The organism is Brachyspira pulli (assembly GCF_036997785.1).
GTDB lineage: Bacteria > Spirochaetota > Brachyspiria > Brachyspirales > Brachyspiraceae > Brachyspira > Brachyspira pulli.
Window position 1 is genome coordinate 57,672 of record NZ_JAWLQI010000004.1, and the last position, 45,990, is coordinate 103,661.

At 26.4% G+C, this 45,990-nt stretch carries 40 protein-coding genes and 1 riboswitch (1 of these 41 cut by a window edge); of the genes, 14 read left to right on the forward strand and 26 right to left on the reverse strand.

Going from position 1 to position 45,990, the window contains the following annotated elements:
- From R4K56_RS02020 to R4K56_RS02060, 9 genes are all read right to left on the reverse strand, one after another.
- Positions 1-744, reverse strand: the 5' portion of a protein-coding gene (locus R4K56_RS02020) for a phosphoglycerate kinase (RefSeq protein WP_297299012.1). The gene continues 456 nt to the left of window position 1, outside the view; only the first 744 of its 1,200 coding nucleotides appear in the window; its start codon is at positions 742-744; the stop codon falls past the left edge of the window.
- Between the two features lie 464 nt (positions 745-1,208).
- Positions 1,209-2,252: a type I glyceraldehyde-3-phosphate dehydrogenase gene (gene gap, locus R4K56_RS02025; RefSeq protein ID WP_297299014.1), complete on the reverse strand. Its 1,044-nt coding sequence runs from the start codon at positions 2,250-2,252 to the stop codon at positions 1,209-1,211.
- 354 nt (positions 2,253-2,606) lie between these two features.
- Positions 2,607-5,096 (reverse strand): endopeptidase La, encoded by a 2,490-nt coding sequence (lon, locus tag R4K56_RS02030; protein WP_335758465.1) that lies wholly within the window; start codon positions 5,094-5,096, stop codon positions 2,607-2,609.
- 252 nt (positions 5,097-5,348) lie between these two features.
- Positions 5,349-6,305 carry a tRNA modification radical SAM protein MnmL/YtqA gene (gene mnmL / locus R4K56_RS02035; RefSeq protein ID WP_335760162.1) on the reverse strand — a complete coding sequence of 319 codons (957 nt, stop codon included), beginning with the start codon at positions 6,303-6,305 and terminating at the stop codon, positions 5,349-5,351.
- Between the two features lie 144 nt (positions 6,306-6,449).
- Positions 6,450-6,773 (reverse strand): hypothetical protein, encoded by a 324-nt coding sequence (locus R4K56_RS02040; RefSeq protein ID WP_335771611.1) that lies wholly within the window; start codon positions 6,771-6,773, stop codon positions 6,450-6,452.
- A gap of 177 nt (positions 6,774-6,950) precedes the next feature.
- The gene (locus R4K56_RS02045; protein WP_335758468.1) at positions 6,951-7,094 is read right to left on the reverse strand and encodes a hypothetical protein; all 144 of its coding nucleotides are present in this window, start codon (positions 7,092-7,094) and stop codon (positions 6,951-6,953) included.
- A gap of 17 nt (positions 7,095-7,111) precedes the next feature.
- Entirely contained in the window at positions 7,112-7,276 is a 165-nt protein-coding gene (locus tag R4K56_RS02050; protein ID WP_335771612.1) for a hypothetical protein, read from the reverse strand.
- Between the two features lie 52 nt (positions 7,277-7,328).
- Complete coding sequence (locus R4K56_RS02055; RefSeq protein ID WP_335758469.1) at positions 7,329-8,012, reverse strand: helix-turn-helix domain-containing protein; 684 nt, start codon at positions 8,010-8,012, stop codon at positions 7,329-7,331.
- Between the two features lie 188 nt (positions 8,013-8,200).
- Entirely contained in the window at positions 8,201-10,288 is a 2,088-nt protein-coding gene (locus tag R4K56_RS02060; RefSeq protein ID WP_335771613.1) for a hypothetical protein, read from the reverse strand.
- A gap of 75 nt (positions 10,289-10,363) precedes the next feature.
- On the opposite strand from R4K56_RS02060, the gene R4K56_RS02065 reads away from it, so the two are divergent.
- Complete coding sequence (locus tag R4K56_RS02065) at positions 10,364-10,834, forward strand: hypothetical protein (protein ID WP_335758471.1); 471 nt, start codon at positions 10,364-10,366, stop codon at positions 10,832-10,834.
- A 663-nt stretch (positions 10,835-11,497) separates the two neighbouring features.
- Entirely contained in the window at positions 11,498-11,998 is a 501-nt protein-coding gene (locus R4K56_RS02070; protein WP_014489114.1) for a type 1 glutamine amidotransferase domain-containing protein, read from the forward strand.
- 285 nt (positions 11,999-12,283) lie between these two features.
- On the opposite strand, the gene R4K56_RS02075 is transcribed toward R4K56_RS02070, so the two are convergent.
- The 3 genes from R4K56_RS02075 to R4K56_RS02085 form a co-directional block, all read right to left on the reverse strand.
- Entirely contained in the window at positions 12,284-12,721 is a 438-nt protein-coding gene (locus tag R4K56_RS02075) for a hypothetical protein (protein WP_335771614.1), read from the reverse strand.
- Positions 12,722-12,805: 84 nt separating this feature from the next.
- A complete protein-coding gene (locus R4K56_RS02080; RefSeq protein ID WP_335771615.1) occupies positions 12,806-13,576 on the reverse strand; it encodes a hypothetical protein in 771 nt (256 codons plus the stop codon).
- Positions 13,577-13,658: 82 nt separating this feature from the next.
- Positions 13,659-15,803: a hypothetical protein gene (locus R4K56_RS02085; RefSeq protein ID WP_335771616.1), complete on the reverse strand. Its 2,145-nt coding sequence runs from the start codon at positions 15,801-15,803 to the stop codon at positions 13,659-13,661.
- An 884-nt stretch (positions 15,804-16,687) separates the two neighbouring features.
- Between R4K56_RS02085 and R4K56_RS02090 the strand changes: the two genes are divergently transcribed.
- Positions 16,688-18,058 carry a phage terminase large subunit gene (locus R4K56_RS02090; RefSeq protein WP_335771617.1) on the forward strand — a complete coding sequence of 457 codons (1,371 nt, stop codon included), beginning with the start codon at positions 16,688-16,690 and terminating at the stop codon, positions 18,056-18,058.
- A gap of 633 nt (positions 18,059-18,691) precedes the next feature.
- Here the strand turns inward: R4K56_RS02090 and R4K56_RS02095 are convergent.
- From R4K56_RS02095 to ribD, 5 genes are all read right to left on the reverse strand, one after another.
- A complete protein-coding gene (locus R4K56_RS02095) occupies positions 18,692-19,180 on the reverse strand; it encodes a rubrerythrin family protein (RefSeq protein WP_335760152.1) in 489 nt (162 codons plus the stop codon).
- Positions 19,181-19,351: 171 nt separating this feature from the next.
- A complete protein-coding gene (gene ribH, locus R4K56_RS02100) occupies positions 19,352-19,822 on the reverse strand; it encodes a 6,7-dimethyl-8-ribityllumazine synthase (protein ID WP_297300536.1) in 471 nt (156 codons plus the stop codon).
- A gap of 494 nt (positions 19,823-20,316) precedes the next feature.
- Complete coding sequence (locus R4K56_RS02105) at positions 20,317-21,516, reverse strand: bifunctional 3,4-dihydroxy-2-butanone-4-phosphate synthase/GTP cyclohydrolase II (RefSeq protein WP_335771618.1); 1,200 nt, start codon at positions 21,514-21,516, stop codon at positions 20,317-20,319.
- A 74-nt stretch (positions 21,517-21,590) separates the two neighbouring features.
- Positions 21,591-22,229, reverse strand: a complete 639-nt coding sequence (locus tag R4K56_RS02110) for a riboflavin synthase (RefSeq protein ID WP_335771619.1) — start codon at positions 22,227-22,229, stop codon at positions 21,591-21,593.
- 114 nt (positions 22,230-22,343) lie between these two features.
- Positions 22,344-23,462: a bifunctional diaminohydroxyphosphoribosylaminopyrimidine deaminase/5-amino-6-(5-phosphoribosylamino)uracil reductase RibD gene (gene ribD / locus R4K56_RS02115; RefSeq protein ID WP_335771620.1), complete on the reverse strand. Its 1,119-nt coding sequence runs from the start codon at positions 23,460-23,462 to the stop codon at positions 22,344-22,346.
- 133 nt (positions 23,463-23,595) lie between these two features.
- Positions 23,596-23,731: riboswitch (FMN riboswitch) on the reverse strand.
- 135 nt (positions 23,732-23,866) lie between these two features.
- Here ribD and R4K56_RS02120 point away from each other — a divergent pair.
- The 5 genes from R4K56_RS02120 (at position 23,867) to R4K56_RS02140 (ending at position 31,618) form a co-directional block, all read left to right on the forward strand.
- Positions 23,867-24,883 carry a Gfo/Idh/MocA family protein gene (locus R4K56_RS02120; RefSeq protein ID WP_335771621.1) on the forward strand — a complete coding sequence of 339 codons (1,017 nt, stop codon included), beginning with the start codon at positions 23,867-23,869 and terminating at the stop codon, positions 24,881-24,883.
- A 701-nt stretch (positions 24,884-25,584) separates the two neighbouring features.
- Entirely contained in the window at positions 25,585-27,333 is a 1,749-nt protein-coding gene (locus R4K56_RS02125; RefSeq protein ID WP_335771622.1) for a tetratricopeptide repeat protein, read from the forward strand.
- Between the two features lie 26 nt (positions 27,334-27,359).
- On the forward strand, positions 27,360-28,370 hold the full coding sequence (locus R4K56_RS02130; protein WP_335771623.1) for a patatin-like phospholipase family protein: 1,011 nt from the start codon (positions 27,360-27,362) through the stop codon (positions 28,368-28,370).
- Between the two features lie 520 nt (positions 28,371-28,890).
- Positions 28,891-29,715: a hypothetical protein gene (locus R4K56_RS02135; protein ID WP_335771624.1), complete on the forward strand. Its 825-nt coding sequence runs from the start codon at positions 28,891-28,893 to the stop codon at positions 29,713-29,715.
- A gap of 289 nt (positions 29,716-30,004) precedes the next feature.
- Positions 30,005-31,618, forward strand: coding sequence for a Na+/H+ antiporter NhaC family protein (locus R4K56_RS02140; protein WP_335771625.1), 1,614 nt, complete (start codon positions 30,005-30,007; stop codon positions 31,616-31,618).
- Positions 31,619-32,187: 569 nt separating this feature from the next.
- Here R4K56_RS02140 and R4K56_RS02145 read toward each other — a convergent pair.
- Positions 32,188-32,661, reverse strand: a complete 474-nt coding sequence (locus R4K56_RS02145) for a CAP domain-containing protein (RefSeq protein WP_335771626.1) — start codon at positions 32,659-32,661, stop codon at positions 32,188-32,190.
- A gap of 23 nt (positions 32,662-32,684) precedes the next feature.
- On the reverse strand, positions 32,685-33,278 hold the full coding sequence (locus R4K56_RS02150; RefSeq protein ID WP_297299296.1) for a thymidine kinase: 594 nt from the start codon (positions 33,276-33,278) through the stop codon (positions 32,685-32,687).
- Positions 33,279-33,432: 154 nt separating this feature from the next.
- Here R4K56_RS02150 and R4K56_RS02155 point away from each other — a divergent pair, with 154 nt between their 5' ends.
- Positions 33,433-34,383, forward strand: a complete 951-nt coding sequence (locus R4K56_RS02155; protein WP_335771627.1) for an HTH domain-containing protein — start codon at positions 33,433-33,435, stop codon at positions 34,381-34,383.
- Between the two features lie 376 nt (positions 34,384-34,759).
- On the opposite strand, the gene R4K56_RS02160 is transcribed toward R4K56_RS02155, so the two are convergent.
- The 3 genes from R4K56_RS02160 to R4K56_RS02170 form a co-directional block, all read right to left on the reverse strand.
- Positions 34,760-35,326 carry a DUF4234 domain-containing protein gene (locus tag R4K56_RS02160; RefSeq protein ID WP_335771628.1) on the reverse strand — a complete coding sequence of 189 codons (567 nt, stop codon included), beginning with the start codon at positions 35,324-35,326 and terminating at the stop codon, positions 34,760-34,762.
- Between the two features lie 210 nt (positions 35,327-35,536).
- The gene (locus R4K56_RS02165) at positions 35,537-36,406 is read right to left on the reverse strand and encodes a hypothetical protein (protein ID WP_335771629.1); all 870 of its coding nucleotides are present in this window, start codon (positions 36,404-36,406) and stop codon (positions 35,537-35,539) included.
- Positions 36,407-36,781: 375 nt separating this feature from the next.
- Positions 36,782-37,747 (reverse strand): ankyrin repeat domain-containing protein, encoded by a 966-nt coding sequence (locus R4K56_RS02170; protein WP_418233748.1) that lies wholly within the window; start codon positions 37,745-37,747, stop codon positions 36,782-36,784.
- 351 nt (positions 37,748-38,098) lie between these two features.
- Here R4K56_RS02170 and R4K56_RS02175 point away from each other — a divergent pair, with 351 nt between their 5' ends.
- Both R4K56_RS02175 and R4K56_RS02180 read left to right on the forward strand, forming a co-directional pair.
- On the forward strand, positions 38,099-39,139 hold the full coding sequence (locus R4K56_RS02175) for an AAA family ATPase (RefSeq protein ID WP_335769523.1): 1,041 nt from the start codon (positions 38,099-38,101) through the stop codon (positions 39,137-39,139).
- Positions 39,140-39,144: 5 nt separating this feature from the next.
- Positions 39,145-39,684, forward strand: a complete 540-nt coding sequence (locus R4K56_RS02180) for a DUF3226 domain-containing protein (RefSeq protein WP_335760190.1) — start codon at positions 39,145-39,147, stop codon at positions 39,682-39,684.
- Positions 39,685-39,691: 7 nt separating this feature from the next.
- On the opposite strand, the gene R4K56_RS02185 is transcribed toward R4K56_RS02180, so the two are convergent.
- Positions 39,692-40,474, reverse strand: a complete 783-nt coding sequence (locus tag R4K56_RS02185; RefSeq protein WP_335760191.1) for a hypothetical protein — start codon at positions 40,472-40,474, stop codon at positions 39,692-39,694.
- Positions 40,467-41,504, reverse strand: a complete 1,038-nt coding sequence (locus tag R4K56_RS02190) for a site-specific DNA-methyltransferase (RefSeq protein WP_335760192.1) — start codon at positions 41,502-41,504, stop codon at positions 40,467-40,469. The genes R4K56_RS02185 and R4K56_RS02190 overlap by 8 nt, the downstream gene beginning before the upstream one ends.
- A gap of 117 nt (positions 41,505-41,621) precedes the next feature.
- Between R4K56_RS02190 and R4K56_RS02195 the strand changes: the two genes are divergently transcribed.
- The gene (locus R4K56_RS02195) at positions 41,622-43,811 is read left to right on the forward strand and encodes a peptidase U32 family protein (protein ID WP_335771630.1); all 2,190 of its coding nucleotides are present in this window, start codon (positions 41,622-41,624) and stop codon (positions 43,809-43,811) included.
- A 20-nt stretch (positions 43,812-43,831) separates the two neighbouring features.
- The gene (locus R4K56_RS02200) at positions 43,832-44,194 is read left to right on the forward strand and encodes a hypothetical protein (protein WP_335758369.1); all 363 of its coding nucleotides are present in this window, start codon (positions 43,832-43,834) and stop codon (positions 44,192-44,194) included.
- A 65-nt stretch (positions 44,195-44,259) separates the two neighbouring features.
- On the opposite strand, the gene R4K56_RS02205 is transcribed toward R4K56_RS02200, so the two are convergent.
- Positions 44,260-44,637 carry a hypothetical protein gene (locus R4K56_RS02205; protein WP_335771631.1) on the reverse strand — a complete coding sequence of 126 codons (378 nt, stop codon included), beginning with the start codon at positions 44,635-44,637 and terminating at the stop codon, positions 44,260-44,262.
- Positions 44,638-44,804: 167 nt separating this feature from the next.
- Between R4K56_RS02205 and R4K56_RS02210 the strand changes: the two genes are divergently transcribed.
- The gene (locus R4K56_RS02210; RefSeq protein ID WP_335758367.1) at positions 44,805-45,008 is read left to right on the forward strand and encodes a hypothetical protein; all 204 of its coding nucleotides are present in this window, start codon (positions 44,805-44,807) and stop codon (positions 45,006-45,008) included.
- Between the two features lie 24 nt (positions 45,009-45,032).
- Here the strand turns inward: R4K56_RS02210 and R4K56_RS02215 are convergent, their stop codons facing one another.
- On the reverse strand, positions 45,033-45,917 hold the full coding sequence (locus R4K56_RS02215; protein WP_335771632.1) for a fumarylacetoacetate hydrolase family protein: 885 nt from the start codon (positions 45,915-45,917) through the stop codon (positions 45,033-45,035).
- Positions 45,918-45,990 lie beyond the last annotated feature (73 nt).

Genomic DNA, 45,990 nt, shown 5'->3' on the forward strand with positions numbered 1-45,990 from the left:
ATAATCATCTTCGCATAAAGAAGCACCTATTTCTAATCCTTGAGCTTTAAGGAAAGTATAAGCCATACCGCCTACAACAATTAAAGTATCAACTTTGTTAAGTAAGTTTTTAAGTACAGAAATTTTTGAAGAAACTTTAGCTCCTCCGATTATAGCAACAAATGGACGAGCAGGATTAGCAACAGCATCACCTAAATATTGTATTTCTTTTTCCATTAAGAAACCAGCTACAGCAGGCATACCAGCTTTAGCAGATACTATACCAGCAGTAGAAGCATGTGCTCTGTGTGCAGTACCAAATGCGTCATTAACATAAACATCAGCTAAATCAGCTAATTCTTTAGAGAATGCAGCATCATTTTTTTCTTCTTCAGCATGATATCTTAAGTTTTCAAGAAGTAATACATCACCTGGTTTTAATTCAGCAGCTTGTTTTTTTACTTCTTCGCCTATACAATCTTTAGCAAATTCAACTTTATTGTTAGGAAGTTTAGTTTTTAAATAATCATAAACTGGTTTTAAAGAGTATTTAGGATTAGGTTCGCCTTTTGGTCTTCCTAAATGGCTCATAAGTATAAGAGAAGCACCTTGAGAGAGAATGTATTCAATAGTAGGCATAGCAGCATCTACTCTTGTAGTGTCTGTAATTTTAGAACTTGTTTCTTTATCTAGTGGTACATTGAAGTCAACTCTCATTATGACTTTTTTACCTTTAATATCTATATCTTTTACTGATTTTTTCATTATGAACTCCTTTATTATTGCTATGCTCGCCGTCGCCTATTATTAGCAAATAAATAAATTTATTTGCTGGCTTTGGCTTGCTTTTTAATTATTGCTATGTTCGCCGCCGCCTATTATTAGCAAATAAATAAATTTATTGCTGGCTTTAGCTCGCTTTTAATTATTGCTATGTTTGCCGTCGCCTATTATTAGCAACAAATAATTTATCTGCTGGCTTTGGCTCGCTTTTTAATTATTGCTATGCTCGCCGTCACCTATTATCAGTAAACAAATAAATTTATCTGCTAGCTTTGGCTCGCTTTTTAATTATTGCTAATAAAAATTGTTTGCATTAAAGCTCTGTCAAATAAACTTGCCGGACGCTCACAATTTTTATGTAATGCTAAAAAAATTTAAAGGGTGCTATAATGAAATATAACACCCTTTTATTATAGCTTAATAAAATTAATTATTATATCTTACTATTATTTTTTGTTGTACATATATAATAATAAATCAATTACTCTGTTAGAATAACCCCATTCATTATCATACCAAGAAACGATTTTGAAGAATCTTTTCTCACCTTTTAAGTTATTTTGAGTAGTAGCTAAAGAGTCATAAATAGAACTTCTGTTATCATGTATGAAGTCGCTAGATACTAATTCTTCGTTACAATAGCCTAAAACACCTTTTAAGTAAGATTCAGAAGCTTTTTTCATTAAAGCATCGATTTCTTCTATAGAAGTTTCTTTTTCACTTCTGAAAGTTAAGTCTACAACAGAAACGTCTGGAGTAGCAACTCTGAAGCTCATTCCTGTTAATTTACCTTTAGTAGCTGGTAAAACTTCACCTACTGCTTTAGCAGCACCAGTAGTAGAAGGGATAGTGTTAACAGCAGCAGCACGTCCGCCTCTCCAGTCTTTTTTAGAAGGACCGTCTACTGTTTTTTGAGTAGCAGTATAAGAGTGAATAGTAGTCATAAGACCTGTTTCTATACCAATACCTTCTTTAAGAAGAACATGTACTACAGGAGCTAAACAGTTAGTAGTACAAGAAGCATTTGATACTACATGATGATTAGCAGGATCATATTCTTCGTGGTTTACACCATAAACGAAAGTTCTTAAATCGCCTTTACCAGGAGCAGAAATAATAACTTTTTTAGCACCAGCAGCTATGTGACCTTCAGCTTTTTCTTTTTCTGTGAAAAGACCAGTAGATTCGATTACATATTCAACACCTAAATCTTTCCAAGGAAGATCTTTTAATTCTTTAGTAGCACCTATACATTTAATTTTGTTTCCGTTTACTACTAAGATATCTTCGCCTTCTGTTGTGATATCAGCTTTCATTCTACCATGAACTGAGTCATATTTTAATTGATAAGCAAAGTATTTAGCATCAGTACTAACATCTACTACACCAACTACATCAATTTCTTTACCTAATAAACCACGTTCTACCAATGCCTGAAAAACTAGACGTCCGATACGTCCAAAACCATTTATTGCTACTTTTACAGCCATAAATATACTCCTAAATTAAAATAATATCCTATACGCGAACATATAAAATTCATTTATTATGCTATCATAAATAAAAGATAAAGTCAAGATTTTTTGTATAATTTACATAATATTATTAAATTATTTGGAAAAATTATTAGTAAATTTTATATATATTATATCTGCTTTGAAACATATTGAAATAAATTATTTATATAAACAATAATACTATATTTATATACTATAGATTTAAATTATCATAAGTTATCAATTTACTAAATAATTATTTGTTAAATATAAAAAATGCATTTGCTGTATAGCTAACAATTTTATCAGCTATAAAACAAATGCATTATATTTAATACACAATAAATTTTATTTTTTCTTTTTAGATTTGCTTACTGCTTTATCATTCTTATTTGATTTATTTGACTTATTTAATTTAAACATAAAATCAAATACCTCGCTAACCTCTTTTACTGGGTGGAAAGTTAAACCTTTTTTAACATTCTCTGGAATCTCATCTAAATCCCTAATATTCTCATAAGGTATTATAACATGCTTAATAAATCCAAGTCTTTTTGCTGCTATAGTTTTTTCTTTCAATCCGCCTATAGGCAAAACTTTTCCGTTTAAAGAAAGTTCTCCAGTCATAGCTGTGTCATTTCTTATAACTTTATTCATACCAAGAGAAAGCAAAGCAGTTGCCATAGTTATACCTGCTGAAGGGCCATCTTTAGGAGTGGCACCTTCTGGAATATGCAAGTGAATAACCGCATCATTAAAGTAATCATCTTTAACGCCATAGTCTTTAGCTACACTTCTTACATAACTATAAGCTATTTGAACACTCTCTGTCATTACATCACCAAGCTGTCCAGTTACATTTATAGTACCTGAATCCTTTTTCTCCTGTACTCTTATAGATTCTATAGTAAGAGTAGCTCCTCCAAGTGAAGTCCAAGCCAAACCTATAGCATTTCCAGGCTTCAAATCCTTCTCTGTGAAATCTTCTGTAAAAATAGGCTTCTTCAAGTACTTCTCTAAATCTTTATCATCTATGGTTATGCTGTAAGTCTTTTTATTATTCTCTACAACATCGGCTGCTATTTTTCTGCATATTCTCTCTATTCTTCTTTCAAAGTTACGAACTCCTGCCTCTCTTGCATAACCGTCTATTATTGAACTTATAGCCTTATTAGTAAACTTGATATTTTTTACTTCAAGTCCATGAGCTTTAATTTGTCTTGGTATAATATATTTAGTGGCTATCTTTAATTTTTCTTCCATAATATAGCCTGAAAGTCTTATAACTTCCATTCTATCAAGCAAAGGGCTTGGTATAGTATCAAGAGTATTAGCTGTAGTTATAAAAAGCACATTAGATAAATCAAAAGGCAAATCAAGATAATGATCTCTAAATGATGCATTTTGTTCTGGGTCTAAAACTTCAAGTAATGCACTTGATGGGTCGCCTTGAAAACTTGTTCCTAATTTATCAATCTCATCAAGCATAAGTACTGGATTTTTTACCTTTACTATTTTTAAAGCCTCAATAATTTTTCCAGGCATAGCACCTATATAAGTTCTTCTATGACCTTTTATTTCTGCCTCATCTCTCATACCGCCTAAAGAAAATCTAAAGAAAGGTCTGTCCAATGCTTCAGCTATACTTTTACCTATAGAAGTTTTACCAACTCCAGGAGGGCCTACAAAGCATAGTATAGAAGATTTTTTCTCTGGATTCAATTTCCTAACTGCCAAAAATTCATATATTCTTTCTTTGACATCTTCAAGTCCGTAATGATCTCTGTCTAATATTTTTTTACTTTTGGATATATCTTCCCTTTCCTTGCTTTCATTATTCCAAGGCAAAGAAAATAAAGTATCCAAATAATTTTTTGAAACTGTATATTCCGGAGAATGAGTATCTATTGTAGAAATCTTTTCTATCTCCTGCTCCATTCTCTCTTTTACTTCATCAATAACTTTTAATTCTTCAAGAGTCTTTTTATATTTTTCTATATCTCTTTGTTTAGGGTCTGTATCATATCCTAATTCTTTTTTTATTTCTTTTAACTGTTCTTTTAAGAAAAATTCTCTTTGCTGTTTTTGTATTTTTGAATTGATACTGCCTTGTATTTTTTGCTGTATTTTAGTTATTTCTTTTTCTTTTTGAAGAAGAAGAAGAACCTTTTCAAGTCTTTCCTGAACATCAAAAGTTTCTAATATTTCCTGCTGACTTGCTCTCTCTACATTAATCATAGAAGTAACAAAATCTGAAAGTTTTCCTGGATCATCTACATTCACCATAGTAAGACGCATTTCTTCTGTGAATAAAGGATTATCCTCGCTTAAAGATTTTACTTCTGATATTAAAGCTCTTGTATATGCTTTTATTTCTTTGGAATCTTTATCCACGCCGAGTGAATCTTCTATGTATAATGGTTCAGCTCTTATAACTGTATCTGTAGTTATGAATCTTATGATCTTATATCTTTTTATAGAATTTATAAGAAGATTAAGTCCTCCGTCTGGAAGATTCAATTTTTTAAATACTTTTACTACTACTCCGACTTTATAAATATCATCAGCGGAAACATTTCTTAATTCGGAAGGATTATCTGATATATATAAATTTAAACCTAGAAAACCGTCATTTTCCTCTATAGCCTTATTAACAGCATCTGCATGCTTAGGCGGTATCGGAAATGGTGCATAAAGACCAGGAAATAAAGGCTTTCCCATTACTGGTATTATTATGAGTCTTCTTGGTAACTTATCTTCCACTATAGAAACCGTATTATCTTCGTTGGTCTTATTATCGCTATTTTTATTTATATCTTTATTTAATTCATCACTCATAAAATCTCCTATTTATCTAAATTGCCATTTAAACATCATATTAAACAATTTAATAAAACTCTAATTAATAACTTTATGCAAAAAACGTACCAATAAATTATACAAAAATTATCAATTTATATAGTATTACTATCATTAATGATGTTCTTTTTTTATGTATATGTTTAATTATACTACATATAAAAAATAAATTCTGTATATAGTTTATACTATTTTTCATAGTTTTTGTTAAAAAGTTGATAAAAAGTTATATTATGCTTTACAGCCTTGATATAAATTCTTTGATATCATAGTTTTTGTAATAAGATTTATTATTTCCCCTTTGGATTTATTCCATTTTGGTGCTATTAAAGTATCTCCTAAACTATCACCCATTAATCTTGCTATGATTATATTAGAATTAGTTAAAGCTATTGCCTCACTCATTAAATTGATATAATAATCTTCATCTAATGTAGGGAAATTGTATTCTTTGTACATATTCTCAAAATAAGAACCTTTTACTATATCAAGCTGATGAAATTTTACCGCATCTATTTTTAAAGCTGAAACATCTTTAACTGTTTTTAGCATGTCATTTTCGCTTTCTAATTCTATTAATTTTTTATCTTCTATTAATCTTTTTGGAAGCCCGAATATTATATGAGTACATATTATTAAATTAGGATAATTTTCTTTTATATGATTAACCATATTGGCAAAGGATTTATAATCATGTCCTCTATTGATAAACAAAGAAGTTTCATCATTTGAAGACTGAAGCCCCATTTCAAGCCAAATTTCTTTATTAACAGTTTCTGCTAAATGATTAAGCTCTTTTAAAACATCTTCTTCAAGCATATCGCTTCTAGCTCCAAACATAAGCCCTACACAATCATCAAAATATATTAATTTATTTGCATACATTAATGATTCTTTTGAAGCTAAATGAGATAATGGAGTACCTAATTGAAAATAAGCGTAGAACTTTTGATATCTTCTTTTATAATTATTAACACCATTGATCCATTGACTGTTAATATTTTCTTCTGCTATATAAGGAGGCTTATAACTGTTTAAATTACAGAATCTGCATCCTCCATTATTAGCTTTATGAGCACAGCCGAAATCTGTATCTATAGAAATCTTTCCTACCTTTACGCCAAATTTATTTTTTACATAGTCTGAAAAACTATAGTATGTTTTATTATTTAAATTATTATCTTTCATAACTCTAATTTATAATATATTGAAATAATTTTGTCAATTTATTTGTTATTATTTTTTATGTATATTTATTAATCAATAAAAAAGCTGCCTGATAAATACTTCTTTACCAAGCAGCTTATATAATTTTATTAACAATCAATATTATTATTGTTTTGTCCAAGCTCCATTAAAATCGCCTGTTCCATTAGCTTCTGTTTTGCTTGTGAATGTTATATTACCAGCATTAACTCCATCTTTTAATAACATTATATTTAATAATTGAGCTTTTGTATCACTTACTCCTTGAACATTGTATGTCTGATTATTTTTTGTTATAGTTTTAGCTGATGTATCTACTGAAAAAGTTTCGCTTCCGCTATTGCTTTTCCAAGTGCCTCCTAAATCATTAAAACTAAAACCTTTGCTGCAGGATATGCTGAAAGCTGATAATAAAGTTAAAGCTAAAATAGTAATGATTAGTTTTTTCATTTTGTTTTCTCCTTAAAAATTATTAATGATTCAATAATAAACCCTATTATTAATTAGACAATATTTGAAAAGTTAATAGTTAATATTACCCCTAGGGGAATTGATATAATTTTTAATATTGTTATAATATTTAATCCAACAACTAAATAAGGCAAGTATTAAAGTCGTACAATCAAATTATTTACCCTTATTTTGATTAGGATTTAACTGCTTGCCTCTGTTACCCTGATTCTGGTCATAACGTATATTGTTTCCGTTATTTCCTTTATTAGGGTTTTGCATATCAGCTTCATTGTTAGGGTGCTTAATTTTATCAGCCATAATTTTCCTCCTTAAAATTATTTTTTATCATTGTTGTTTTTTTGATTTGCTGGGTTTAATGGATTTTTCTGCCAGCCTCTATTACCTTGATTTTTATCAAATGTAATATTATTTCCATTAAAACCTTTATTGGCATTTACCATATCAGCTTCATTGTTTGGGTGTTTATTTTTTTCACTCATATTGAGCCTCCTTAAAATTATTTTTTATATTTAATTATTAAAGATTATAACTTTAATACTTGCCTGCTATATCATCAATATAATTTGAAAATTTCTCTCTATCAAAAATATTATTACTCTCATCATAGCAATTACATGCACTAATCAAAATAAGTATAAAACCTATAATATTTTTATCTTCATCATTTTCTAAATTAGAATCTTTATACTGACTTATAATATCTTTTATATATTCATCATTTAAATTATCTATACTGAAATTATTACAGAAATATTTTTTGCAATTTTTTATTACTGTTATTATTAAATCTGTTTCTTTTTTGTTTATATTCTCTATTATGTTCATCATACTTTTTAAATCCTCTTTCTTTACAATATCTCTTTTCAAAAATATTAAGCATTCAGGAATATTATCAAATATAATTTTTTTAATATCAGGTATTTCAAGTCCTAATGCTTTTAAACGAAGTATCTCTCTTACAATATCAATATGCTCTCTGCTGTAGTATCTTACCTTTTCTCTTATAGGGCCATGAGTAATTCTATAGGCTGGAAGCAGTTTTTTATTATCCCATTCTCTTAAATTTTTTAATGTTACATTCTCTATATTTTCATCTTTTAAAATCTGAAAAAACTCGCCTATAACTATTAATTCATTTTTGTTCTTATATGTTTTGCTTTCAAGGATATATCTTTTATTTTTTATAAAATATGCTATACTGATATTATTCAACATTTATAATATTCCCTATTAAAGTAATTTTTAATAATAACTTCTATTAAAAAATTACACAAACAAAAATTAAATACTTACCCTTGGGTAATTATTTATAAATTCATTATAGGAAATAATTATAAATTCTCCTTATTGGTACATCGATGTACCTAATTAAAAAGTGAATTTTTTTTTAATTTTTTTGAATTTTATTCTACTGAAGAAAAAAATATTTTGGCTAATTCTATATCATCAAATATAAAAGAATATCCTAAAGTACTTATAAAAATATTATCATAATCTATCATTTTATTAACAACTAAATAATCACTGTAAGATGATAATTTATATAAATACTCAATATTCTTTATAAAATTTTCTTTAATATTATCTTTATAAAAATATTTTGTTATCATCATAATAATGGAATAATTCATTTTGAAGAATGCTTCTATTTTAAATTTATAATCTCTTTGGTAATTATCATTATAACCTTTAAAATCATTCTCCAATTCATCAAACATTTTTTTAGTAAATATATCTAAATTATCATCTAAAATATTTTCTAAATTTTTATTTATAAAAATTTCTTTGGCTTCCTCTATTATTTCTGATTCATCTAATGAGAAATTAGAAGTATAATCATCAATATTTTTTTGTTCTTTGATAATCTTTTTAGAAAAATAATAATCTATAGAAGATAATAATTCATCTGTTTTTATGTTATTATAAAAATCTATAATATAATTAAAAATATTATCATAGCTTTTTAATATTCTATTTTCATCTTTAATATAATTTTTGATAGTTTCTATATGATTGTATGATAATTCTATAATACAATCATTTAAGTATGTATTTATAATACCATATTCTTCAAAAGTTATTAATTTAAGAAAATAAAATCTCTCCGCTATTTTTCTAGCTATTTTTATATCTTCTATTTTAATAGTAATATTATTAATTGTGTTATCTGATTTTTGAAAATTCATTTCTTTGTATTCATTAATAAATATATTTTCCTGATAATCTGCTAAATTAAAATATATTCCAAACTTTATCTTATTACATAAAAATAAAACAAAATTATAATAATCTTTTTCAAAAAATAAATCTCTGTAATCATTATATTTATTAGTAAGATTCAAAAAAGTATTGCTGCTTAAATAATTATTATGATTTAGATTTTTTAGTTCATATCTCTTTGCTATATCCGAACTATATGCTCTGTCAAATAAATATGCTTTTTCTTTTTTAAGAGTATTGTATTTTTCTATATATAAATTAATAACTTCTTCATACTCTTTATTATCAAGTTTATTTTTATTATTAAGAGAGTATATTATGAATATAAAATAATAAAAATGTAAATCATAGTATATAATGTTTTTATCTAAATAAACATTATCAAACAAATTATTAATTTCCTCTCTTTCAAATATATAATAAAGGCAAAGTATATATTTCTTTATTGTGTAATAGTTTATATAATTAAGTTCTTTAGATGAGCTTATAAGCAGATTTATATTTTCTATACTTATTTTTAATTCATCAAAGCTCATATTTTTTATATAATCTTCATCAGTATTAATTGATTCTTTTTTTAATATTGGAAGCAAATCAGCATGTAATTTTAATTGTTTTTTAATTTCTTCTAATTCTTTTGTAGTTTCTTCTAATTGTTTTCTTGCTTTTCTGTTTCTTTCAATATTTCTTATATAATCTAAATGCATTTCAGCTTCATTATATGTACCATGTAATATAGTTTTTATCTCATCAAATTTTAATCTATTTTCATAATAATAATTTATATTGTCTGCTATGATAAGCATTTCTAATTTATAATATATTGTATTTTTAAAAAGCTCATATCCTTCAAAAAGTTCATTTTTATGATACTCTCTATACTTTCTCACTTCTTCTTTAACAGAATTTATATTATGAATAACTTTTTCTTTATTATTTACTAGATTTACTAATTCGATATATTCTAAATCTTTATTTTCTATATTTTTAAAAATATTATTGTATATATCTATAAATAAACCTATTTCAAAAAGATAAATATTTTTACTGTCAAGTTTAATTTCTGAAATATATTTTTCTTCTTTTTTATCAAACTTTCCATTTTCATAAGTTAATTTTGATATAGCAAAATCTTCATTCTTTTTATCGCTTCTAGTTTTTTGAATTACATATACATTTTTAAGACTTTTTATGTCCTTTATGTTATCCTCTTTATTTCTGTAAGGTATTTTTTTTATTTTTCCATTTAAATATATTCGTACTTCTTTCATAATTAACTTATATTCGCTTATATTTTTTGATTATTTTATATTATAAATTTTATTTTAAAAAATTACAGGTGTATTATGAATAAATATAATATCAAAACAGAAAATCAAATATATGAGCTTATAAAAAAAGAAAATCTCACATTTGAAGAAATAAGCAAAAAACTAAATATAAATTATGATGATTTAAAAGACTATATTAATAAATCAAGTAAGAAATATAAAAAGAGTTTGATTAAAAAAATAAGAAAAGCAAGAGATGAATATTTTTTAGATACTAAAATAAAAATAGAAAATGCATTAATAAAAAAAGCATTAGGCTATTACAGCAAAGAACTTGTAAAAGAAATAAAAACTGATAAAGAAGGAAAAGAATCCAACAATAAAAAAATAATTTATAAATACAATGCCCCAAGTGAAAGAGCTATTATAGTATTTTTTGAAATTTTAAAAAACAGAAATAATAAAAAATTGGAGAAAGCAGAATTAAAAAGGAAACTTCAAGAAGAAGAGAATAGAATCAATATAAGGGTTGGTTTTGATAATTAAAGCAATAAACGAGCAGCTGATAACTGACGAAGGAAGTTGTCAGCTATATTTTAGCGAGTTTATTGCTTAGCAATAATAAAATAAAATATTTGTATAATTAGTTAAATTAAAAAAGGCTTTAATTATACAAATATAACTAAAGCCAAGTAACTTAATTTTTATTGGAAAATGTTTAATTATACCTAATATAATAACAAAAAAATTTATTTATTGTTAAAATTTTTTTATTAAAATACAAAATTATTTTGATAAATTATCATAAAAAAAATCATTATTGAAAAAATGCTGTATTATTGTATTATACCTAAACAACTATACTTTGTCAAAAGTAAAGTTATATTTTTGTTTTTATATCTGGGGCTTTGCCCCATACCCCACTTCTTTTGCGACCGAAGGAAGTGCCTGTGGTATTGCCACAAAGAAGCTATATCCTCGACAGGCTCGGATACGCTTCGCGAAAGGCTACATTTGGGCTTTAATTTAATAAATTATCTTACATGTAAGACAATTTTAGTATGATTTAGTACTAATTCTATCCTTGCACTTTTTGCAACTTTGACGAAGTCCGCAGAGCGTGTGCGGCGGGAAAAAGTTGACTAAAAAAATGACAAAGTTAAAAATTTTTGGTATATACTTAAAATTATAATTTAAAAGGAATATAAAATGAAAGCATTAATTATTACTGATAATTTTTTTGAAGATTCAGAATTATTTTATCCATACTTCAGACTTGTAGAGGAAGGCATTGAAGTTGATATAGCAGCTTTAAACAAAGGCGAGATTAAAGGAGAATATTTTTTCAAAGTTGAAGCAAAACTAGATTTCTCAGAAGTAGACCCTTCAAATTATAAAGCATTAATAATACCAGGCGGAAGAGCACCTGAAGCTATAAGAGGAAATGAAAACGTAAAGAAAATAATAAAATACTTTGTTGACAATAACCTCACTATAGGAGCAATTTGTCATGGACAGCAAACTTTAATATCAGCAAAAGTATTAGAAGGAAAAGACGCTACTTGTTATATAGGCATAAGAGATGATTTAATGAATGCCAAAGCTAATTATAAAGATGAAAAAGTTGTGGTATGCGGAAATATTATAACTTCAAGATGTCCTGATGATTTGCCATATTTCGCTAAAGAGATAATAAAAAAATTAAAATAATATATACTGAAAATTTTTAACTTTGTCAACTGATACACTTTATATAGATATTATCTACTTTTTTGCCGCACAAAAAAGTAGTAAAAAACGCAATTGCTAGAACTTGATATTAAAAATATACCTATTAAATAAGTGTATAACCTAAATTTAGACTACACCAAAGTTTTAAAATAACAATAGAAGATTGACAGTACATAATTATTTTAGTATATGAGTATTAAAAAACCTCATACTTAAAAAAGCATGAGGTTTTATAATTAATCTTTAATTAAAAGACAATGAGTTTTATTGTCTAGCTAAAGTTCCCTGCCCAGCAACTGCAGATCCTCCAGGAACCTGTGCTCCAGTTTGTTTAATTTTCCATTCAGCAGATTTATCAGAAGTAAATGTACATTCAAAAACTTGTTTAAATCCATCTTGTTCCATTATAGTAATTTCATAAGTTTCATTGCCTTTATCTGTTATTTTATCTTTAGTGATAGATTGTCCTTCTTGAATCAAATTTTTTACATTTCCTGTTATAGTACCATTTGCTGCTATATTAATAGTTCCGCTTACAGGAGTTTGGTTGTAATCTTGACCTTCGAGCTTCCAATCTCCCTGATAATTTTCTATTCCTTTATTTGGTGTATTTGTAGGGTCTGTGCCTTTTTCGCTGCAGCTTACGGCAAATAGACTTATTAAAATTAATAATGAAATAATTGATAAAATTCTTTTTTTCATTTTTTATCCCCCTAATTATTATAATAATAAATTGAATAGGTATGAATATAATATAAACATACCTATTTAATAAAATAATCAAAATTAATTAAAAGCCTTAGGTCCGAATCTGAATCCTAATTGCAAACCTATATCATAACTCAATAATGGTGCTTCGCTATGATATCCTGAACTATCAATAGTTGTATTTATAGAATTAATAGCATCAACTCCTGTGTATAATCCTATATTCATAGCTATTTTTTCTGTGAAGAATATTGAATAATCAAAAGTTAATTTACCATAAAAACCTACAGAACTCATAAATTTTGTAGAAGCATCTTTAAATAATGCTTTTACTGCCTCATCTTTCCAAGTAGTTTCTACAGCCATAGGAACTATAACTCCAAGTCCTATTCCTATAGAAAATGCTTTTATATTAAATTTTGGAAGTATACCTATTTTAAGATTATGAGTATAAAATGAAGCATTTCCTAATTTTGGATCATTTGGAGCATCAATTTGTCCAATACTGTTATTTGGATCTTGTATTTTTGCTTTATCAAAATTAGCATATAAACTGTCAAAACTATATCCTAATTCGCCTAAAAGACTTATTCCAAAATTATCTTTTACTTGCCACATATAACCTATTTGGGCTGATACTCCAGCATCAAATCCTACTTTATTACCTGAATGATAGTAAGTTCCATTTTTTGCTTCTTGAGTTTCATACATGCTATATTGAGGAAGTAAATTTATATTAAGTCCGAAAGGAACATTAAATATAAACTCAAATCCGCTTGCTGCAAATGCAGAAGTACTTAATGCTGTTATCATAGCAAAAGCAAAAATAATTTTTTTTAAGTGTTTCATAATAACCCCTTATAGTTTTATATTTTTTATTTATAACAAATGAAGTTTTTTATTCTTCACTAATTATCAATTTAATTAGTTTCTATACATTTTTTATATCTTTCGATAAATCCATAAAAGCTGTTTTTAGTTTTTTATTTTTATCTAAAAATATTTCTGTTTTTTTAGATAGATCACTTAAATCAGCATTATTAATTGTCAAATATTCTTTGTAGTATGATACTCTGTACATATAATCAAGAGCATTTATAAAAGATTTCTCAATATAGTTTTCATCATATTCAAAATCCTTTGCTTCTTTCATTTTGATGTCATACATAATTGCTTTGTATATAGTTTTATAATTTGCATCAAAAAATATTTTTCTCTCACTTCTTTCTTCCTCTTGGAATTTTCTTTCTTTTTCTTCCATTTTTTTTAATTTTTCTTCAAGCTTTTCTTCATATTCTTCGCTATAAATAATTTCCTGATTATAAATAAAGAAAGAATTATTTATAAATATATCCTCATACTTTCTTACATCTTTCAATTCTTCAAGAGTTTTCAAAAAGTTAATTACTTCTTTATTAGAGTTTACTGAAATATCATCAACACATTTATGTTCTTCAGCAATTTTTAGCATTAGATTGAATTCATCAATATAATTTTCAGTATCTTTACTATTTACATACTCTTTTAATAATTCATAATTCAAACAAGATAATTTCACTAAACAAGAATGCAAAGAATCAAGTATATCTTTGTAAGATTTTATACTGTAAAGATTAAAAAAGTATAAAGTTTCTGCTATATAGAAAGATGTATTTATATCATCTATAATAGAAGCTATATTATAGATTTTCTTATTGCTGTACTTTTTACTCTCTATATTAGAAAATATAATTTCTTCACACCTATCAACTATATCATAATCAATTCTAAAACTTGCAAATGAACATAAGAACTCTAGAAAATCAGCCCTTATAATTAAACTAACATAATGCTGCCCGTAATTAAAAATAGATTTGAATTTATTTTCATTTTCAAAATAATTTTCATGACTCAAATTATGCATTCCGTACATTCTAACAACATCATCAGAATACAATTCAGAAAATAAGTCTTTTAACTCATTCTTCATTTCATTGTACTTATCTATACATAATTTTACTACTTCATTGTATTGGTACTCTCTGTATTCTTCTAAACCTATAAACAAACAGTCAAACTTTATATCCATTTTAAGATATAAATATTTTATTCTTTGTACGAAATGATAAAACATCTTATCAAAATATATAGCATCATTAGAAAAATATTCTGATAAAGATTCTTCCATTTCTAATGAAGGATCTAGTACTGTTTTAATAGAAGATATATAAGTATTTTTTAATATATTATCATGCTGAAAAACATAATATAAGCAGAATATATGTTCTATTATTTTAGACAAAGAAATTTCTTTGAGATATTTAAAACCATCTATTCTGATTGTAAGTTCATCATAATTCAAATGCTTAATAGATTCTTCTATTGACTTAATTTTATTTAAAATGATTTTATCTACTAAATACTTATTAATATTTTCTTTATTATCATCGCTGAAGAAAATATCCGCTATATCTTTTAAATTTAACTTCATATTTTCAAGCTCAGATATTTTTTCAAGCACTGGAAGATGATACACAGAATAAAGCACTTTATTAACAGGCTTTTTATCTTCTTCAATAATACTATACTGAACTTTATAGGAAGGAAGAATGCAGTTTTTATTATCATCATAATAGTTCTGCATTCTTTTTATGAGTTTATCTTTCTTTATAGGAAGCTTATCAAAAATATTATCTTTAACACTAGAAATATCTATACTGCCGTCATCTGAAAAGCAGTTTATTATATCAAGCTGTAAATGGCTTCTTAAATAACTGTATATATCTGCGAATACTCCTATTTCAAAAAACAATATTGCATCTTTATAATTTGTCATTATGCCTTTTATATCTTCTTTGTATACATCAAAATCACAAAAGTCATATCTGAATATTCCTTCATTTTCTGAAATGTTGGCTATTTCTACGCTATATGGTTTATCACCTGATATTTTAGAAACTATATAGCATTCTTTACCTTTTGATATCAATGTTTTTAATGAAGGAAGTATATATGGATATTTTGCTTTTTCATCTGAAGCAGTATAATATTTTATATTATACTTTCTGTCTGATATATTTATGCTTTCTTTTTTCATAAAATATTTCCTTAAATATTTCCTTGCAATAGATACTGCAATTCTGCATTATAACAGAATTAAAAAAATAATTTTCTATGTCTTCCGAAAGACAGTATTAATTTTTGTAACTTTTTTTAAAAAAATACATACTTTTTATTTATATAACGCACGGTAAATAGACTATATAATAGTACAAATTTAATTTTTTATTTTTACTGTATATTTATACAATTTAATCGTGCGGTAAACTCACTATAAATTTAAAAAAATCTTGGGCGGGTGCTATATTAACTAATTTAAATTCATAAGAAAATAAAAACAAAAATAGCTAATCAAGCAATAAATATAAAGGGCGGGCAAGTGTAAATAAAACCTTTAAAATTTATTCTAAAACCCCACCCTATAAATTTTCTGCTTTATTTTCAATTTATAATATCATTTATCTTAACATTTAATACAGAAAATATAGCTGCCCACCCAAGTTGTTATTAGATTTAAAAATCTATTCAACGCACGGTTAATAAATTATTATTTTTTATTATTGTTAATATTACTAATATAAGTTTATAAATTATGTTATTAATTTTTGAAGCGATAAACGAGCAGCTGATAACTTTAGTTGTCAGCTACATTAAAAATAAAAAATTGAGCGTCTATCAGCTAAAAGCTGATAGAGATTTTAAAGCGAGATTTTTTATATATAATAATAAGTTTATCGCTAGCAACAATAAAAAATCATTCTTTATAATTAAAATTGTATTATTAACTTATTTATATTTTTTATTTAGTTTAGCGTGCGTGAAATTAATTCAAAAACAAACTTCACTTATAATTACTTATAATTTTTGCTTTTTATATGAAGATATTATTTTTTAATATCAATTAAATTATGAGAAAAAATTATGAATATCAAATTTAATATTTTGAAGCCTTTTGAGAAATGGGCAAATACTGAAAAGAGATTAAAAATATCATTCGGAGGACGCGGAGGCGGAAAAAGCGAATCCATAGCAAGAATATTAATAGCTAAAAGTTTTGAAAGTAACGGTGTAATACTATGCTCAAGAGAAATACAAAAATCAATTAGCTATTCAACCTACCCTCTTTTAATAAGCATTATAAAAGAATTAAAATTAGAAAAGTTTTTTAATATAAAAAGAAATGAAATTATTAATAAAATTACAAATTGTAAATTTATATTTTTGGGTATTAGAGAATGTTCTATTGAAGAAATTAAATCCATTTATAATGTAAGAATATGCTTTATAGAAGAAGCTCAAACTCTCACACAAAGAAGCTACGAAATATTGGAACCTTCTATAAGAGCAAATAAAAGTGAAATATGGATAGCATTCAATCCAAGATTTGAAACAGACTTTATATATAAAACTGTATCACAATTTCAATTAATAAAAAAATTCTACACCGATAAAAATAATAAAGAGTATCCATATCATGAATATGAAGATAATAATATATTAATTACATTTATAAATTATGATGGAAATTATTATTTCAGCGACATATTAAATAAATCAAGACTTTCTACTTTAAAACTTATGCCAAAAATGTATGATCATATTTGGCTTGGAAAAATAAAAAATAAACAAGGCAAAATTTTCCTATATTCAAAATTAAAATTCTATGATGATAATTTAAAAGAAAATATAAATAAAATTAATTCTTCAGAACATAAAGCAATAGTGGATCCTGCATTCGGAGAATATAATTGTTTTACATCAGCAATAATATATACACAAATTGGGGACAGCATTTATTTAATAGATTCAGGTCTTATGCGTAATGATACTAACTCAACCACTGATGAAAGCATAATAAATTTTTTAAGCATAAGAAATATAAAAAAAATATTATGCGAATCAAATTTTGCTCAAAAAGAATTAGTAAAAAGATTAGAAAAACATTTTGAAGTTATTCCATTTTATGTGCATAAGAATAAGGCAGAGAGAATAGTAAATGCAAGCTATTTAATATATGATAAAGTATATTTTCCATCAAGCTGGCAGAAAGTTCCGGACGGCTCCGATACAGATAAATGGCTTCAAACAAATAATGGACGCGGTTATATAGCTTTAAGGCAGTTACTAAATTTTGATGATTCACTAGAAGGAAGCAGTATTAAAGGAGATGTGTTCAGCTATTTAGATTTTCCAGATGCTTTATCTAGTTTGATATTCTTTGGTATTGAAGAAATAATAAATGAAGAAAATGATGATAAGATGAATTTAGTTAATGCTATTTTTGGAGAATAGTTATAACTTTTTTATTTTTATACCGCACGCAAAATAAAATTATAAATATAAATTAATTAATAATACAATTTCAATTATAAATAAAAATACATTAACCGTGCGTTTAAAGAAATTATAAATTTAAATAACACTTGGGTGGGCATACTTTTTCTATTTTGGATATAAAGAAAATTAAAATAAAAATTCATAAATTTATTATAAAGCATAAAGGGCGGGCAAATGTCAATAAAGTTTTAAAACTTACTTTCATTCCCACCCTATTTCTTAATTAATATATCTTCTATTTTAATTTTTTATTTCCTTACTGTTTAAAAAGAATTTTTTAACACCCACCCTAATTTATTTTAAATTTAATATTTATACACCGCACGAAAAACAAAATTATAAATATAAATTAATCAATAATACAATTTTAATTATAAATAAAAATACATTAACCGTACGTTAAAGAAATTATAAATTTAAATAACTCTTGGGCGGGCATGCTTTTTCTATTTTGGATATAAAGAAAATTAGAACAAAAATTTATAAATATATTATAAAGAATAAAGTGTGGGATTTAAAATAATACAATAAAACTAAATATTCTATTATAAGTCAATACTCACTTATAATAGAATATGATAACAATTATTATTTTGACTTTTTAGTTTTGCAAACAGGGCATATTTGAGGATTTTCATTTGCCAAATCAATATAGCCGCATATATCACATTGCCAATTTTTTACTTCAAAAGACTTATCTTGCAAAAGACTTTGAAATTTCTTTTTATGACCATCTTCTATTCTTGCCACATTCATAAAAGCCATAGCCAAATCATCAAATCCTTCTTCTTGAGCAGTTCTAGCATAAGACAAATACATATCTATAGATTCATAATTTTCATTTATGATTGATTCTTTTAAATTTTCTACAGTATTAGGAATACCATGAAATTTTTCAAACCATATCTTGGCATGCTCTTGTTCATTTCTAGCAAATTTTTCATATACAGCAGCTATATCTTCCCTGCCTTCTTCACGAGCCTTCTCAGCATAATACATATACCTGCATCTAGCCATAGCCTCACCTATAAAAGCATTTCTCAAATTAATTTCTGTCTTCGATCCCTTCAAGTCCATATCACACACTCCTTAATTGATAATACTTACTAATAAATAATATATTAAATTCATAAAAAGTATATAGTTACTTTTTATATTTTATTATTTTATATTAAAATATAACAAATAAATTCAAAAAAAAACAAGGCCATTCGACCTTGTTTTTTATAAATATGGCTTTTATTTGAATTATTTTTCTATTTCTCTTATTAGATTAACCATCTCAATAGCACCCATAGCAGCATCAAAGCCTTTATTACCTGCTTTAGTTCCAGCTCTCTCAATAGCCTGTTCAATGTTTTCAGTAGTAAGTACACCAAACATTACAGGTATATCAGAATTAAGTGAAACATTAGCAATACCTTTTGATACTTCAGCACAAACATAATCATAATGTGTTGTAGAACCTCTTATAACAGCACCCAAACAAATAACTGCATCATACTTTTTTGATTTAGCCATTTTAGAAGCTATTAGAGGAATTTCAAAAGCACCAGGCACCCAAGCAACACTAATATCATCATCTTTAATATCATGACGAGATAAAGCATCTAAAGCACCGCCCAAAAGTTTAGAAACAATAAATTCATTGAATCTTGCACACACTATACCAATTTTAATTGGTTTTTCACTAACGAGTTTTCCTTCAAAAGTTTTCATCTTAACCATCCTTTTTAAATTGCTAGAAAATTGCTCGCTTAAAAGCTCTGGCAACTTCCTTCGTCAGTTACCAGAGGCTCGCAATTTATCTAGCTTTATATTTTTTAAATTTGCTAGAAAATTTTATTATTATTGCTATGCCGCCATCGCTATTATAAGCCAGCAACTAAAGTTACTAGCTGCTTCGGCTCACTTTTTATTATTATTGCTAGCGATAAACTCGCTTAATAATAGCTGATAACTTCCTTTGTCAGTTATCAGCTGCTCGTTTATCGCATAAAAATTTTAATATAATATATGACCCATTCTTTTATTATATATAAAAAACTTGTTCTATTACTGTTATACTCGCCTCAGCCTATAAGCAGCAAATAAATAAATTATTTGCTGGCTTCGGCTCGCTTTTTCTTATTATTGCTAGCGATAAACTCGCTTAATAATAGCTGATAACTTCCTTTGTCAGTTATCAGCTGCTCGTTTATCGCATAAAAATTTTAATCTAAAATATGGCCCATTCTTTCCTTCTTAGTTTTTAGATAAAATGCATCGTACTCTGAAGCCTCTATCTGTATAGGTACTCTGTCTTTTATTTCTAGTCCGTAATTATTCAAATACTTTATTTTATCTGGGTTATTAGTCATTATTTTTATGCTCTTAACTCCCAAATTTTTAAGCATTTGATAAGCCTCATAATATTCACGCATATCATCTCTAAATCCCAAAGCTATATTAGCATCAACTGTATCAAGTCCGCTGTCCTGAAGTTCATAAGCTCTTAATTTATTAACAAGTCCTATTCCTCTTCCTTCCTGACGCATATAAACCATTATGCCCCTGCCTTCCTCAGCAATTTTTCTCATAGCATAATCATATTGTTCACCGCAATCGCATCTTTTAGAGCCTAATGCATCGCCTGTTAAACATTCAGAATGAACTCTGCAAAGTACATCTTCTCCGCTTGAAATATCTCCAATAGTTAAAACTACATGATGTTCTTTTGTTATTTTATTTACGAAAGTAAGTATTTCAAACTCACCATATTTAGTAGGCATTTTTGCTTTGGCATAAAGTTCCATTAAATCTTCATTCTTTTTTCTATAATCAATTAAATCAGAAACAGTTATCATTTTAAGATTATGTTTTTTAGCGAAATCAATTAAATCATCTCTTCTCATCATATCGCCGTCATCTCTCATAATCTCACAGCATAAACCGCATTCTTTTAAACCTGCTAATCTCATCAAATCAACAGTAGCTTCAGTATGTCCCATTCTAACTAATACTCCGCCATCTTTTGCAAGTAATGGGAACATATGACCAGGACGTCTGAAATCTTCTGGCTTAGAATTCTCATCAATAACTTTTAAAGCTGTGATAGATCTTTCAACTGCTGATATTCCTGTTGTAGTTTCAACATGGTCAATAGATACTGTGAAAGCTGTTTCATGATTATCAGTATTCTTTGTAACCATTTGATTTAAATTTAATTTATTAGTAATTTCTTTACTCATAGGCATACATATCAAACCCTTAGCATAAGTAGCCATAAAGTTGATATTTTCTGTAGTAGCAAATTCTGCTGCACAGATTAAATCGCCTTCATTTTCTCTATCTTCATCATCAGAAACAATTATAATTTTTCCGTTTCTTAAATCCTCTAAAGCTTCATCGATTGTACTGTAAACATTTTCCATTTTTATACTCCATTTATATTTTTATTCAGTTTTTTCATCATCAAAAAGCTGTAAAAGTTTATTATTAAAAAATATTAAAATCCATTCTTGAGTAAAAACTCCATAGTGATATTGGATTTTTTATCTTCATTATCTTCTTTAAATGTTAAAAGCCTTTCAACATATTTGCCTATAACATCATTTTCTATATTAACTTTATCACCTTCTTTTTTATAATAAAGCACAGTTTCCTTCAATGTATGAGGAATGACTGCTATAGAAAAAGTATTATCAGTTAAACTTGCCACTGTTAAACTTATGCCGTCAACAGCAACAGAACCTTTTTCTACTATATATTTCATTAAGTGTTTAGGCACTTCAATAGTAAGTATAATAGAATTATCATCTTTCTTCATAGACTTAATACTTCCCACTCCGTCAATATGTCCGCTTACTATATGACCGCCGAATCTTCCGATTAATGTCATAGCTCTTTCAAGATTAACTTTACTTCCGTTTTTTAAACTTCCTAAATTAGTACGGTTCAAAGTTTCTTGAGTAACATCTGCATTAAATATTTTATTATCAAAACTAGATACAGTTAAACAAGTACCATTAACAGCAACACTATCACCTAAATGCAAATCATCAAATATTTTGCTAGCTTCTATTGTAATAACTTTGCTTTGTACCGATTTAACAGTTCCTATTTCTTCAACTATACCAGTAAACATTGTTAAATAATTTCCTCTTATTCAATTTCGCTTTATAACTGGGGCTTTGCCCCAGACCCCAGTTCTTTTGGTGGCCCAAAGAACCAAAAGGACTGCAATTTATATTAATAACAATTATTTATTTTCTATATTTATATAATACTCCAAAAACAAATCGTCTTCTATTTTTGTTATGCTGCCTTCCGTAAGTTTAACAGCATTATCAGGATCATCTATTCCTTCGCCTCCTATTGGAGTTTTTGCTTTTGATCCTCCGAATATTTTTGGTGCTATATAAATCAATGCCTTATTCACTAATTTCTCTTTCAATAAACTTGCATGTAAAGTAGCACCGCCTTCAACATACACACTGTCAATATTTTTTTCCTCTCCGAGTATTCTCATCAAATCATTTAAACTTACTTTGCCGTTATCATTTTCTGTTTTTATTATCTCTATTCCAAAACTTTCAAGTTCTTTTATTTTTTTATCATCATTACTAACAGTAGCTATAAAAGTCTTTATCTCCTTAGCAGTTTTACAAATATTAGAATTCAAATCTATTTTCAAAGAACTATCCAAAATTATTCTTATAGGATTTCTAGTATTTTGAAGTCTGCAATTGAGTGTAGGATTATCTTCTATTACAGTATTTATTCCAACCATTATAGCAGAGTATTTATTTCTAAATCTATGAGAATGCTCTCTTGTTTTTTCTGAAGTTATCCATTTTGATTTTCCGCTTACAGTAGCAATTTTACCGTCCATAGTCATAGCATATTTCATAACAACAAACGGTCTTTTATTAGCTATATAATAGAAGAAAACCTCATTTAATTTTCTGCATTCTTCTTCAAGCACATTTACTATAACTTCAATTCCAGCATCTTTTAATTTTTTTATACCATTTCCTGCCACTTTAGGATTGGAATCAACACAGCCTATAATTACTCTTTTTAATTTATTTTTTATAATAGCATCAGCACAAGGAGGAGTTTTTCCATAATGAGAACAAGGTTCCAAAGTTACATATATATCAGCATCTTCAACATTTTCGCCTTTCTCTTTTGCATCCAAAAATGCATTGATTTCAGCATGATTTTCACCGTATTTTTTATGATATCCAATACCTATAACTTTTCCGTCTTTCACTATAACAGCACCAACTAAAGGATTAGGACTTGTAAAACCTTCTCCCTTCTTTGCTTCTTCTATAGCCATTTTCATGTATTTTTCATGCATATTTTCCTGCATACTACTAATACTCTTTTATAAAATTTTTTTAATCTTTAGGAATTGTTTTTAGGAAGGTAAAAAAGAAATCTACAAACAAAAAAACTCTAAATGTTTAAACACTTAGAGCCAAATTTTATGTAGTAAGTTACATTAATATCTTCTACCATCCAGACTTTAACTGTCGGTTTTGGAATCGCACCAAATCTGCCATTTTTGAAAGAGATACATCAAAAAGGCTCGCGGACTTTACCGCCGGTATGGAATTTCACCTAGCCCCGAAGATTTATATGTTAATATTATAATACAAAAAAATTTCATTGTCAAGAACAAAATTATGAATTTAAAATACATACATTATTAAAAATTAATGTATTTTATTCTCTTTAATAGTACAATATAAAAAATAAAAATTGGAGATAATTATGTACAAAGTTGGTATAATAGGGCTTGGACAAATTGCTTACTTCATAGATAAAGACCCTAATAGAAAAATAATTTGGTCACATATAAAGGCTTATCAAAATACTAAAAACACTAAAATTACTGCTATATGCGGTAATACTGATTTGAATTTAGTTAAGCAAATTCAAAAAGATGAAAATATTGAAAAAGGATATGTTGATTATAATAAAATGCTTGAAGAAAATGATTTTGATATTGTGAGTATATGCACACCTATAGAACTTCATTATGAAATAGCTAAAAAATGTATAGAAACCGGAGTGAAAGCGATTTTTTGTGAAAAGACTTTATCATACTCAATAGATAAAGCTAAAGAAATATTAGAATTATCAAAAAAGAATAATACTGTATTTGCTGTTAACTATATATTAAGATGGGATAACATCAATAAAGAAATTAAAAAACTTATAGAAGAAAATGCTATTGGAAAAATATATACAATAGTTGGTTATGGTGCTACTGCCCTACATACAAGTGCTAGTCATATTATAGATTTAATGCTTTACTTCACTAATTCAAAACCTGAATATGTTATAGGTGAAAAACAAACTGATTTTATAAGAGAAGTTCATGGCTTTAATGATTATGGCGGATGCGGAATGATAAAATTCAAATCTGGTGCTATCGGATTCATTAAAGCTGTTAGTACTTCTCCATTTAAATATATGCTTGAAATTGATATAATGGGAGAAAATGGAAGAATAAGATTATACAACAATGGAAATAGTTTTGAATTATATCAATACAAAAAAGTGAATAACAATGAAGCTGGTTCTAATTATGAAGCATTAACATTAATTAAACAATATAATAAAGATTATGGTAATGAAAGAATGCTTGATGCCATTAATAATATAATGGAATGTTTGGAAAAAGGAGGCGAACCTATTTCAAATGCTTCTACTGCTTTGGAATCCATAAAGATAATAGAAGGAATAAAATTATCATCAGACACAAAAACTAAAATAGATTTTTAATTATTATTGTTTGTTACTCTACACCACGCACGGTGAATAGAATTCTATATTAATTGAATTGTATTACTAATAAAATTCATATCTAAAATTTCATTCATCGTGCGTTATATTCACTCTAAATTTAAAAAACACTTGGGTGGGTACTATAAATTCTAATTAAAGCAATAAAGAAAATAAAAATAAAATTGTAAATTAAAGTTATAAAGATAGAGGGCGGGCAAATGTAATTAAGTTTTAAAACTTTATTTACACACCCCACCCTATATCTTTTTTATTTTATTTTATTTTAAATTTTTGTTTTATATATCTTTATTACCTAAATATAAAAAGCATGCCCCACCCAAGTTTAAATTAAATTTTTTATCTAATCTACGCACGTTTTATCTAGTTATACACTTAATTTAAATTGAATTATTAATCAATTAATATTTTTAATTTTATCCACCGTGCGGTTAAAATACTATAAATCTAAATTCCGCTTTGGTGGGCTTCTTTTCCAAAAAATAAAATAATAATATAGAATAAAACGATAGTTTTTGTCATATAATTTTTTTATAATAAAAACATATAATTAATATAAAGGAATACATTTATTGATAGTTACAATTATTATAAATGCATATAACATATAAATAAAACTTGAATTTCAATGATTTATATATATAATATATAGTATAAAACATATTTAATCGGAGTTTAGTATGGACTTTAATTTACCTATGCCTTATGATAAAGATTTAACAGAAGAAGAAAAAACTGCAATAGATGAGTATGTAGATAAAACTTATGAAGAGTTCAAAGACAATGGAAAACAATTAACAAGATTAGCAGCACAGGCAAGCTCTGCAATATCTGCAGGAAAAGCAAAAGCCGAAAAATTAGCAAATCAAGGTTTTTTAAAAAATTTGGTAGGAGATATTACAGGAAAAAACAGAAAATTAAGAGGCGAAATAGACAGAGATTTTGCCGTATCTCAGCAAGCCTGCATAAAGATGATACAAAAACTAGCTCAGCAGGGTAAATTAACTTTTGATGCTATAATGGGAGTAAACTGCAAACTCAACTGCCTAGTTACTCAAATAGATAAAGAATTTAATGAAGTATATTCTCAAATGCAGAAAATGATGACTATGTCAATGTCTGCTTTGATTAGAGAATCTACAAGAATAGATAAACTTGAAAGAAGTATGAATGTTGTACATCTTGAGTCAACAATAGAATATTTAGACTTTGACGGAGTATTATATAAAGACTTAGAAAATAATAATGAAAAAATGCTATGCATTATTTCTGATTTCTTTTTAGCAACTAAAGGCAATTACTCACTTAATGATTTGATGATGTTAAAACCTATGATGGATAAAATAGGAATAAATCCAAGCGATAAAATAAGTATGATTAGCCTTTATAATACACTTTTATCTAATAGTAAAATAGCTGATAAATTTTTTGAAGCATTGGATAAAGCAAAATTAAATGAACTTGAAGATATAGAAGTGCCTTTGCTTGGAAATATCAAGAAAATAGAAAAGCTCGAAACAGATGAAAAATATATTGTAGACAGCATAGTTGATATGTCAGGCAAAGATGAAAAAGAAGTACAGTTTAATTTGCTAAAAAATTATGCGGTAAGTAATTTAAATATGGATTTAGAGAAAGAGAATTCATATTTTGATTTGTCAATAGCTATGATAAATGAATTAACAGATATAGACTTAGTGGAAATAGAAGAAAAAGAAGAAACTCCTAAAATATCAGCCTCAGCAAATTTAATTTTTGATTTAGCAGTAGAATTAGAAAAAGAAGGAAATCATGAAGGAAGTTTATATTTATTAGAAAAAGCTGAAGAACAGGGACTAGATACAGCAGAATTATATGAAGCCATAGGAGGAGCTTTATTTAATTTAGAAGGCTATGAAGAAGCTGCTGAAAATTTTGAATTATCTATAGAAAAAGGATTAGATAATCATGCTACCAATTATTTTACTGCAATGAGTTATGTATATGCAGAAAATCCTGAAAAAGCAAAAGAAGCTATGATAAAAGCAGTTAAATTAAAGCCAAAAAGCTATGTCGCGAATATTAATTTAGGTGTAATATACAGAGAACTTGATGAATATGGAAAAGCTATAGAATATTATGATAAAGCAATAAAAATTAATAATGAAGAGCCTTTGGCATTTATAAATAAAGCTGAAGCATTAATAGAAAGCAAAGGTAATAGATTTTTAATAGAAGAGGCATTAAACAGAGCTATATCATTAAATCCAAAATATGCTGATGGACTAAAAACTACAAAAGGAACTTTCTATCAGGATTTATCTGGAAAACTTAGATATTCTTATTACGGAAATAATAATTCTACAGACAATTTAGTAATAAAAAAAGAAAAAAAGACTAAAAAAAATAACAGTTTTTTCTTTAATTTTGATTTTTTCAATAATTTTTAATTATATAATTAAAGGATAAATTTATTATGGATAAATTGGGGCTTGTTTTGGACGGCGGAGGCGGTAAGGGTGCTTATCAAATCGGCGTTTGGAAGTATTTAAAAGAGGTTGGGCTTGACAGAAATATAAAGGCTGTTTCTGGGGCTTCTGTTGGGGCTTTGAATGCATGTCTTTTCGCTTTGGACGATTACAAATTAGCTGAAAAAATTTGGACTAGAGAAATAAAAAACAAAATATTAAGCATTGACATAGAAAGCACTATTAAAGGTTTCGGCAAATATGGTGCTATGCTTATGACCAATCCTGCCGTTGCTGCTTTTGTGGGCGTTCTTGCTTCTACTGGTGTTCTATCTAGGGACGGACTTGTGAGCATTATAAACAAGCATATTGATTTAAACTGCATTTCAAATATGGATTTTCCTATTTACTGTGCCTGCACTCATATACCGTCATTCAATGCCCGCTATTTCAAATTAAATGGAAGAAGTGAAAAGGATATGATTGATATACTTCTTGCATCTTCTGCCATACCTATTTTATTTCCAGTAGAGAAAGTTGACGGAGAGATATATTTGGACGGAGGCATTAAAGACAATTCTCCTCTTACTCCTCTTTATGATGAAGGCTGTACAGATATAATGGTTATACATTTGAAAGCTGATGAGATTATAAAAGACAGAAGAGATTCATCGGCTACTATATACGAGATATGTCCTCAGGAAGATTTAGGCAATCTCATAAACGGTACTTTAGATTTTTCTCCGGAAGGTGCATACAGAAGAATTGAACAAGGCTATAATGATGCTAAGGAAGTTTTAGAGGCTGCTGTTGAAATAGCTAAGGCTCAAGCTGGTATAGTTAGAGATTTATACATAATGAAAAGTCATGAAAAAACATTCAAGCAAAATAGAAAACAAGCACTAGAAGAAAGGCAGAAATTAAAAGCTAATCTAAACAGTACAATGGAATCATTCATGAACATTGAAGAGGCTAAAAAGAATTATCTAAAAGAACAAAAAAGAAAAAATCTTGAGTAATAGATTTAAAATTTTATTTAACGCACGTTTAATGGAACTATATACTTAATTTAAATTGTATTATTAATCAATTCATACTTTTAATTTTATCCACCGTGCGTTATATTCACTCTAAATTTAAAAAACACTTGGGTGGGTGCTGTAATTTCTAATTAAGCAATAAAGAAATAAAAATAAAATTACAAATTAAAGTTATAAAGATAGAGGGCGGGCAAATGTAATTAAGTTTTAAAACTTTATTTACACACCCCACCCTATATCTTTTTTATTTTATTTTAAATTTTGTTTTATATATCTTTATTACCTAAATATAAAAAGCATGCCCCACCCAAGTTTAAATTAAATTTTTTATCTAATCTACGCACGTTTTATAAAATTATATAATTCATTTAAATGATATTATTAATCAATTAATATTTTTAATTTTATCCACCGTGCGGTTAAAAGAATTATAAATCCAATATAAATACCTAATATTTTTTAATTTGCATTCTTTTCTAAATAAATGTATATTTTAATCATGAAACATAATTTATTATTAATCTTAATATTTATTATATTATCTTGCACTAACAAGCAAAATATAAGTGCATCAAAAAAAGATGAAATAGAACCAAATGATAGTTTGGAATATTCTCAATTTGTAGATTATAATGTTTCTATTAATGCTAGTTTTGATAGCTTAGAAGATATTGACTATTATCAAATAAAGCCAACAAATGCAACTGCTATGGATTTTTATATTTCTGTATATGACAATAAAGCTAATGTTGATATAGAAGTATTTTCTACTAATAATAGGATCTTTTCTATTAATACAAAAGATATTTTAAATTATAATGGATTTATTGAACTTACAGATATACTTCTTTATGATGATTCATATTTTGTAAAATTGAATTCTGATAAAGAATGCAAATATAGTTTAAAATTTTTATTTAAAGATGATTACTTTCCTTCAAATGAAATAGAACCCAATAATACCATCAATGATGCTGATACTATTAATTATCCAAACGAATTAATTTATGGATATTTTTTCAAAAATGATCTTGATGGTATAGATGAGTTTATAAAACCATATATAAGAAATTCTCATTTAATAGATATAGATTTATACAAGCTAGAAAATACTACAGACATAAATAGTTCAATCAATATAAAATTAGAATATGCAAAAGATGTTACTATAATGTTATTTGATGAACAATTAAATCTTGTAAAAAACGGACAAAATCAATTAAATACTCATTTCAATGCCCATACAAAATATTATATAGCATTAGTGTATTATGGAGAAAAAGCAATCACAGATAGATACACATTATATTATGAGTTTAATTAATTTACGTATTGACAAAGTATTATTTTTAATATAAAATTGATTTACTATTAAAAGTAAGAATAATTTTGGATATTATTTTAATGAATAATTTATTTTTGTATAAAAAGTTGAAACAAAGCTTCTTTCTTTGGGAGTGTTAAATTATATATTTACTTATAATTTGTAAATTATAATTTTTGAATATTTAGGCTCCCTAAAGCAGGGGGCTTTTTTTATACTTTTATCAAAGTTATTATTCATTAAATACTACAAAATTATGAATTGTATATATTAATTAGGAGTAAATCTTATGGAACATTATGGTTTATTGGGTATCATACCCCCGCTTTTAGCCATTATACTTGCCCTAGTTACCAAAGAAGTAATTATTTCTCTTACTCTTGGTATATTATCAGGCACATTAATAATAGCACATGGTAATGTATTTACAGCTATCACAATATTCACAGATAAAGTAGCAGAAATGAGCAGCGATGCTTGGAATATACGCATACTTCTATTTTGTGCTTTGCTTGGTGCTTTTGTTAGTATGCTTTCAAAAACTGGTGCTACTAAAGCTTTTGGATTATGGGCTAGTAAATATTTGAAAACTAAAAAAAGTATACTTATATTCACTTGGTTTTTCGGACTTATTATATTTATAGATGACTATTTTAACAGTTTATCAGTTGGTACTGTTATGCGTCCTGTTTCAGACCAGAATAAAATTTCAAGAGCTAAACTTGCTTATATATTGGATTCTACTGCAGCTCCTGTATGTATACTTGCTCCTATATCAACTTGGGTTGTAACTGTTATGAGTTATATAAGAGATTCTGAAGGTTTTGAATCTTTGAATATAAGCGAATTTATATTCTTTATAAAAATGATACCTTATTCTGTTTATCCGCTTCTTACTTTGGCTTTTGTAGTTCTTATTTCTTTAGTATTTAAAGATTTCGGCCCTATGAAAAGAAGTGAAGATAATGCTCAGAATGGAAAACTTTTTGATGAAGAATTATACGGAGCTTGTCCTGGTAATATGGAAACTTCTTCAAATAATCAGGCTAAATGGTATGATATGGTTATAGCTATACTTGTACTTATAATAGTTTGTATAGTGATGTTCCCTGTTACTACATATATGGGTTTAGTAGGAAGCGATGGAATAACAACTTTCTCTCAAGCTATGTCAAGCATATCTTTGAATCAGGCATTCTTGGATACTGATGCTTCTAAAGCTTTATTCTATGGTGCTGTTATTTCGCTTATGATAATGTACATCTATTATGTAGCTAGAAGATTATTAAGTGTACGTTCTGCTGGAAACTCTATTATGGAAGGTGTTAAATCTATGGTTCCTGCATTAGTAGTTCTCGCATTAGCTTGGTCTATAGGAAGCGTTATTAAATCATCTCCTGCAGACGGCGGTCTTGGACTTGCTGCTTTCTTATCTGAAGCTGTAAAAGGCGGCGGTTTCCCTCTTTGGATACTTCCTGCTATAGGTTATTTACTTGGCTGTGTTATATCTTTCTCTACTGGTACAAGCTGGGGTACTTTTGCTATACTTATTCCTATAGTTATACCTATTGCCAATGGTCTTGCTGCTGCTAATGGTTATACTGATAATGACCTTCTTAATGTTCTTCTTATAAATGTTGGTTCTGTTGTTTCAGGTGCCGTATTCGGCGACCATTGTTCTCCTATATCTGATACTACAATACTTTCATCTACTGGAAGTAACTGTCCTTTACTTGAACATGTTGCAACACAAATTCCTTATGCTGGTTTAGTTGCTATATCTGCTTTCATTGGTGTAGTAATTGGAGGAATAACTTTAAATCCTATAGCTGCATTATTAACAGGATTCATAGTAATGTGCGGACTTGCTTTACTTGCTCCTAAGTTTTATGATAAAATTTAAAGTTTTAAGAAAAGCTAATTAAATAATAAAATATAAAAAATAATCCTTTAATATTATCATTTAATATTAAAGGATTTTTTATTTTTTCATTTTATATAAATTCTATAAATTTAATATCCGCTTGGGCGGGTGTTAACATTTCTAATTCGATAAAAAAGAAATTTTGTATTTTTATTACTTATTAATTTAAAAAGGAAAAAGGGCGGGGTATGTAATTAATTCTTTAAAACAAAAATTTTTTAAACCCACCCTTTAGTTTTATTGCTTTAATATGCATTTATAATACTATTTATATTTAATATCTCAATCAGAAATTATAGCTGCCCACCCAAAATTTTTTTAAATTCAATGCCAATATACCGCACGCAGAATAAAATTATAAATATAAGTTGTTTATAAATTGTAATTGGAACTATATATAAAAATGCATTTACCGTGCGTTAAAGAAATTCTAAATTTAAATAACATTTGGGCGGGTGCTTTAATTTCTAACCAAGTCTTAAAAAATAATTAAATCAAAATTTCAAATTCTACAATAAAGAAATAGGGCGGGCATATGTAATTAAAATTTATCTAAAAAGCTGTACCCAATATAATTTTCCATTGCTGTCTTTATAAACACCTATACCTATGTAACTATAACCGCCAATAATATTTGCGTAGTGCCCTGAAGAAGTTATCCAACCGTTCATCACAGCTTGAGGTGTTTGATAATACGCAGCTATATTCTCAGCTGAAGGACTTGGACAATCTGGTACATCTTTTGCCACTGTATACCAAGGAGTTCCATCTGGTCTAGTATGGCTAAAATAAGTTGATATTTCTTTGGCACGTATAGCCGTTGCCATATTTAATTTTTCATCTAATTTTAAAGATGATTTACCAGCCTTTGCTCTTGTTTCATTTACTAATTTAAATACTTCCTGTATCTCTTGTTCATGTCCTGTATATTGTACATTATCTTCATCAGCTACAGGATCATATTCACTTCTGCATGATAATATTATAAAAGCAAAGAATAATATAAATAAAGTTTTTCTCATACTTATAAACTCCTTAAATAATTTTATAAATCAAATTTTACTTCGTCTTCACCTTCATAACAATATCGGCACACGCATTTATATATATCATCTCCAATTACAACTCTATCAACATCTTTAACTATTCTCTTTGAATATATTCCTTTTCTCCCGCAGTCGCATTTGCCGAAAACTTTTGTATGTATATCAATCAAATCTTCTTCTATTAATGCAGATACGCTTTCCCAATAATTCCTTTTGTAATCCATGTCGAGTGAAGCTATATAAAAATTTGTTCTGCAGTTTCTTTGTGTGCATGTCTTTATAAGCTGTATAAAAATAGAAGTATCATTTAAAAAACAAAATTCATCTATTCCAATAATATCATATCTAGCAATGTAATTATAAATATTTTCTATATCCTTTCCAAGATTATTCTCAATTTCTTCTTCAGTTATTATATCTATTCTTTTATCTAAATAAACATCTTTATCCCTACAGAAATACCCTCTGAAAGATATTTTAGGATATATAAATAATATTTTTATGTTTTTATTTTCAAGTAAAAGATAGTCCAAAGTTTTGATAAGATATTTTGATTTACCGGCAAACATTGGGCCTGTGATTAAGTGATTCATATTAATTCCAAACTTTTTTCTTCAAGATGATTTAATTATTATATCATTTAATTGTGTATATATCAAATTTGAATGCTGTAAAAAAGTATATTATAATAAGTTTAATTTTATTTTAAATGTAGTATAATGTATATATGAAGTTTAGGAGTTAATTATGACATATTATGATGCAGCTAAAAAAGTTTTGGAGCAAAGCGATGTACCTATGCACTATAAAGATATATGGAACAAAGTAATTGAATTAGGATATGATAAAGAAATTGAGCAATTAAGTAATTTTAATAGATTAACTCCTTGGAGTAGTTTAGCATCAAAAATATATTCAGATATAAAATTTAATCCAGATACTACAATATTTATTAAAGTTGGTAAGGGCAAATTTTTCTTAAAAAGTAAAATAAATAATTCCAATCAAAATATAATAAATGAAATTGATAATTCAGAAGAAGAAACAGAGGATATTATTGAAAATACAATTACAAATAAAAAAATATTAGAGGAAGATTTGCATATACCTCTTACAAAATATTTATATTCAATGAAAATATATTCAAAAACTATAAATGCCAATGCCACAGATATTAATTTAAAAGGCAAAATGAAATGGGGTACTCCAGATATAGTAGCCGTTACATTCAAAGATTATATTAATAAATCAGTTTTAGAATTATTTAATCATATTAATTTACCAACTACAGAACTTTATGCCTATGAATTAAAATTAAAACTTACACTTGGAACTTTAACTGAGTATTATTTTCAGGCATTATCAAATTCTGGCTGGGCTAATGAAGCTTGGCTTGTTGCTATGGAAATAGATGAAAATAATTACGATGAATTAATGGAAGAAATAAAAAGATTAAATCAATCTTTCGGAGTTGGAGTGATAAAATTAGATTATGATAATCCTGAAGATTCAGAAATACTATTTTCAGCTAAAAAAAGAAATTATTTAGATATAGATACTATGCATAAGCTTTGCTATAATAGGCAGTTTCAAGATTTTATTAATGATGTCAATGAAATATTAGAAGCTAAAGATAAATCAAAAAATCATATAATATCAAGTTTAATAAATAGCGGAAGATTTAATAAACCTAATTAAAGTTTTTAATTTATAATTTTTCATATTCAGTAAATATAATAGTGAGCCGAAAACAGCAAATAAATTTATTTATTTGCTGATTATAGTTGAGGCGAACATAACAATAATATAAGATTTAATAAACCTAATTAAAGTTTTTAATTTATAATTTTTCATATTCAGTAAATATAATAGTGAGCCGAAACCAGCAAATAAATTTATTTATTTGCTGATTATAGTTGAGGCGAACATAACAATAATATAAGATTTAATAATCCTAATTGAAGTTTTTAATTTTTTTATTTATTCAGTAAATATAGCAGTGAGATGAAATGAACAATTAATTTATTTTATTTGCTGATTATAGCTATCACATCACAAGTATAATAAATATAAATTAGTTTTTATCATTATGAGGCTCTTTTACTTTTCTCCATATAGAGTTTAATTTCTTTTGCATAATAATATCAGGAATGAGTAACATAGCAGTAATTACTAGAATAATAACAATAACTGCTAATATAGTACCAGTAAATACTAATAATACTTCAGGATCTAAACTAAAAATATTATAGGCTTTTCCATAAACTACAGCCATACCGCTTACTAATGCTCCCATAAAAAAAGCAAATATTAATCCGCCTATAATAGGAATCCCTACAAATAATACAATAATAAATGAAACCATAATTATTTGAGTAACATCATTTCTGTCATTTTCATCAATTTTTAAAGCTATTTCTTTATGAATAATATTCCCATATTTATTATACCAATATATGCTGTAAAGATTGCATGTTATAATACTAAGTAAAAGTTCTAATTCAGGAGATATATCTTTTCGCTTAGTAAATTTTTTCACTTCTAAACTGATATAATAAATCCAATAGAAATGGTATATTCCTAAAGTAAAGAAGTTTAGAATAAACATTGTAGGAATTGATCTTACAGCACCTATATTCATATTGTTTCCTATTATCAGGTTCGCCTACGCTAATATAAGCCAGCAACTAAAGTTACTGGCTGCTTACCAAAGGTACCTACTCGGTCGGCTAGCTTTTTTATATATAGTTTTCAAAAGCTCGTAATTTTTTATTTTGTTGTTATGTCGCATTGCCAATACCATAGGTGGACTTTGGCAGGTAGGCTAACTTTTTTATTATTGCTATGCTCTTTAATAGCCTCCGTTTTCAAGTTTTATCTGTGAACCATGCACAAAGCCATGAATTGCATCTTTTCCGTTTCCAGCCTCTGGAGGAAGATAAAATACTTCAAGCCACTTTGTTTCGATATCTTGATAATTCTCATAATCAATACCTGCTCCATTGATAGATAATAAAACTCCCCCATTATAAATCATATCTCTTTTCAAAATCTTTCCTATTATTTTTCCATTTGCTTTATCTCTTATATTCACATAATCATCTTTAGAATTATATTGAAGTTCGTTGTAAGAAACATTTCCTGAATTATAATTATTTTTACTAAAATACTTTGTTTCTACATCACCTAAAGCCTTAAAACCTACAATATCACCGTAAGCCTCTCTTCCTGCATCACCTTCTCCATAAAAACGATAATTTCTAATTGTAACTTCAGCTCTTACAGCAGCAACACCTAAAAATCTTTTATTCAAAGGTTCTGGTAATTTTACTTCAATATTTTTTAATAAAACACCGAATTCCAATCTGTCAAATTCAACGCCGCTAAAATCCCAAGAATCACCATATTTAGAAGCACCTTGATTTTTCAAATTCATTTCAGATGAATCATATAAAAAAGGAAGATCTACATTATTATCAGGATAAAATCTTAAAGCAGTATAATTATTTCCCATATCATAATTATCAGATCTTTCAAGAACTCCTGTTAATGTAATCTCTCCATCAAAATAAACTATACCATAACTTTCTACATTATAGGCTTTAAGTGTATTTTTTGTCACTTTACCATTATCACTTAAAAGTTCAGAAAAATACGCTTCACTAGGCGGAAATGCCCATAAAAAATTAATGCTTAAAAGAAATAAAATAATTTTTTTCATTGTAATAACTCCTATTATTGTTATGTTCGCCTACGCTAATATAAGCCAGCAACTAAAGTTACTGGCTGCTACGGCTCACTTTTTTGTTATATATAGTTTTCAAAAGCTCGTAATTTTTTATTCTGTTGTTATGCTCGCGACGAAGTCCACATTGCGAAGCAAGGTGCAGCCGCCTTAAATAAGTTAGTGAGTTTACTCACTAGCTGGCTTACCAAAGGTACCTTGCCTACGGCACGCAGAGTGTTGGTCGCCTTAAAATAGTGAATAAGCACGCCTGTGCTCAGCTCACTTTTTTATTATATAGTTTTCAAAAGCTTGTAATTTTTTATTTTGTTGTTATGTCACCTATAATGGTGCATACTTGGTTTTATTTAGTTAATACATAAATCTCCTAAATTTATAAATATAATTCTTTGCCATATCCTTAGCAGTTTTTCCTTCTTTATTTTTTATATTCAAATTAGGATTTAATTTTAATATCCTATCTATAATAGGCTCATTGCAAAGTATCATAGCATACACTAATAAAGTGTTTCCTCTATTATCCTGTGCATTAATATCTGCTCCATTATATACCAATAACTTTATAAGTCTATCAGCAGCATTTGTAGCTTTTATTTTTTTCTGATCAATACGATATATGGGAATATTTTCTGTCATTAACTTAACATTTTCTAAATTACTAATAGATGATATCGTATAAAATAAAGCTGTTTTCCCTTCATTATCTTTTATATTAGGATCTGCTTTGGCTGATAAACATAAATCTATTATTTCAGTTCTATCATTTTTAACAGCTAACATTAATGTTGTTAAACCTTCATTATTTTGAGCATTAATATCAGCACCTTTTACAACTAAAAATTTTATAAAATTTTGATTTTCATAATATAATGAATTTTCTATTAAAATAGTCATTCCATATTTATTTTTTTTATTGATGTCTGTGCCATTTTTTAGTAAATAATCAATAGTTTCCTTTTTTCTAGTATAAAATAAAATAGTAGAACCATCATTATCTACAGTATTAAAATCAGGATTATATTTTTCAAATAGTTTTAATATTTCAAGTTCATTTAAAGAAGCTGCCAAGAAAAATGCATTTCTTCCGCGTTTATCTTTTATTTCAGTAACATCGGCTTTATGTTCTAATAAAATCTTAACCGCCTCTATTGATCTTGCTATTATAGCATTCATTAAAGGAGTATAGCCTTCTTCTTTATCTTGAACATTTATATTAACTTTATCAATTAATTTTTTTATTATACAAATTTGACCATAAAGGCAGGCATTCAAAAAATTGTTTTCATCTTTAGACATAACATCAAAAGTTTCTAACACAAAAACTACTCCTCAATAATTAATATGCTAATTTCTTAATAATCTCATATTATATACTTCACATATAATTGAGTATAATAAATTTATTAGTTAGTTTCATTTTTTATAATAATAAAAATTACTCTTATTAATTAAGCTATATTTATTATTATTTTAAATATTATTTATGATGTTGTTTAGGAATTAATGACATAATACAACTTTTCATAAAAAATCAAAAACCTCAATTAAAATATAAACCATTAAATTAAAAAAGTCAATATACATATATATAGTATAAAATATTTGATTACTTGTATATAATCAGAAAAAATATATAATTTATAAAAATACAAAATCAAGAGAAGTAAAATGTTAGAAAGTTTAGAGATAGAAAATTTTAGAGGAATAAAGAAATTAAAAATAGATAATTTCAAAAATATTAATTTTTTCATAGGCAAGGCTAACACTTCAAAAACTTCTATACTTGAGGCTATATACACAGGATTTTCAAGAGATGCTTTATTAGTTTTAAATTTATTAGATGCAAGATCTACATCAGAAAATGATGATGCTTTTGAATCATTATTTTACGATCATAATGCAAATAATATTATAAAAATTAATTCTTTAATAGATAATGAACTTTTTGAGCTTGAAATAAGTTCAAATTATAAAGATTATGATAAACTTACAGTATCAATTGATAATATAGAATCTGTAAATAAACTCAATTACCTTGTTTATAAAATAAAAAATAAAAAGGGATATGATACAAGTATAAATAAAATTGAAGAAAAAAATGATTATAAATTTGAATTTAAAATTTTAAATAAAGAAGAAAATATACAAGTAAAAAAACATGATGTAGGATTTATTTCTGTATTTCATTATACCAATAGTATTCCATTTATTTTCAAAGCAATTTTTTCTGATAATGAAAAAAGAAATATTTTTAAAAATATATGCCGTCAATTTGATTCTAAAATTAATGATATTATATTTGTTGATGATCAATTAATGATTGAAATAAAGGATTTAAAGCATACTATTAATATAAAAAATATGGGACAGGGTTTTCAGAAATATTTAACTATAGTAGCTTCTATGATATATGAAAGAAAATACATTATAATTGATGAAATAGAAAACGGAATGCATTTTGAAAGTATAAAAATACTGCTTGAAAATATTTTATCTTTATCTAAGGAATACGGACTTCAGTTTTTTATAACTACTCATAATAAAGAACTTCTTGAAATTTTAAATGACTGTTTAATAGAAAAAGGTTATGAAGATATGCTTTCAGTTTATAATGTATACTATAGCAGAGAAAATAATATTAGTGTTGCAAATTATAATCAGGAAAGTTTTTCTCATTTTATGAAAAATGAAAATGAAATTAGGTATTAATAATTATGGTTAAAATTTTAGTTGAAGGATATACTGATAAATACTTTATAGAATTATATTTAAAATATCTTAATATTAGTAAATGTAAAGTTGAACAAGTTGAAGGAAAAGACAATTTATTTAAATACAAGATTGAAATACAAAGATCAAATGATAATTATTTTATTATATTTGATGCTGATAATAATTTAGATAAATCTAAAAATAATATAATAAATCAACTTGAAGTTGATGAAAGTTTTTTTGATAAAATATTCTTATTTCCAAACAATAAAGACACTGGAAATTTAGAAACATTAATTGAGAAAATAGCAATTTATAAAGAAGTGCTTCAATGCTATGATAATTATGAAAGCTGTATAGATTCTTTAATTAATAAAATACCAGATTTAAAACATCAGGCTAAAAAATCAAAAGTATTTGCCTATATGAGCGGATTTGGTTTTAAGAACAATATTAAAGCTGAAGATTTTGATTTAACACCTTATGTTGATTTTGATAATATTTATTTGAATGATTTAAAAGAGTTTCTAATTAATATTTGATTAGATACTAAATTTGATATAGAAAATCTTTTAAAAGTAATGCCGATAATATATTTTTATTTTTGTAGGTTTCAGTTATATATTTATGTATTTTATTATTACTTTTACCATATAATACTCCATCTAATATAGCTATTGTTATAGCATTTTTTACTTCTGAATTTAAGGTAAGCATAGCATCTTCAAATTGAGCATTTTGATGACCTCCAAAATCTGTTAAAAATTTTGCTTCACCTATAATATATTTACCATTAAATCTAGCTATAAAATCTAATCCTTTATTTCTTTTATACCCAAACATTTCTTCAGCAAATTGGATTGTATCACTTTCACTACACTTTAATATTGCATTTTTATTATCTCTCATAAAATTATTAATATCTACTGGTAATATTCCAAGAACTTTTTTATCGATCCAATTTTGGAACATATTTCCCATTTGTCTATTTGATTCTTTTGGTTCAGTTATTTTTTCCATAAATTTATCCCAACCCATTTCATATAATGTACCAGATATACGATTTATGGTTTGAGGATTTTTATCAATTGATTCAGGAAATTTTTTTAAATATGCTGTATATGAATCTTTTATTGGGAATAATTCTAATTTTAATGCTTCTTTTATCAAATTATAATTATCTTGATTATTATAATACTTTTTTAATTTATCTATAGTATTATTATTAATATTTCTTCTAATATTAGAAAATACAGGATATACACTAAAAAGTCTATCTAAATAGTCATAATTATTAGCTAAATCTATACTCTTCTTTAAAAATTCAAACATTAGAATACTCCTTAAAAGAAATAAATTTATATGATTTAAATAAATCTATATCTAACTTTTTTTTAATATTATTTATAGATATTTCTGATTTATCTATTCCTATCCATTTTCTATTTAATTTTTCTGCCTCAAATAATGTTACTCCTGAACCAGCAAATGCATCTAATACTATAGAATTTTCCTTCGATGAATTTTTAATTATTAATTCTAAAAGTTTATTATTTTTTTGAGTTGGATAGCTTGGATTTTGCGGGTCTTTAAATGTCCAAATATCTTGTATTTTTTTATAATTTTTATCTTCTTTATAAACTTTTAATCTCATATTTCCATTTTTAGAAACTTCTATTAACCCCTGATTATATAATTCTTCGAGTTTTTTAGGCGAATATCTCCAATGTCTTCCTATAGGAGGTAATTGTCCCATAAAATAACCATTAGTTTCTCCATTTTTAGTTTCGCCGGGAGCATGTATTGGAACAGTTGTATAATTTCTTCCATCTGAATCTATTTTAGTAAATCTATTATTTAATTCTTCATCTGATACTTCTTCTTCTATATTGTTCCATATATAATTATTAGTTTTGGTAAAGAAAAGTATATGATCTTTTATATTGCCGTAATTATTTCTTTTAAAGTTTTTAGGGTTGCATTTTATTCTTATGATATCTGATTTAAAATTATTAATACCAAATATTTTGTCCAGCATTATTTTAACATAGTGAACTTTGCTGTCATCTATATGATAATAAAAAGATCCGCTATCAGATAATAACTCATGCATAATTTTTATTCTTATTTCCATATATAGTATATATTCTTCTAATGTAAATTTATCAGAATATGCTACTTTAGATTTCTTTGCACTAGAACTTATTGTTCTTACCCTGTCATCAGACCATAAAAAGTCATTTCCTGTAGCAAAAGGAGGATCTATATAAATTAAATCTATTTTATTTGATAGATTATATGATGTTTTTAGACTATTTAAAACATCAATATTATCTCCCAAAAAAAGTATGTTGTTATCCATTAATAAACCTTATTTTATAATTGGTATATATAATAACATATTTTATAAAAAAAATATAATTTTTATTGCTTGAATTCATTTTCTTATATGCTATAGTTTAAATATTAATTAAAATAAATGGAAAACAAATTGAATATAAAAACACAAAACAAAAAAATAGAACTGCTCGCACCTGTCGGAGATGAAAGAGGTTTAAAAGCCGCTGTTAATGCTGGGGCTGATGCTGTGTATTTCGGTACTAAAAGTTTTAATGCAAGAGTAGGTGCTGCTCAAAACTTCGATGAAAAGGTGCTTGAAGAAAATATAAAGTTTGCTAAATTAAGAAATGTTAATGTTTATATTACAGTTAATACTTTGGTTTATAATGATGAAATTGATAAAGTACTTCCATTAATAAAAACTGTTTCTGATTTAGGGGCTGATGCTATTATAGTTCAGGACTTGGGAATCATTGATATTGTTAGAAATAATTTAACTATTCCAATGCATGCAAGCACACAGATGTCTTGTAATAATTTAGACAGTGTTAAACTTCTTAAAAGTATAGGAATTGACAGAGTGGTTCTAGCTCGTGAGATGAGTTTAGAAAATATAAAATATATCAGAGATAATATAGATATAGAACTTGAAACTTTTGTTCATGGTGCTTTATGCGTAAGTTTTTCAGGTCAATGTGCTTATTCTTATTTGCATGGAGGAAGAAGTGCAAACCGTGGAGCCTGTGCTCAGCCTTGCAGAATGGAATACACTGGAGGAAAAACTGATTATCCTTTAAGTACAAAAGATTTAATGACTATCGATATAATTCCAAATTTGCTTGAAAGCGGAATAACTTCATTTAAAATTGAAGGACGTGCTAAAAGAAGCGAATACGTTGCAGTTACTACTTCGATATATAGACATGCTATTGATTTGGCTTTGGAAAATAAAGATATACCTACACAAAAATACAAAGAAGATTTAATGAAAATTTTTAACAGAGGCGGATTTTCTCAAGGATATTATTATAATTCAAAAGATATATTTGAAAATTATAAGCCTAGCCATGATGGTGAATATATAGGAGAAGTTACTGCATACAAGAAAAACAAAATATATATAAAAGCAGAAAAAGAATTGAATGTTTATGACGGGTTATCATTTGGAGAAAGCGGAAAAGTTGGAATGCAGATTTCTGATTTATATAAAGATAATATTAGAGTAAAAAGAGCAAAAGGAAATTTAAGTTTTTCAGCTGTTTTAAAAAATGTGAATGTAGGCGATGAAGTTTATAGAACTACTGATAAATTACAAATGGACGAAGCAGATAAAATAATTGAAAGCGATAATTTTAAACATTTGCTTAATTTGAATTGTATAATTGGATTTGATGATGTTGATAACAATAAAAAAATAAAATTGGAAGTACATAGCAAATACGATGATAGATTAAACAACATAGAATATATAAGCGATTATATAATTCAAGAAGCTAAAACTAAAGCAACAACTAAAGAAGATATTTTTAATTCTCTTTCAAAAACTGGAGGAACCGTATTTGAATTTGAAAATATTAATATAGAAGAAAAATTCAAAAATCCTTTTATACCAGTAAAAATTGTAAATGAAGCTAGAAGATGCCTAATTGAAAAACTTGAAAATATTTTAATGCAGTCTAAAAAAATTAATTACAATAAAAACTTTGAAACAAATATTAATTATCCTAATACTGATATAAAAGTTTTAATTGCAAACAGCGAAGAAAAAATTAATTTATATTCTGATATTCATTATGATAAAAAAATATTATTTCCAAATGTTTATGATGAAAATATAATTACACTTTTTGAGTCTAAAAAAATAGACGGTATACTTCTGCCTCATGTAACATTCGATAAAGATATTGAAGTTATAAAAAGCATAGTAGAAAAAACAAATAACATGATAGTAATATGCAATAACTTAGGACATATTGAAGCATTAAAAAGTAAAGCTATATTATGGGCAGGCATTGGACTTAATGCAATTAATAATTACAGTGTGAATCTTTTATATAAATTAGGAATTGACACTGTTATATCGGCTATAGAAGCAGGTAAAAATTTAAAACATACTTTATCTATAAAAGAAGGTTTTATTCCTGCTATGAACTTTGCTTTTTGTCCGAAAAGTATGTCTGTAGGCTGCAGTAAATGTAAAGAAGAAGATATTATTGATCATAAAGGAAATACTGTAATATTTGATTGTGTGAGAATGCATAACAAAACAAGTTTTATATTAGAGAAAATAAAAAACAAAAATGGAAATATTTACTACAGTATATATTAAATATATTTGGAGGTGAAATATTGAAAAAAATTATTTTTTTATTTATTGTCATCAATATATTTTTTATAATATCTATTGAAGTTCTTGCTTTTAATGATTTTTCTTTTAATTCAGCATTTCACAAAGCAACAGCCGGAGCATTTAGAAGTCATAGTGAATCTTTAATAAAACTAAGAGAGAAAAAGAAAAACAGAAGAGAACTATTTTTAAAAGGTAAAGGATATATAAGCACATTAGGAGGAGATATATACAGAAAAACTTTTTATTCTAATACATATTTCAATGCTATACATTTAGGATTATGCGGTTTTTATTTTTATGACAATAATAGATATAAAAGGAATTTAAATATACTTAAATATAATAATACAAATTTTAATTGAAATTATTTAAATAAAAAATAGAGATATAAAATTAATTATATCTCTATTTCACACAATTATAATAATTATTTATTGTTTTTTATATTGTTATATTTTAATAAAAATTCATCTGCTAAATCCTGAAGTTCTTTTGAATACTGAACATTTAAATTCATAGAATTGCTTATAACATTAGGATCAGAATTCTTTTTAGACATTTCCAAATTCATTTTAGTTTTTTCTAAATAGATTTTCTGTTTTAAACTATGGAATCTTGGCTGATATTCTTCTTTTAATTTTATAACTTCTGCTAATTGAGCCTCTGTCAATCCTGCTTCATTATAAATAAAATATTCATAATTACAGCTTCCATCATAATCTTTCCAGTCATATTTTTTCTCTTTAGCATATACAGATACTGATAATATAACTGTAAATAAAATAATACTAATAAAGTGTCTCATAATATAACCCCTTAAAATTACATGTTGTATTTGTTCTATTAGACGAATAAATATATAAAAAGTTCCTAAGAATTTATTTTTTTATATAAAAACATCTTATATAAGGTTTATAAAAATCTCTATTCATATATTATCCTGTAATATTAAAAATTACAGGATAAATAGTTATGAAGATTTTTAAACTTTTATTTTTACTATTATTAATTACATCTTTATCATACGCTCAGAATCAAACAGTTTATATCACAGAGAAAGGCAAGAAATATCATAGAGAATATTGCAGAACAACAAAAAATTCAAATACTACTGCCATTTCATTAAGTAAAGCTCAGTCAATGGGATATTCTGCCTGCAAAGTATGTAATCCCTAAAAATACATAATTATATAAAAAATATTATTCTACGAAATTTATAAGCTCCCCTATTTCATCAATACAGCATGTTATTTTATCACCGCTTTTCATGTATTTAGGCGGATTAAATGACATGCCTACTCCTCCAGGTGTGCCTGTTGCAATAATATCGCCTGCTTCTAATGTCATGCCTTTAGAAATATCTGACACCAAATAATTTATATTATGTATCATATATTTTGTATTTGATGATTGTCTTTCTTCATCATTCAAAATGCTTTTTACATTCAATGGAAATTTTAAATCATCTTTATATACTATACAAGGTCCCATAGCACTGTATGAATCTAAACTTTTTCCTTTATACCATTGAGAATGGCGTTTTTGTATATCCCTTGAAGATATATCATTAAAAATACTATATCCGAATATATAATCTTGAACTTCATCAGGCTCTATATCTTTTCCGCTCTTTCCTATAATTATTGCAAGCTCAACCTCATAATCCAAGCATTTATCCAAATCGAATCTTGCTTTTATTTTATCTCCAAGTCCTATAATTTCTATTGCTCTTTTTGAAAAATATACTGGTGCTTTTACTTCTTTAAAATCTTTCATGTCTTTTTTTATTTCTGTAAGATGATCGCTGTAATTAACTCCTACGCATATAATATCATGAATTGGTTTTCTTATAGGCGAAAGTATTTGAACATTATCTATAGAGTAAGCATGGGTAAAATTTTCTTCTGCATATCTTAATTTCTCTAGTATTTTATCATCAATTATTTTTATTAATTGAATCATAGGATTTTCGCTAGGTTTGAAATCTGTTATTATTTCATTTATAGCAATTACCTTGCTTCCGTCTTTACTCAATATGCCAACCGACTCAGTATTATTCCATTCAACAAAAGATACAAATTTCATTTTTTATCTCCATTTATAAAAATTGCAAAAACAATACATCATATACCTAAACAACTATATTTTGTCAATTTTC

What these genes read in the sequence shown, in the direction of transcription:
- ribH (WP_297300536.1), bottom strand. Translation starts at nt 19,822, where the DNA reads ATGAAAACTTTTGAAGGAAAACTCGTTAGTGAAAAACCAATTAAAATT.
- R4K56_RS02130 (WP_335771623.1), top strand. Translation starts at nt 27,360, where the DNA reads ATGGATAAATTGGGGCTTGTTTTGGACGGCGGAGGCGGTAAGGGTGCT.
- R4K56_RS02205 (WP_335771631.1), bottom strand. Translation starts at nt 44,637, where the DNA reads ATGAGACACTTTATTAGTATTATTTTATTTACAGTTATATTATCAGTA.
- R4K56_RS02055 (WP_335758469.1), bottom strand. Translation starts at nt 8,012, where the DNA reads ATGTTGAATAATATCAGTATAGCATATTTTATAAAAAATAAAAGATAT.
- R4K56_RS02085 (WP_335771616.1), bottom strand. Translation starts at nt 15,803, where the DNA reads ATGAAAAAAGAAAGCATAAATATATCAGACAGAAAGTATAATATAAAA.
- R4K56_RS02045 (WP_335758468.1), bottom strand. Translation starts at nt 7,094, where the DNA reads ATGGCTGATAAAATTAAGCACCCTAACAATGAAGCTGATATGCAAAAC.
- R4K56_RS02160 (WP_335771628.1), bottom strand. Translation starts at nt 35,326, where the DNA reads ATGAATATAGGTGCTGTAAGATCAATTCCTACAATGTTTATTCTAAAC.
- R4K56_RS02165 (WP_335771629.1), bottom strand. Translation starts at nt 36,406, where the DNA reads ATGAAAAAAATTATTTTATTTCTTTTAAGCATTAATTTTTTATGGGCA.
- R4K56_RS02140 (WP_335771625.1), top strand. Translation starts at nt 30,005, where the DNA reads ATGGAACATTATGGTTTATTGGGTATCATACCCCCGCTTTTAGCCATT.
- R4K56_RS02075 (WP_335771614.1), bottom strand. Translation starts at nt 12,721, where the DNA reads ATGAAAAAAAGAATTTTATCAATTATTTCATTATTAATTTTAATAAGT.
- R4K56_RS02190 (WP_335760192.1), bottom strand. Translation starts at nt 41,504, where the DNA reads ATGGATAACAACATACTTTTTTTGGGAGATAATATTGATGTTTTAAAT.
- R4K56_RS02070 (WP_014489114.1), top strand. Translation starts at nt 11,498, where the DNA reads ATGAAAGCATTAATTATTACTGATAATTTTTTTGAAGATTCAGAATTA.
- R4K56_RS02135 (WP_335771624.1), top strand. Translation starts at nt 28,891, where the DNA reads ATGAAACATAATTTATTATTAATCTTAATATTTATTATATTATCTTGC.
- R4K56_RS02215 (WP_335771632.1), bottom strand. Translation starts at nt 45,917, where the DNA reads ATGAAATTTGTATCTTTTGTTGAATGGAATAATACTGAGTCGGTTGGC.
- R4K56_RS02105 (WP_335771618.1), bottom strand. Translation starts at nt 21,516, where the DNA reads ATGGAAAATGTTTACAGTACAATCGATGAAGCTTTAGAGGATTTAAGA.
- R4K56_RS02110 (WP_335771619.1), bottom strand. Translation starts at nt 22,229, where the DNA reads ATGTTTACTGGTATAGTTGAAGAAATAGGAACTGTTAAATCGGTACAA.
- R4K56_RS02150 (WP_297299296.1), bottom strand. Translation starts at nt 33,278, where the DNA reads ATGAATCACTTAATCACAGGCCCAATGTTTGCCGGTAAATCAAAATAT.
- ribD (WP_335771620.1), bottom strand. Translation starts at nt 23,462, where the DNA reads ATGCAGGAAAATATGCATGAAAAATACATGAAAATGGCTATAGAAGAA.
- R4K56_RS02155 (WP_335771627.1), top strand. Translation starts at nt 33,433, where the DNA reads ATGACATATTATGATGCAGCTAAAAAAGTTTTGGAGCAAAGCGATGTA.
- R4K56_RS02095 (WP_335760152.1), bottom strand. Translation starts at nt 19,180, where the DNA reads ATGGACTTGAAGGGATCGAAGACAGAAATTAATTTGAGAAATGCTTTT.
- R4K56_RS02060 (WP_335771613.1), bottom strand. Translation starts at nt 10,288, where the DNA reads ATGAAAGAAGTACGAATATATTTAAATGGAAAAATAAAAAAAATACCT.
- R4K56_RS02180 (WP_335760190.1), top strand. Translation starts at nt 39,145, where the DNA reads ATGGTTAAAATTTTAGTTGAAGGATATACTGATAAATACTTTATAGAA.
- R4K56_RS02210 (WP_335758367.1), top strand. Translation starts at nt 44,805, where the DNA reads ATGAAGATTTTTAAACTTTTATTTTTACTATTATTAATTACATCTTTA.
- R4K56_RS02175 (WP_335769523.1), top strand. Translation starts at nt 38,099, where the DNA reads ATGTTAGAAAGTTTAGAGATAGAAAATTTTAGAGGAATAAAGAAATTA.
- R4K56_RS02195 (WP_335771630.1), top strand. Translation starts at nt 41,622, where the DNA reads ATGGAAAACAAATTGAATATAAAAACACAAAACAAAAAAATAGAACTG.
- R4K56_RS02050 (WP_335771612.1), bottom strand. Translation starts at nt 7,276, where the DNA reads ATGAGTGAAAAAAATAAACACCCAAACAATGAAGCTGATATGGTAAAT.
- mnmL (WP_335760162.1), bottom strand. Translation starts at nt 6,305, where the DNA reads ATGAAAGATAATAATTTAAATAATAAAACATACTATAGTTTTTCAGAC.
- R4K56_RS02145 (WP_335771626.1), bottom strand. Translation starts at nt 32,661, where the DNA reads ATGAGAAAAACTTTATTTATATTATTCTTTGCTTTTATAATATTATCA.
- R4K56_RS02185 (WP_335760191.1), bottom strand. Translation starts at nt 40,474, where the DNA reads ATGTTTGAATTTTTAAAGAAGAGTATAGATTTAGCTAATAATTATGAC.
- R4K56_RS02040 (WP_335771611.1), bottom strand. Translation starts at nt 6,773, where the DNA reads ATGAAAAAACTAATCATTACTATTTTAGCTTTAACTTTATTATCAGCT.
- lon (WP_335758465.1), bottom strand. Translation starts at nt 5,096, where the DNA reads ATGAGTGATGAATTAAATAAAGATATAAATAAAAATAGCGATAATAAG.
- R4K56_RS02080 (WP_335771615.1), bottom strand. Translation starts at nt 13,576, where the DNA reads ATGAAACACTTAAAAAAAATTATTTTTGCTTTTGCTATGATAACAGCA.
- R4K56_RS02090 (WP_335771617.1), top strand. Translation starts at nt 16,688, where the DNA reads ATGAATATCAAATTTAATATTTTGAAGCCTTTTGAGAAATGGGCAAAT.
- R4K56_RS02065 (WP_335758471.1), top strand. Translation starts at nt 10,364, where the DNA reads ATGAATAAATATAATATCAAAACAGAAAATCAAATATATGAGCTTATA.
- gap (WP_297299014.1), bottom strand. Translation starts at nt 2,252, where the DNA reads ATGGCTGTAAAAGTAGCAATAAATGGTTTTGGACGTATCGGACGTCTA.
- R4K56_RS02125 (WP_335771622.1), top strand. Translation starts at nt 25,585, where the DNA reads ATGGACTTTAATTTACCTATGCCTTATGATAAAGATTTAACAGAAGAA.
- R4K56_RS02120 (WP_335771621.1), top strand. Translation starts at nt 23,867, where the DNA reads ATGTACAAAGTTGGTATAATAGGGCTTGGACAAATTGCTTACTTCATA.